Origin of the sequence: Stenotrophomonas maltophilia group sp. Smal13 (assembly GCF_030236855.1) — a bacterium.
Lineage (GTDB): Bacteria > Pseudomonadota > Gammaproteobacteria > Xanthomonadales > Xanthomonadaceae > Stenotrophomonas > Stenotrophomonas maltophilia_A.
The window spans coordinates 23440-74412 of sequence record NZ_JASJSQ010000016.1 but is presented as its reverse complement, the minus strand read 5'-3'; the positions used below and the strand labels follow the sequence as shown (position 1 = coordinate 74412).

Below are 50973 nucleotides of genomic sequence, written 5' to 3'. Positions count from 1 at the left end.
ATCGGCGCAGAGCGACAGCCTACCTCTGACTGCCGCCAATCTTTGCAACAGAGCCTCCGTCGCCATGCTCACCTCGCTTTGGTGCACACGAGTATTGAGCATAGTCGAGATTGGTGCAGATCACTTCTGATATTGAACTGTCAGGAGCTGGCTGCACAACAGCCATTACGCCCAATCAACTGGTGCAGTCGTCTTCTGAAAATGACAGACAACAGTGAAACTAAATTTAATATGTTTGAACACAAACTTGATTTAGCTCTCCGGAATGATGATGTGGAGTATGTTCAGAAAATGATTGGGGATGGCCTTGAGCTAAATTGGCTCAACTCAGATGGCGAGTCTTTATTGTCAGCTGCGGTGTATCATGAGGCTCACAACGTCATCCACGAACTCATTGCGTCCGGGGCGGATGTCAATATCAAGGACAAAGATTGGCATGGCGACGGATGTGATACGCCACTGAACGCAGCCGCGCGTATCAATGATATTGAGGTGGTCCGTTTATTGATCGACGCTGGTGCGAATGTCAATCATCAAGGCAAGTTTGGTTCAACGCCACTGCACAACACGGACTGTGGGGAGTGTCAGAAGTTGCTGGTCGAAAATGGTGCAGACCCGTCAATCAAAAATAATGATGGTCAAACTGCCGATGACCTGAATGCTGTACGTGTCGCGGATCGAGTGTTCTTTGGTAAGGATTACAACCAAGCTGTTGGGAGCATGAACCTGGATTTGGGAGCAGAGCAACGGGCGTTGGAACAGCGAAGTGTTTTACAGCAGGCCATTGAAGACGAACCCCGAAACCGCCAATCGGTAACGCGCCGCATGTAACCAGATGTTGAAATGTAAAGCCCGCTTCGGCGGGCTTTTTTATGTTGCCTTCAACGTCAAATCATCATTGACAAAACATGGTTTTCTGTTTGATTGGAGGCATCTTAATCACATAAACGGGGGTGCGTCATGCGAACACAAATTTCGGCACGCGAGATGGCTGAATTCATCGAAACGGCGACAGTCGATGAATTGGTGGAGCACTTTAAACATCATAATGTTAATGACAGGGACGCTGTTGTTGCAGATGTGGGTTCAGGGCTAACCTTCGAGGGCGGCGCGCTTCAATACGCGATATTCTCGGATAAGGTTGACAGCGCCAAGCTTCAAGCAATTATCGACAGCGGGGCAGAGCTTGACAGCTTTGAGTTCCAATTGTTCAAAGAGTTGGAAGAGTATGATGAATATCCTGATGCAATCACGTTCCATGCGTTTGAGGATGCCAGCGCAGAGAAGCAAGAGGTGCTGCGCAACGCAGTGGAAGCGCACGCACACTGGATCAATCGCAAATACAGTGATGCAGAAATCTATGATTTGCTGACAACCGGCAACGTCGAGCGGTATTTTTCCGAACTCAAGCACGATCCCAACGATGAAATCACCTGGGAATACCCTGAGAAAAATATACGCTACACCGGACCCATCTGTGGTTTAGCCGCGTTTGAGGACAAGGTGAGCGGCTGGACATTCGAAAAATTGTTGCAGGCGGGCGGGGATCCCAATGCGCAATGTCGTGTGGAAAGCCTTGATGACACAGACAACTACGACGAACTGTCCGTGATCGAATTGTGCCATTCGGTTGATAAAATCAACCGTGCATTAGACAGGGGTGGAATTCCCACGGAACACCTTTTGGGGGACGTTCTGTATGGCATCAAAGATGAAGGCGTCAAAGCGTATCACGTTTATTTCCATAGTCCACCGGAGCAACAAGAAGAAGCGTGGCAGAGGCATCACATAGCGTCCGAGAACGTCAAACAGCTTGCGCCGCTTGAATTGAGGCTGGTCACTGAGCATCCCGACATCTTTGAAGCCCATCACATGCATGCAATGACAAACCCCCAAGCGGTCACCGAAATGCTTTTGATGGGCCACGATCCCCGCGCACTCAATGACGAGGGGCAAAGCTTGGTGTTGGCTTCGCTTTTGAACGGAAAATTTGAGACGTTTGAGGTCTTGCGGAGCTTCGGGGCGGTTGACGAAGGTGAAGGACAACGGCCCATGGATGAGGTTGTGAAGCACTTTGATGGAGTGAAGAATCTTCTTGTATATGGATCTAAAAAAAGAGCGTTAGACTATTTGATTGAACATTCAGAGAATCCAACTGCTGACTTGGCGTCTTATATGAAGATGGAGATCCCCGACGCTGATCGGATTGTTGCGCTGATTGATCGTGGCGCTGTGATGAGTGACGAAGCACAACGGCAATACATGTCACTTGGAAAAGGTTCCGGTATGGAAGACGTGTACAAGTCCAGAAAAGATGCAGTCCAAGATGCCTTAAACCGTCAACAGCGTGACGTAATCCTGGCGGAAGTGGGTGAGGAAGCGCCCGTGCAAAAAATGCGACGTAAAATGTAAAAGAGATAAGCCCGCTTAGCCGGGCTTTTCTTTATTGGGATTTTATCCCATTCAAAAGCGCTTGATGCTTTAAAGTGTCAATTGCACCCATTGACAATGTTGCCATCCGTGTTTAAGTGAATGTATATCAATAAAACGGAGGTTCTATGGATGCAATTACTATATGGTGTTTGGCAATTGGCATTGGTTGCGCCGCGAGTGCCGTCTTTTATATTTCGATACGCCGTTGGATGAAATCTGTAGAACATCCCGCAACCGAGCCCGAAATTGTCATCCGTCCCAAGTTGAAAGAGGATCCCGATGGCAACCGCCTGTCTTGCTCCATCTTTCAGGATGATGTGAATGCATTTAAGTCGCTTGTGACGGATAACCCAACTTTGGCTCAGCACTACAATTTTTACAGAGTGGGAAAAAGTGGCATAGAAACATGCTCAACACTCAACCGCATTGTTGAGTGCGCCGCCCCACACATGATTGAAAAAAACAAGGAAATGTTGTCGTTCGCACTTGAATGTGGGGCGGATATCAACGCGCGTTCGCCTGACGACGGTCGGACCCCATTGGAAGAAGCTATCTATCGTGATAAATTTTTTTTGATCCCTTTTCTCATCCGGAATGGTGCGCGTCAAGTCGAAGGACCACGGGCGGATGCGTTGACTAATGTTCCAATAGTTCTGTGGACATTCTATCAGTACAGCGGTGGGGGATTTAGATGCACCGATATGGAATTGGTGGATCTTGTTGATGCCTTTGCTTCAATCGGATTGGAAAAGAAAGAATTACAATTGCCCGGCAGTGAAACCTTGGACGCCCAAGATATAAAGATCATCGCAGATGATTGTCGGCAATCGTTCTTGAACCTGGTCGCGCAGGTTGACGCTGCCAAAGCAAAAAAAGAGAAGCATATCTTGTTTTGTGAACTTGCTGTCGCAACTGAGGATGCCGAAGTCCGACCAAAACGGCGCATGTAAAGGCAACCATTAGCCCGCTTCGGCGGGCTTTTACTTTGAGCTTGACAATATTGGCTTCCATGATTGTGTGATATATCTCAATCAAATAGGGGGTCAGTATGGAAGCAAGTTATATAGGGTTGATCGCATTGGGCATTAGTTTTTCATCAGGTGCAGTATTTTGCTTTTTGGTCAGACGGTGGATGAAAAGGATTGTAGAGACTGACGACTACCCCATGATGGAAAGACATTTTGACATCGATGGTTTTTTGGATCTTGTTTGCAGTAGGCTTGATGAGAGTGCGCCTAGCCTTGTTGGTGTGGAAATGAATCCGCACACTGGTAAGTTTTTGAGTTCGCGTCCAGAGAGATTGCGATCGGTGTTTTTATCGACTGTGTATGGTGAGTTAAAAGAAAAACTGGAGGGTGGATCCAAGATCAACCCACATGACGCTGCTACTCTGCTACAGATGCACAATCGTGCAAGATACTTCACCAATGGAGCAGGGGACATTCCGCAGTGGGAGACGGACCAGAGGTGGCCCACACTTGAAGAACAGTGCGACCATTTGATTGAGGTTGCGCGGCGCAGGCAGCAGAAAAAACTTTTGGACGTTGTGTCGGAAGTGCAGTCGAAAACACCTGCACCAGGTAAGCGAAAGATGTAGCGAATGAAGCCCGCGACAGCGGGCTTTTTCTTTGAGCTTGACAATGTTGACATCCATGCTTGATTGAATTCATCGCAATCAAATTAAAGGGGGTGTTATGGATAAAATCTATCTTGCAGTATTGCAAAACTGTTTTGATGATCTTCAGGGCTCTATCACTAGCTACATCGAGGCATCAAAATCGAAGGCGAAAGCTAAACGTTCGATGTGGATCAGAACAGTCTGTTTGTCAGTAGTGACTGCTTTCAGTTTTGGACTCGCCCTGGGCTGTTTTATCGCCAGTGTTTAAATCGGATGGGTTAATGGGTTTAAGGTAACAAGAAGCCCGCTTCTGCGGGCTTTTACTTTGAGCTTGACAATATTGCCATCCCTGTTTGAGTGAAGGCATCTCAATCAATTGCGGGGTCTCTATGGATTATGGTCATGTGCATGATATGTATGCGGACGAACTGAAAAAGTGTCTGTCCGACCTCGTTGCATTGAGTTCGACGCTAAGCGATCAACAACTCATAGGCCAAATCATGCTCCACGAAGGGGAGTGGGAGCTTGCTCAATACGTGGTGCGATATTCAAGCGATGTTCGTCTTGTGCGCGCGGCGTTGAACACTGGTGTGGACCCCAACATTGGCATTCCGGCGTTTTACACGGTGCGCAGCGATGATGCCGCCGCTTTGCTTGCTCCCTACACAACAATGCTCGATGTGCATGGACTGCTGATGAGATTGTGCGTGATGGGTGACACGTGGCGGATCCCAGAAGACTTGATCTATTCCGATGAGAACTACAAAGACGCCCAGGAGGGCGCAGCCCATATCCTCAAGCTCTGTGGGAACAGTATGGGGGTCCACCAGATTTACAACAATGCACCCTCAATCAACGCCAAGGATCTTCTGCTCAGTGTGTGCGCCAACAGTGCGGATCATGCGCGGGGCTTGATTGAGTGTGGGGCCGACCCATTCGCAACCGACGATGGGAACACCGCTTTGCACAACGTTGGTCACCCTGGGGTTGTTGAGTACCTACTGAGTTTGGGATTGGACCCCAACGCCAGAAATCGGCACGGTTCGACTCCATTGCATCTCGTGGACGACGCCGCATGTGTCCAGGCGTTGATTGAGGGTGGGGCGGATGTCAACGCGAAAGGGAGCAAGGGCCAAACACCATTGCACACGACGTTGAACGTACCGTGCGCGAAAGCACTGTTGGACGCAGGTGCAGAGATTGATGCGCGCAGCAATAGTTGTGCAACACCTTTGCACATGATGAATTCGCCGGAGGTCAGCACGTACCTACTCAGCCGTGGAGCCGATCCGAACGCACGGAATGATCTAGGCCGTACACCACTATTTGAATACATGCACTACTTAGGATGTCATTCAGACGCACTCCATTTAACTCGCGTACTTCTTGACGCGGGAGCGGATGTCAACGCCATTGATCAAGCAGGACATGGGGTGTTAACGCACGCTGCATTTAATGAGTCTGTGTTTCATGCGGTGCTGGATGCAGGTTACAACCCATTGGATAAGAAATCTCCAAATAACGGTAAAACCCTTCTTCATCATGTGGCAATGGAACACATTTCCTGCGGTTTGATGCACAGAATTATTGAACTGGGTGTGGATGTGAACGCTCAGGACAAATTGGGATTCACAGCCTTGCATTACGTGGCATTGAACAACGCAACGCGGCGCTTAAATTGGTTGTTGCAACGCAAGGCCGATCCAACTCTTGAAAGCGGGAGTGGTCACCGAGCGTCCGTCTATGCGAAGACGCCCAAAGCCAAAGAATTGCTGATTGAACATGAACAGCGCTGGATCCAGCGACCCATCAAACGTCAGCGCCGATTGCTTAATAAAGCCACCGGGCTGAGTACAGAACAGCACTCCGTTCAACGTCGAAAGATGTGACAACTGAGATAAGGGCAAACAAAGTAAAAGGCGCTTACAGCGCCTTTTATACTCCGATCCAGAGAACCATTTGCACCCTGTCGTGAACAGAGCCAGCCGTTCGACTGCTGGGAGACGCTCACTTTCATCCGGTTGGTCGTCTCGGCGCACATTCCATAAAGGGTGAGTAAGTTCCTTTATTTCCATTGCATCCTCATCATCCATGAATTGCCTGGCTTGTCAATATGGGAAGGCAACATGCTTGACAATATTGCCATCCGTGTTTGAGTGAAGGTATCTCAATCAAATCGGGGGTTTCTATGAGACAACTTAATACGTCGATTTCCCAGGGGGAGCAAGATCTGGATGTCTATGCAATTCTAAAAGTCAAGAATCCCAGCGCAGTATTGGATAGATCGCAAGTGCGTAGCTACTTTGAGGCGCACGACGTTAATGAAGTTATTGCGGTCAATGGCCCGCTGTGGCAGAGAGAAATGACGCCCCTTGCTTTTGTAGCATCCAAGTGGATGGAAGACGATGAGAATGAGGGCATTCTAGAAATTATGAGTGATCTTATTGAGCTTGGCGCGAGCGTAAACGCACACGTGACAAAAAATGGGTATGGGTATGGATGCGCGGATGACTATGACTATGACTATGACTATGACGATGATAATAAGAATGGACTTGATATTATTGATGTGGCTCGCGGTGGTGATCGTATAGCTCTGCTTTTAAAGAGTGGGTTGCGCCCTCGTGAGCGGCACATTGAGAAGATTATGTACGCCAGTGTTGACCCGGATGTCATAGCGGAAAAATACATTGGCCTGTTGCGTCTGCATCATTTCGGCAATTTGAATGCCCATGATGAAGGCTTGCGGCTGTTGGAAAATCTGGTTCTTGCGGGCTTTGATGTCAATGGCCAGGATAAAAATGGTAGTACACTTCTTCACTATCTTGATGATATTGAACACGTGTCTTTTCTTGTAAAGGCAGGCGCATCATTGGATATTGTGAATAATCATGGTCTCAATCCTCTTGATATGTACGATCCTAACTTCATAGCGCTCAACGCAAGTCGCAGAGACGCAGTTCAGTTGATGGTTGATCTAAGCATAGATTTAAACGCAAGGTTTCAAGAAACAGACAGCACGGCTCTTCATCAACTCATGACGTTCGGGAATTTGCAAGGCATACAAAATTTGCTTGATGCGGGCGCTGATCCATCATTGCGCAATAAGGCTGGAAAACAGGCTGCTGATATGACCTGTGAGGACAATGATGATGAACAAGAGGTGCGGGAAGCAAAAGCTTTGTTGGAAAGCGCAGCCACGCAACGAAAACTTTTGGAAGAACTGGGTGAGTCGCAACAACAATCTACAAAGCGACGTAAAATGTAAAAGAGATAAGCCCGCTTCGGCGGGCTTTTTTTATGCTTGACAATATTGCCAGCCGTGGTTGATTGAATATATCTCAATCAAAACGGGGGTTGTTATCATGAAAAGTCATTGGTCCGAAATGGTGTTGCGCGCAAAGGAGTTCTTAACACGATGGCGTGCAAAGGAAGTCGAACAGTTAATCACGGAGCCGGATGTTGCAGAGAATGCCTTATCCAGCCAAGTTGTAGACAGTATCCGTGCGATAGAACGATCTGTCGAAAGTGAGCGCGATTCTGTTGGTATGTATTGCTTGCGGAAAGCGTATCTCAGTGGATGCTTGGTGGATTTTAGTCAGATCATTCCGCACTGTTCGGACATCAATATGTCTTGTGGAACTGTGAGCGATAGAAAACATCGGATGAATTCAACCCTGCTGCATGAGTGCGTCAAAGATGGCGCAATCCATTTCGCTAAGGTGCTCATTGAGTGTGGAGCGGATCCCAATAGCACGTTGGACCTCAGATTTGAGTCCACGGTGTACGAGGCGACCCATACAATGCCTTTGCATTCAGCAGTCCTGGGCGGCGACATCAATCTTGTGCAGATGCTTATTGACGCAGGAGCAAACCTTCATGCCGTGGACGACAATGGAAACACCGCCTTATGCGCCGCTGCACTCAACGACAACATGGATGTTGCGACCGCACTTTTGAAAGCAGGGGCCAACCCCAATCAAGTGCATGACACCGTGATTTGTCCGCTTCTTTCCGCCCAATCCACAGCGATGACGGATCTTCTTTTGCACCATGGTGCCGATCCCAATCTCATGTTGGAGAATGGATATCCACTCTTATCTGCTCTCATTTTAAAGCGAAAAATCAATATTGCACGGTATCTCATCAAAATCAACGCGTGCAGTTATCAATTCCGCGAGATGGAAGAAGAGCTGTTGGACCGGCATCCATTTTGGATTGCGTATTACTGTGGGGAATTTGAAGTGTTCAAAGATCTTGCGAATTTCGCCAACATCAACCAGCATGGGTGTTATGATCTTGGACTTCTTGAATTTTCTGTTCGGGAGGACACGTGTGATTACACAAGAGTTCTCCTTGAGCATATGATGCGCGGTCATTTGAGAATAGACAGCGAGCTTTTGTATCTTGCGAAGTCGCGGAGGATGCAAGAAATGCTCATCCAGTTTGGCGCAGACCCCACAATAAAAAGCGCAGATTATTACGGAAAAACCCCAGATGAGTACATGCAGCAGTCCCATATTGATCGCAAGTTTGTCTGGCGGGATCTCGTTGAACGTGGACCACGGATCTTTGCAGAACACCAGCGCAAACTGTTGATGGAAAGCCTGGACATCAAAGACGAACAACAGCCCGTGAAGCGAAAGATGTAAAAGCAACAAAGTAAGCCCGCTTCGGCGGGCTTTTTTTATTGGGATTTTATTCCCACTCAAAAGCGCTTGTGGTTTTTTAATTCCAGCCAGCCTTATTGACAATGTGGACTTCTGTGTTTGAGTGAATGTATGTCAATCAAAACGGGGGTGGTAATGTCGAAAATCTTTTATGAGCGATTATGTGCTTGTGCGTTCATTTTGGGCTTCTTTGCAGAAATGGCGTACTTTGTTGTTATCACGCACAACGCACTGGTGTTCCGAAATGACGTGGATATTGCCATTGCCTGCTTGGCGTTGGTGCAAGCGTTTGTGATGCCGTACAAATACAAATCCCAAGCCCACAACTCATCTCAGTTTGATGTGGCTTCAATGCTTCAAAAATTGGTGCTGTTTGGATTGGCCGCGTATGCAGCGTGGAGCGTTGCGGACGCGTGGCACATCGGATTGGTTGGCTTGATGTCGGCAGGGATCATTTGCAGTCAAGTCGTTAAGATCTGTCTGCGCAGATATTCCCAATTGCAAAACAGTGTTCAGTGCTAAGTAAAACGCCCGCGGAAGCGGGCTTTTTCTTGACACGCCTTGAAATTCTGCTTGGATGAGATTTTTCATTCATCGAGGAATATCTATGCTCAAAAGAGAAGAATTAAAACCCGGAATAATTGTGTACGCCTGCGTTGATGCGCTTCACCGCAACAACGTGGACACCAAGCTTCGCGTTATCCACCCACTGCTGTGCCTGGGAGTCAACGACAGTGAAGGCGTGTGGGCGGTGGTCACCAGTATGGAAACACGACTCTCACTAAAACCCCGTTGGAAGACAGGACCGGCCACGTGGATCAACAAGCGCTCGTTTATTGACCCCAACCGCCCCGCCATTCGCATCCCCAACACCGTTTTGCTTGAAGCTGCAGAGGTTGGTGAAGCAGGGTACTACCACGACGGCTTTGATCGCCCAGGTGTCAAACCCAACGCCTTACAGTCCATCGTTGAGGCTCTTGGGATCGGTGACGAACTGCCCACAGTCGCATTGGTGAACATCAACGACCTGTCCATTGCCGAGTTGGAGCAGGTGATCCACAAAAAGCGCGAAGAGCAACGCAAGGCGGATCTGGTGCTGGTCCTCACCGGGATTGCAAAGGACTCAGGCTATGACCTGACCAACGTGGTGCTGTCGCCGCTCACGTGATGCATTTCAACACCTGTGTGCCAGTAAATTTTCATTGGACGCGCGACAGAGCGGATTTGCACCCCATTCCGCTGCGATTGAGCTTGACTCCAGCGGGAGAAAGGAGCTAGATGACTCGGCGTGGGCTTGACAATGTTCTATCTTCTGCTTCTGTGAATGGATCCAATGAATAGGAGGAATTATGGACTTGCTCAGAACTTTAGGACGTATCTACCAAGATGCCGATCAATCCACCAGTGACTTGATCAACAACAACATCCAGTTTGCCCAGGGGCAACAAGAGGACCGAAGCATTCGGCAGGATCGGATTGAGGAACGGCGGAAGCATCGGCGTTTAAACTTAGAGCTGGACGCCATCCAGCGGGCCAATGACCTGGCGCGTGAAGTGGAAGAACTTCAAAGGAAAGTGCGGAGTTTGGAGCATCGCTGTGAAGTCACACGCGATCTTGCAACGGATGTCATTTTGGACCGCTCAAGCATCATGAGTGCGATGAAAGCAGTGATTGCAAACTGGAATGACCCCGCACGCGTGGAACAGTTCCTTGCAAGCTTCGACACCGAGCGCCAAGATGAAAAGGCGCGTATTGAACAGGACAACGAACGCCAGAATGCCGCTTACCATCGCGTCGATGAGGTTGTTAACAGTTGGTCTCTGCCAAACTCAACACGGCGCAGACGCCCACCTGGGCTTAAGAAGAAATGACTGAAATGGCCACCTTCGGGTGGCTTTTTTTTCAGCAAAAAGGTCGGGGAATAGCTTGGCAATGGAAATTTGATGAGATATGATCCGGTTGCCAATTGCGGCCCAATAGACAAAAGATCACCAAATGAACGAGAAGACCTTTACCTGGAAAGAAGCTGATGAGCTGGAAAAGAAGCTCGCCAAAGACCTCGCGGCACTGGAAGAAAAGCAGGCTGCGGATCGTCAGCGCATCCAGGACGCGCGCCGCGCCTCTGCTGGCGACGCTCTTGAAGAAGTGTTGAACACCCTGTCCAACATCTCCGCTTATCTCACCGATGGGCAGAAGGCCCAGGTCGCCAACTTCTTTGGGCCGGTGAAGAAGGGTGGTAAGGCTGCTGGCTCCAAGCCGCGCAACACCGTTCCCAAGGAACAGCGCGCCAACAACCGCTTCCTGCACGACGGTAAGAAGACGCCGTTCTATTACGGTGGCAAGGGTCCCAAGCCCGAAGTCCTCAGGAACTTTGAAGCCAGCGAAGCGGGCGCAAAACTCACCGCTGAGGGTAAGCCCACCTACGGCGATCTGTAAGTCCTGCTGCAAACGCATTGGTTAAGCCCGCTTCGGCGGGCTTTTTCTTTCTCCAAAAATAGAGCTTGACAATATTGCCTTCCATGATTGTGTGAATACATCACACACATACTTCGGGGGCAACATGAATATTTTTTACATCAACCACACAAACCTCATTTGCAACGAAGACAATGCTTCCGTCCGCTTTGAATGGTGTCAGACGCTAGCGGGTTACCACGTCTTTGATGCATTCGTATGGAACGGTGAGGGATGGGCTGATCAACCTTACAAGATCATGGCGGATGAATGCAGCCGGGTTGCAGCCATTGATGCCTGGGAACAGCTTGAAGAACGCTTGTTGTCTACGGAAATGGAGGAAGCAGCGTTTTACGAAAACCCAAGCATCTACGAACTGTACGCGCTGAGCCGCGATCACTGGTCCTCGGAGTCCATCAAATGGTAACTCCGTCGTACGATGCATTCGGGTGTACCGACTTGCACAACGCCATCATCCGCCATGATCACAACGCCATTAAAAATCTTGTGGCGAATGGTTGGGATGTCAACGTTTGCAATCTGCGCGGCGAAACACCACTTCACTTCGCTTTGTGGTGCAGCACGTCGTTAAAGACCAACCCATCGGCCACAAAAGACATAATCCGCTTGCTGTTGGAATTGGGGGCCAATACACGTCTGCGCACCCATTATGGAATGTCGTGCCAGGACATCGCGCTACACACCGCACGGCCCGATTTGATCGAGTTGATCGACGGTGAGGTCCAACGGTTGCGCATACTCAGCGCAGTTTGCGATCAACCACCAGAAAAGCAACGCACCAGAAAGATGTAACAGCACAAGAGTAAGCCCGCTTCGGCGGGCTTTTTTTATTGGGATTTTATCCCCAATTCAAAGCGCTTATATGCTGTAAATAATATCAATCAATGCTATTGACAATGTTGTGATCCGTGTTTGAGTGAAGGTATCTCAATCAAAAAACGGGGGTTGTATGAAATCCATCTTATCTCAATTGCAAGAAAACGGATTTGTCGAATTGACAGACAGCGCGCAACTGTGGACTCGCGAAGGAGTGGTGCGCGAAGCCATCATCCGCGCCAAATCCAACAGTGACTCAGATTTCTTACGCGGATGGGAAGGGGATCTGTCCGCCGAGTATTACCTGACATTCCATTGGGTGGACGCATCGGAAGTCGCAACCCATGACTTGGCTGACATTCTTGAAACCGCCAAAAGACTCAACGCTATGCCCGAAATGACGGAGGCTGCATGAAGAAAATACTCATCTATCTCATGGGCGTGGCATGTGTTGCCCTGGCAATGTCTATCATTTTATTGATCGTCAACTTGTGTATACCTTACGCGCCCATCTCCATGGAAATTTTTTTACCGGTGCTTTCATCATTTGGCGTCTGTATTCCAATTCTCTTAATGGAATTTGAGTCAGAAGTGGTGTTTCATTGAAATATTAAAGAGCCTTAATTGGCTCTTTTTTTCATTCTGAGATTTCAATTTCAAATAATGTGAGATAACTAACACTTTTGATAAAAAATGTCAATTAAATCTATTGACATGTTAATTATATTTCGTATGATCAATACATACAAAGAGAAAGGGGTTTCAAAATGATTATCGCTACACTTACCACCGCAGCCGTCATGCACATCACGATCTGCAATATTTTAAACCGCATCTGTGCAATCTAATTCACAATTCAATTCTAAAGGGGAATAACAATGGAACAAATCATCAACGCCACCACCTTAAAATTCACAGCCGTTGCAATCGGTGTCGTCCTTGTCGGTTGGTTGGTCTGCACTTTGATTGGCGGGTTGTTCAACTCGGTGTCGTCATCGAGCAGCATGTACGACAAAGCCGACGCCGCTATTGCCGCAAGCAAGGCCCGCTAACCACACCATTCAGGACTTCTTATGAGCAACACAAGCAAAGTTTTCAGTAATAAAATCAAACGTGATAGCAGAAAAATCAAACGTGAAATTCGCTTGATCAAAAAATTGAGAGACAAATCCAAACGCCGCTAATCACCAATCCATTCACGGAGCATTGCATGAACTTATCAACCCAACTTTTCCACGCCGTCGAAACCGCCAACTTAAAAGCCGTTCGTTCTATCGTCTTAACCAACTTCCGCGAAAAAGATGGACGCGTGGACGCCGCACAATTGACCGCGCTGACCAACAGCAGAGCCACCACCTGCGACGCCACTCCCATCCACTTGGCCTGCTGCTTGTACCGCAAAGCTCTGCTGACAAACGACGATCAACTGGCTGGTGTGTACAACACAATTATTGAAGTGCTGGTGCGCGACGGGTATGCATCCGTCACCACACTGATGAACCGCAGCATCAACCGCCGCACCGGCCAACGCGATGACTACACTGGAACAACGATCTTCCAATTGTTCAAAGGTTGTCTTCCACCCTATGTTCAGGAGTATGTCAAATCCATCGACATGACCACGTACGACAAGTACACCGCTTCTATCAACTGATTGATCCGAACATTAAAAACTTAAAAAGGAACCGCTATGAAATTACGCTATGAAAAAAAAATACGGACAAAGCGCATTAACCTACTACACTTTGCGCGCAGCGTTGTACGCAGCCATCGCTTTCAACATCTACGGAGTCTTCTATGTCTTCTGTGTTGAAGAAAACGATCCCATGACCTATGAAACGCCCGTATCCATTCAGGAGCAAGCAAAATGAAGACATCTGCACAGCAACGCTTAAAGCGCTTTGAACGTCAAACACAAGTCCAGTTGCACGCCGCCTCCATCCTCTGTCTTGCGCTGGTCGCGTTTGCCCTGGGTCTGGCTGTCTGAGAGATAACATCATGTTGCACATATAAAAAAGGACCGAAAGATCGGTCCTTTTTGTTTGGATGTGTTACGACAGTTTGATTTGCAAATTCAGTTCGTGTTCCAAACGTTTCACCCGATCATCCCAGTTCTCCACCGGTTGTCCTGCGGCCATGCGCAAATCTCTCACGTGTGAATCGTATTGCAATCCTTCCAACACACTGGCTTTCTTTTTCAGGTAGTGCCGCCGCCTGCGTACCGCACCGGGCGTCATCGACAACGAATTGCGCACGTACCAGGGCGCTTGCACTTCTCCGTACACACGACGCGTCCAGTTTGATTTGAGTGTCACGTACGAGCGAAACCAAAACGAACGCCACACTGACCGGTCTTCATGGTTGGGGGTAATGGAAACACGGACCTCTCTTAACCAGCAGTTTTCCTCCGTCAACGCCATGGTGACATCGATGAGCCGCGCGCGGGGGACAACAAACAGGTTCAACCCAGCTTTGGTGGCCGTAGCGGTGTATGGACCTGTGACATCCGACCGTTGAGCCTTAAATCCAAACAGAAGAAGCGATGACATCTCACCCACACGTTGGGGTGAGCCACTGCGTGCGGTCAACGCCAACACGACATGCGTTGGCAACACCGTAACAAACACCGTGCAGCGCTCCTGGGTCCATCGCGCCGCAATGGCTTTTTGAACATGCTCCATGTCGGTTTTTGGTGACAAATGAGTGAGATGGTTGCGGCTTCTAAGCAACCCTTTGTCGCGTATGCGCTCCAACTTGCTTTGCCACGTGGGATCCATCCTTGTGGTGTTCGTTGTCAACGCGGACAGGCAATCGGAATTCCCAAATTTTTGGATGCACGGTATGCACGAGGGGATCCAGTTGTCCATGGAAACCTCCCCACCCAAAGCCACAGGTATAGCGTGGGTGACGCCCCACGCGTTTTTCTTTTCCGCGTTGATCACATCCCCGCAGTACGCGCACACCCCGCCAAACAAACCCAATATTGTGGGACGCGCGTATTTTGGGACGCTGTGCCGTTTGCGTTTGTTGAGCGTAAGAATGATCGAGAGCATTTCATCTTTAATATTCATGTTGTTCCCCTGTTGATGCACGTCTTACTCAATCACAATTTGCTGTATTGTCAAATATTGGCCTTGACAAATTAAGCGCGTGTGTTGCTATGTATATATCCACCCACACAGGGGAAAAAATATGAATTTCAATGATGAGAACTACCAGCGGCTTGCGAAAGCGGCTGGAAATCTTGAAAAGAATAATGGTGACGAAAAGTCGGCGGATGAGTTTCGGTTGGCGCTTGATGGTATTGTCAATCTTAATGCGCTCAACGAACAAGGCAACTCAATGATGCATATTGCTGCGTACAAAGGGCAAGCGTTTGTCCTGAGTGAGCTTATCAATGCGGGCGCGGACATCAATATTGAGAACGAAAAACATGGTGTTCGACCGTTGCACTTAGCCATCGTCAAGAATTCGTTCGGGTGCGTAAACGAGCTTTTGAAAATGGGTGCGGATGTCAACGCCACAGACCACGAGGGGTACAACGCCTTGCATGTCGCAGCGGCGTACAGCTTGCCGCAAGTGACTGAGAAAATTCTACAAGCAGGAGCCGACGCAACAGCGCGTACTAAAGATGGACAAGTGCCAGCGGAACTCGCAGACGATTTTTCCCTACGGGACCGTTTGACCGAGGCGTTGAACACTCAGACCAATGCAAAAATCATGAGTGAAGTCACAGCAAGCCTGGACGCAGAACCGGTGCGAATGCGGCGGCGAATGTAATAGAAAAACGAAACCCGCTTCGGCGGGTTTTTTGATAGACTGGGATGGAACTGGACGGTGGAGGTGTCCTTTGAAAGTAAATGCTTTTCAACTTATGGTTGAAAATAGGTTTGACGAACTTTTGACAAGTATTGATCGCGGCGAAGTCGATAATCTTAACGCTGATGGTCGTGTGCTTGGGATGAAATTGATGCATTACGCAGTGAGCTATGATAAGCCGTATCTAATAAGAGAACTTGCTCGCCGTGGTGCTGATGTGAATTGCATTGATCACGAAGGGAGGACACCCTTGGTGTCGGCACGGACAGTGGAAACAGTTAAGGCTCTACTTGAAGCTGGCGCAAACATTAACGCAATGGATCATTCTGGTCTTACGCCAATCTTCCATCTTTGGGGTGATGTCGAAACTGATGCTATTAAATTGCTTGTTCATGCGGGTGCGGATGTCAATGCAAGAAACAAAGACGGCGAAACGCTTCTAATGCATCACTTCATTAGCGCAAGTGAGTGGTGCGCTAATGAAGTTAATCCAGTGGCGTCCCTAATCGCCCTTGGGGCTGACGTTAATGCAGTCAACAATGATGGTGACACTGTTTTACATATGGCAGCATATGGGGCAAATGGTGAGGAAGTAATTGGGGTTCTGCTTCATGCTGGTGCCAATCCCTCTGCATTAAATGCCAAGGGGAAAACCCCCGGTGATGTTGCAAACAGATCGGGCATTAAATCGATTATTCAACGAGCAGTGCTAAACGCGGAGTTGCTTGCGTTATCTGAGAATTCACCGGACCGCATCAAGCGTGGTGAAGGTGGGATCTGACAACTAACAATTTTTGGTTGCACGATAGGCCGTCCAATGGACGGCCTTTTTTATGCCCGTTGAATTCTCAACACCTGACGATGAAGTGTTCCAGGGTACTTGAGGCAGGACAACGTATGTATAACCAGAACGGCTGGACGAACAAAAGGTGTTTGGTTTGAGAACCTGACGCTGCGCGCGTTGACCGGACCAGACGCTTGATTGTTGTGCGAGAACCAAACGGTATCACCAGACGGCTGCACGCACGAACCCACAGAGCGGACCAGACGACGTGTGCAGGCCGTCCGAACAGACGGCGCACAGGTGTCTCGCAAGCAACCAGACGTGCAGCCAAGAGCCGCAGGCGAGGGCAGGGGGTGCCCAGCCAACAGGTACAGACGGCTGACACACGAACGACTTGACAGCGGTCAAGACGAGCTGCAGGCCCAAGCCGTGGTGTGGCACTGCAAACACCCAGAAGAACAGCACGAGACGGCCAGGACGGGGCACTGACTGGCGGTGGAGCGCGCCAGTGGGCAAAGCAAAAAACAATAAAGCCCGAGCGCCCGCAAAGAGCAACAGCGGGACAGCCGGAGCAAGGCAGAAGCGAAAAGCCAGAGCAAAAAACAAAAAAGCGAAAAGCAAAATCAAAACCACGCGGGGGCCGAAAGTCTACAGCCGTCGGTTTGGGACTGAACAGAACGTATGCACATGTCGCACCTTCGGTGTTGTAACGCGGTGTACATAAAAACGATTAAAAGCACACGAAAAGCCTACAGCAGCAAGGCTTTTCAGATGTACACGCATGTGTATTTATTTGCCTTAATAAAATACCCAAAAACCCTTGATTTGCTTGAGTTTCGGCAATGAGCTTGACTTTATCCAATTTTTTGTTTGAGTAAAGGAAACAAAAAGGAGGAAAAATGAAAAAAATTAGCAAGCACATCAAAATTACAGAGCGGCAGAACGAACGTATTGAACGTCAAATGGCCGGTTGCGGTATGACATTTGTCGATTGGATCCGCAACGCCATCGAAGTAAAGCTCAGCCAAGTGGAAACAGTGGACGCCATTGAGCAAGCAAAACAGGATTTACTGCGCACCCAAAACGACCTGCGCAAAGAACTGGCAAATCTCCGGCTCAACCTATTGGCCGATCAAAAATCCTTTATTGAGAAAGCCGAGCAGGTCGCTGACGCCATGTCCGAGCATCACATCAAGATCGCACAGCAACACATTTCAGGAATGACAACCGTTCTCAATAGGGGGCTTGAGTCGGGCGCGCTGCATATCGGCTCACCGTCATCGTCAAGCAGCAGAAGCAGTCATTCATCGGGTGGATCGCAAGTGTCATTCCCCAGCGGTGACAAATCGTAATTAAAAAAATCGGTCGTGGTGTACAGGGGAGCCTCACGAACGATGACCAACAACCTCCCCAGGTACAAAACTATTTGAATTCACAACAAGGAGAATGATTTATGAAAAACATTGTATTGGCAGCAGCGGTGGCAGTGGCGTTGGCAACAGGCGGAATGACTGCACACGCACAAACCCAGCAAGAGGACCAACGGCGCACAGAGAAGGCCGGAAAGATCGGCTGTGTTGTCGGCGGATTGTTGGGCGGTGTGGTGGGCGCGAAGGTCTTCAAAGACGATCAAGCGGTTGGAGCGGTGGGCGGTGGAGCATTGGGTTGCGCGGGCGGAAACTTCTTTGGCAAGAAGTGGAGCAAAGCAAAACAACTCAAAGAGTTCCAAGAGGCACAAGCCCAGGCGCAAGCCGCAGGCTTGACCGCAACCGTCGATGCGCGGGACGGTGTGGATGAGCGCGGCAAACCCACCAAAGAGTTGGGCGCAATGGTGATTGCATACAACCCCAGCGACTTGTCCCCGATGTCGGCGAAAACATCGGCGGTGTTCGACAAGGTGGCCGCAATCAGCGTGCGCTCCAAAAACCAACTGACCTTTGAGTTCAGCGGACGCCAAGGCTGTGAGTTGCCGTTGGCCGAGTTGGGCAAGCGTGGCGCATTCAACGGCGCGGGTGTTCAACACGCGGTGAAGGTCAGTTGCGGACAAGGGGACAGCAAGTTCGTCATCACCCCGTTGCCGGAATTGGCGCGTCAGTAATCCAAAACGATACTGGGCGTCGCAATGACGCCCAGTATCCCCAGCACGTTGAGCAATCAATAAGGAGTGAATATGTCAGACGATAAAAATAAAAAAATTGATCCGCGCGCATTAGAGATGCAGATGGTTGACGACGAGGATCTTGTTGACGACTGCAACAGCAAGGATTTGGATCGGGCGGTTGATAAGACAGTCGAGGCCGCGCAGAAGGTCAAAGATGGTGCAAAAAAAATCGGAAGTGGTTTGTGGGGTGGATTGAAAAGTGGCGCGACAGCAGCCGCCAAGAAAGCTTCCGAAGTCAAAGAAAAACAACAACAGAAAAAACACGATGAGGCCAGCGCGCCGCACAGCGTTGAAGAACCTGTTGTCGCACAAGCAGAAACTGTTGCAGATGAAAGGGTGGGTTACGACCTTACACACTCAGCCCCAGCAAATGTGTCCATTGCAATTGCCCGTGCGCCCGAAATGGATGAGTCATTCTTTAGCGATGATCGGGTTGAACAACCTGAGCTGCAGCAAGACGGTGAAAAGAAACCCCCTTCACGCAAACCCATTGTGTTGGTCGGCGCGGCATTGTTGATCGTTGCTGGTGTGGTTGGAGGCTATCTGTATTGGCCCAGCGACGACACCACAACAGTTGCGGTCGAAAAGGTTCAAGAAGAAAAGCCCATCGTGGAGTTCAAAACCAAACGCGGTGCGATCTTGGATGAGCGCGTGACGGCGATCTTTGGAAAGACCTGGGTCGATGGTGAGAAGTCTCTTGTGATTTCCAAAAAGGGTGAGGTGGTGTTTATCAACCCTGTGGGTGATGTCCGCGAGGAATACAACATTGAGCCATCCGGTGAGTACGAACCCAATCAGACCAATCCGCGCATATTGATTGATGCCGGGAATGGATTTGTCAGGGCAACGGTCAATTATGGAAACGCAAGCAACACGGTTCCCAAAAGCATCGTCTTTGATGAAGTGGCTGGCGTGTCGATTGTGTTCCGCGAAAAGTCGGTTGTTGATGCCGAACGTGCGCAACAAAAGGTTCAAGAGCCAGCCGTCGTTGAAGAACCGAAAGTTGAACAACAACCAATTGCTGTTGAACCAAAACCTGTGAGTGTTGAACCTCAAGCAACACCAAAGGTTGAAGCGAAGGTCGAGCCGAAAATTGAAACGCCCAAACCGGTTGCGTCTGTTGCACAACCCGCGCCACGTCCACGACCTGCCCAAACAAAACCTGCGCCCAAAGTTGAGCCACGCAATGCGCGCTCACAGAACTGGCAGGACAAAGCCAGCGATGATTTGGACGAATGGGCAAAACAATTTTAAAGCTATTGACAATGTTAGCTTCTGTGTTTGATTAAACAAGGCATATATATAAGGAGTCAAAATGCTCAACAAAATATACGATCAATACAAAACAAAGTTCGGCCTGTCGCTGGGCAGCAAGATTTACAATTTTTACGGACGGAAGTTAATTCGCACACCGTTGCACAAGTATCCCAAGATGAACCCACACTTAGAGCGGGAATATTATTACAACGTGGGTGATCGAGGCAGTACAGCGGATATTTCTGAGTCGGAAAGCAATTGGCGGGATAACAGTTTGCTTTTAGCTCAGATCCGCGACGAAGAGGCTCCGCGTGTGTCGCGCGGCGTGTTCATGACATCACTTTCCATTATTTGTTTTTTGGGGTTGGTGTTTTGGTTCATCATTAAAGTATAAGGGGGTGATATGGGTTTAAGTATTTTTACAATTCCAGATTTTATGGAAAAGCTGTATGGTCGATTAAAAGGCCAAGGCTCTATTCCAACGAGTGAGCAAAAAACAATCAGCAACGCCAACAAGCGTTTTCATCGTTTGATCAGTCGCGGTGACCGCCATGTGCTCAATGGTGAACTGCCAAACGTTCAGCTGAAGGACTACGAGAAAGTTCAAAAGATGGGCGCGAAGATGCGTGAGGACGGATCGCTGTATGTGCCCGAGGGCGTCAATCGCGAGCCATTCCGCATGTACTCGCCGATGGTCGCAGAAGACCTGGATGACGAACATTCGACGTACAAAGTCACAAGCGACGGCTTGCCCTGGGAAAACTTTGTCACCCCAACCGACACCACGCAGGGGGGCGACTCAACAGCAACATCAATTGTCTACGGAATGGTTCCTGTCTTGGCGGCATTGACCATTGTGTTGATGGCGTTGCCGGGACTGTGGGCGTTGCTCGCGTGTCTGCCCGCTGCCTTGGTGATACCGCACCTCATTGCGTTGTACCAAGGGGAGTCAATCACCGAGGCCGTCAAGAGCGGATTTGTTGGCTTCATCCTGCCGGTTCTCCTGTCGTTGAACGTGGTGTCCACTGTGAAAACAGGGAAAGCCGTGGCCGCACTTGACCAGGCGCAGTTGGTGTCAACCAGCCAAGGGCTTTCGGCGTCGGATCTGATAGCCGGGTTAGCCAACAATGCGATTTCAGCACTGACCAACTTCGCCACCGGCCAATGGGGTTTGGTGGGCAACATCTCCATGGCCTTGGGTCTGTTTATTGTGGGAAGTGGTTTTGTGATGCTACTTGGCTCATTGGTGAATGCTGGGAACGACTCAAAAGTTGGCGGGGCTGTTCAAGGCGGTAAAGCCTGGGTGTGGGCGTACGCCAAGTTGTGCTTGGCTTTGGGGTTGGTGTTGTCACTTCCACCCGTTATGGCTCCATGGGTGATCTTGTTGTTCGCATCAGCGTACGCAATGCGCTACACCGAACAGAATTTCCAAGCGCGCGGCTGGGTGTTGGATCAGCAAAACAAACGGATTGGCGGTGTGATGCAGGATCACTCGTATCAACGTGATATGGACGACCGTCAGTTCCAACGGATGAATGTTGAGAACGACAAATCTCCGGACATCGTGATTGCTATTTCCACAGGGTATTTGGCGCGCAAGGGCTACAACTTTAGTCCCGACCAAAACAAGTTCATGGTGATGTCGATCAACGACATGTGTACCCACATGTTGAACTTGGGGCGAACTGGTATTGGTAAAACAACCAACTTTGCGCGTTTGATCGCCTTGCAAATAGCTCTGGCGGCCATGAACGGATACCGCGTTGGTTTGTTCGTCTTGTGCGGAAAGGGAACGTTGCCCGGTGAAGTCCGAAACGCGTTGGATTGGAACATCAAGCCTGGTATGGCGGTGGGCTTGATTGAGGGATTGAAGGCAATGGATTTGGCCGACGCCATCAACTCAATGGTTGCCAGTTCGTCCGCTAAAGACAAGATGTGGAGCCAAGGGGCAGATTTTTTTGTGGTGAACACCTGTCTGATTTTTGAGGCGTTGTGTGAGCATGAAAAAACGGTCTACAAAAAAGCTGTTTCGGAGTTAACCAAGATCGACGCAATGCTTCCCAATTTGGAATTCATTGTGAAGCAGTTGAACTTCAATCCCGACACCAAGAAATCTGATCAGCACCACAAAGCTGTTCGCGCGTTGCAAGAGACACGCGACCGCCGTGAATTCTATGCTAAAGAAGTGAGCCGTCCGCGCGAATGGCATTGGAGCTACGACCATTTCGTGAAGACCAAAAAGATGTTGAACGACATTGTGGTTCCCAAAGGCGGTGAAGAGGGGGAGATTGGTCCTGAGATCAAACGTTGGTTCAACTTCTTGGGCGTGAATGTGCAAGGCGAGAGCCGCAGCCCCATTGCCATCCACCCCAAAATTCAAGTTGAAGGTTCTGCTTTGCAAAAAGCTGTGGGTTACATTGCCGAAACCTGGGCCAAGTACCCTCACGAACAACGTCAATCGTTTCTTTTGAACGTTGATCAACGCATCAACCCCTTGTACCAATCCGAACATTTGGTTGACGAAAACGGAACCCCTTGGACGGCATTGACAAGCGGTGTGGATATCACGGGCGTCATGCGTGGGGATCGCATTGGGATCGATCTTCCAGAAGCTCTGCACAAAGAGGCTGGCACCGCCGTGCAAATCCTGTTGAAGCAGCGGGTGTACGCCAAACTCAAACGCCGTGTTGAAGCCCCCGATTGGCGCAAAGAAATGCCCGATGACACGGTGTTCATCCAGTTGATGGACGAATGCCATTTGTTGGTCAGCAAGCAAGAAAAGGGCTTGCTCAGCATTGCCCGTTCGCTTGGTATGGGTGCTGTGTATTTAACCCAGAACGTGGAAGGTTTAATGCAGTGCTTTGAAACCCGCGAAGATCTTGATGCGTTCCTGGATTGTTTCCAATCCGTCACCTGTTCCATGGCCTCCAAAGCAAGCTATGAGTGGGTTGCGGGTAAGGTGGGGCATGGGTCGATTGTTCAATACGAACCCACGGGCCGTGGTTTTGATTACAAGGCCAGCACCAATGCCTTCAAACGCTCAACGCTTAATGTGGACGATCACCCGCAGCGTGCGTTCTTGCGGAAATTGAAACGCTTCGGCATGGGGAAAGTTGTATCTCAAGACATGCTGGTCAGCGATTACGGCCACCGTTGGGATCAAAAGATGCAGGCGTTGCAAGGAACCAATGTTGGCGAAGCAGCAGGATCCAAAGCGCGGTCAGCCATTATTGTGGGTGGGGCAGGATCCGCGAAAGACGGCGAGATTGTGTCAGCGGTGGAATTGGAACGCGAACTCAACACAAGTGGTGGTACACGTGCGTTGGTGTACCTCAACCGAGGAAACGTGCGGCGGGTTGATTTTGCTAAAACCATTCCTGTCACACCCGGCAAAGTGGACAAGTACATGGAACGGTTCAAAGCGGAACGCTTGGAACCCGAGAACTTCCAGAACGAATTGGCATAAAACAACAACTCAAAATAGGAGAGCAATAGTATGAACAAACACATTGAAGACCAGAAAGCCTACAACGACGCAATGTTCAGCACCAAGTTGGAAGATATCTTCCAAGCACCGGACGACACATTCCGCGCGGAAAAGCAGCAGGCAGCGGAAGGCGGAGACCCCCAAGCGCAAGCCTGGGTGGACCACGACGCCACCGTTGATGGACTTGAGCGCCGCATTGGACAGTACGACCATGAAATTGAACGCCGCCAAGATCCAACCCATGTGTTGAAGTTGGAAGAGCACTACCAAAGCATTTTGCACGCGCGCACCGTGTTTTTGGAGAACAACCCTAAACCCTTAGCGTTTGGTAAAGACGAGTGGCAGAAGAAGTTCAGTGTGTACGAACAACAAATTGAAGACAGCAAGCAGCAGATGCACGAGTGGGAAGAGAAATCCTCCCCCGAAGTTTTGGCGGAATTGACCAAGCGCCGCAATCAAAAATTTGAAGAGTTGTTGGAGGCCACGGGCGAACGTCAGAAATTGGGTGAACTGCCATCGGAGCAATTGATGCACGCCCAGGCGTCAGCGGATGCATACAATCTTTTCCAAGGCCGTGACTCCTTTTCCTTAGCCGAGCGCATCCAGAAACGCCGCGAGACTTCCGACGGTGACAGCGGGCAGTCCGAACAAGGAGAGCGTCAAGGTGGGATGGCGTGGGCGGCAGAAACTTTGGCAAAACCAACTGAAGAGGAAAAGTTGTTGGCTGACTTGCAGCACAAGTTCGTGTTGGAAAACAATCGCTGGCCCAAGGAGAAGGAAATTGACGACCTTCTGTTCAAACATCAGCGCACGCAAAGCGGGCACGTGGATGTCGAAAGCGAAGAACAAACGCAGGTGCAAACCCAGCGGCGAAGTCAAACTTGCACCCAGTAACACAAAAGGCCGGGAATTCCCGGCCTTATTATTGGGTGGTTGACAATATTGATTTCTCTTTTGTAATAAATACAGATTGCTAGAAAAGGGGAATTCATGAAAACAAAAATTATTCTATTTTATCTTGCGCTCATATTTGCAATTCCGTGTGTCGCGCACACTACAAGCGCATACAACGAAAGGCCCATGATTAGTGAAAATCCGATCAAGAACGCCAACGAAACGCAGTGGTGGAATTTCTTCAAGAAGAAAAAGCACGAGCGGATTTGGAAAGGTGTTCACCCCGATATGCGCACCAAGTTGGAAGCGGTGTACAGCGCGATGGCCCAACGCGGATTTGACATCCGCCCCATGGAAGGGTTGCGCAGTGAAGCACGTCAAGCGTCGTTGCTTGCCAGTGGCAGTGGGGTAACAACCGTGGGCGCTGGCATGAGTTGCCACAACCACGGATACGCCATCGACAGTGTGATGTATGTGGATGGTAAACCCACCTGGGACATGGACAACCAACACGTGCGCGACGGCTACCTTCTGTTTGGCGAAATGGTGCAGGCCGTGGGGCTTGAGTGGGGTGGTGCGTGGACAACCATCAAAGACTATCCCCATGTCGAAATGCAAAGCGAATGCCGTGTTGCCATTCGCGCAAAACGTAGCGGTCAAAAGCCACCCGTGATGGTGGCAGACCCAATGCAATTACCGCCCGACATCCTGTTGGCGTCGTTCGTTCAACCCAGTCCCAATGGAACCATATGCACATTCGACAGTCCGTGCGAACAGCAGGCCTTTTTCGCCGCAATGATGTGCCCAACGCCTCTACACACGCCAGAACCATTGCCGTGGTCCGTGATGAGCGGGTATTACGCGTACAGTTGGACTTGACACATTGCAAACCCCCTTTAAGTTGAGTGAAAAAGGGGGTTTTATATGAGCAAGATTTACGATGCGTTTGGGCCGGTGGGGAAACATGTTGCCCCCCACACTTTGGTTCGCCGTTGGGATACCGCCCTCGCTTTTGCTTTGGGGGTGTTTGTTTTCACCTACGCCGCTTTGATTTGGCTTGTGCGTTTAATGGGTGATCCCACGCAGGTTCCCTACATGCTGCATCTCATCGTGGGCGCAAGCAGTACGCTCCACTATTTGACTTTGGGAATTTTTTCGCCCGACAACACCAGCACTGAAATTCTTGCGCTGACCAATGCGAAAATTGCAACCTATGTGAGTTTTGCGGTGGCTATGCTGTGTGGTGGTATTGCCTTGCGCATCGGTTTGGTGCCGCGCCGCAATATGTACGTTCTCGATGGCCCTCAACTTCGCCAAGGCGCAGACGCCGAAAAACTGGCGCGGCAGATCACAAAGAAGGAGGTTGGCAATGCCACAAATACACTCGCACTGCATCCACTGTTGCGTTTGGCGCAGACGACTTTAAACCGCCACATCCTTATATATGGATCCGTTGGCTCAGGAAAGACCGAATTCTTGAAGCGTTTGCTGCAACAAATCATGCGGATGCGCAAGAAACTCTTTTTGTACGACGTAAAAGGCGACTTCACAAGTTTCGCAGACTTTGGCGCATCCGACAGCGAACCACAAACCCGCTGGGCAAAGCGCTTCAAAAAGGCGGTGGTCAACACGGTGGTTCCCCGTCCCATCATTCTCAGTCCGTATGACAAGCGGGGGTATGTGTGGGATGTTGCCTGCGACATCCACACAAGCATGCAGGTGGAAGAATTTGCCCGCAGCATGATTGCAGACAACCCCGGTGAAACCAATCCATTTTTCACCAACGCCGCGCGCATGATTTTCGTAGGCTCCGTGCGCACTTTGATTGCCAACAAGCCCAGGCAGTGGAATTTCACAGATCTCAACGAGCAACTGAATAAGACCGCCGCGCAGATGCAACCCGACATTTTGGCGCACTACGCCAAAGCTTTTTCGCTGATCGAAAACGCTGAGTCACAGACGACATCCAACGTTATGTCAACGGTGATGTCCAATATGCAAGCGGTGGAGTATTTGGCGCAGGCGTGGCCGGTTGTCACAAAGCGGCGGTTCTCAATAACAGAGTGGGCGTCCGACAGTTACCGTGGGCGTAAAGCGGTCATTGTTCAAGGTGGCGGGATGGAATTGCTCACCAGTGCGTACATTTCATCGTTGATCAACACTTTGGTGGGTGAGGTGATTTCGCCAAAAATGACCGAGAACAAAGACCGGGGAATTTACATTGTGCTCGATGAGCTGACATCCGCTGGACGTTTGAACATCATGCCGCTGATCGACAAAGGGCGTTCCAAGGGTGTGACGTTTATTGCCGCCATTCAAGAGCTTGGGCAGTTGGCAAAGGTCTATTCACAGGAGGACGCCAAGATCCTGCCCACCATTGTTGGCACGCACGTGATTTGTCAGCTGCAGATGTCTGAAACACGCAAGCACGTGGCCGAGATGTTTGGAACCAACGTGACGGCATCGCTGGCGCACGATCCGCAGGCGAACGTGCATCAAGATGGCCGACAGGTGGTGTTTGAGCATCAACTGACCAACGAGTTGGGCCCGCGCAGTTTGAAGAAAGGCTTTGAAGTCCGAGCCATTGTTGCCGTGGCGGGCTACGACCCAATGCTGTTGGCCTTTCCTGGGTTCCCATTGGAGGTCAAACGTCCTGGGCAGGTTCCAGCCAAATGGATGACGGAAGCCGCTGCGGTCAAGAAAGTCGATGCTCCTTTGGAACCCCGCGAGGAAGCGCCCAGTGGAGGGAGAACCCATTCCGTTATGACTCAAGAGGAAATATACGATTTGTTCCGTTAGTGTTGACTTTAATGATTCATCTGTTTGGATGAAGCAATACCATGTAAAGGGGGGGGGGTTATGGATGCACGTGAGAGATATGAGAATTTCAAAAAGAGCAAGCGCTCATCCAGTGTCAATTTGGATGAGTATGAGATATCATCTTCTGATTACGCAAATTTCCTTTTGGGGGGGGCTGACATTAGATGAGCGCTTGCAAAATCTTGATGTTGTAGAAGATGTGCTGGCGAGGGTGGGGTATCCTTTTATTGAGTATTGGGGTGGATCACAGTTTGATACGGCCAGTCGCGAGCTTGCTGAGTTGTACTTGCAATATGGGAACGTTGGTGGTGACACATTAACGATCAACTCATACGGTGGGTCCGGCGTGGACTTTAATGCAGAATTTAAAAACGCCGCGCTGTCGCACAATATACCGGTGATGCGATTGTTTTACAGCCGTGGGTGCAGCGTTGACGGCAGTGGCGACCTCAACGACTCACCGTTGCACACAGCGGCACGTTTGGGCGATCATGAATTGTCGGAATTATTGATCAACGATTTTGGTTGCAATCCATTTTTGAAGAACGCCGAAGGGCGCACGCCATATGATATCGCTATGGACAGGGAGTTGTGCCAAGCTGCTGCACTTGGTGATCTTGAAACGGTCAACACACTCATTGATGAAGGGTATCCATCTCAAGGCGCGATCAATGAATATCGCGGAGAGGGGTATTACTACGGAAGCGTTGAACATGGTGTTCCAGAGCGCCCGCTGTATCGTGAACGTATCTTGGAGGACGTTGAACCCGCGTGGAAAATTGCTTTGGACAATGGGCACGTCGATGTGTTTGCGGCGTTGATTGATCGTGTTGGCCCCAGCGACTACTTTTTAACCGACTCGCACGAACATAAGTCGGCGCTGTGGTGTGCCATTGACACTCAATACAACAGTGTCGCCATTGAGCTTTTGGAGCAGGGCGCAAATATGCATTCGCTTTCTCAGGAATTCCATTTGGCCGCATCCCTGGCAGACACCACTTTGAGCGAGAAAATGCTTAATTTGGGGGCGGATGTTCATCGAAGATTGAATGTCCTCATTGACGATCCTAAAAATCAGTATTTCATGACCCCTGTGGCTGAGGGGCTTACTCCACTCCATTGCGCAGGATCCGCCGAACAAGTCCGATTGCTGATCCAGCATGGGGCGGATGTCAATTCCGATGCCATGGGTGCCCAAATGATGCGCAGGGAAAACGAAGAGTTAATGCATTTCCACCCCAAAGGCATTACTCCATTGCATACAGCAAATTCGCCGGAAATTGCGTTAGAACTGCTCAATGCGGGCGCGGACAGCAACAGGGCGCTCATTGATATTCATCAAGGTGCAACACCTGCAATTCATCACAGAGCAGATGGTCGTGGCGATATCGCGGACGCTATTGACAGTTTTGTTCAAAAACAAACACTCTTGGCTCAACTCACCAACACCGCAGAACTCACAGACGAACAACCACGGATGCGCAGGCGCATGTAACGAACGCCCGTCAATTGACGGGCGTTGAGCTTGACATTGGGTCATTCTTTGTTTGAGTGAATGGATACATCACTTTCAGGGGATCCCAATGTCATATTTCAATCAGAGGTACAAAAGCGCCATCATTGACAACAACGTCAATGAACTGAAATTGTGCGTTGCCCAGTACGGTGCAAACGCCCACGATGAAAGCGGGATCACCCCCTTGCATTACGCCGTCCTGGGAGAGCGAACCGAAGCCACAGCCATTTTATTGGACAACGGGGCCAATGTTGACGCGGAAGATATACATGGTGTACGGGCGTTTGATTTGCGCAAGCCCATGGTTAACAACCGTGAGCAGCACCGCTTAACCGCACACCAAGCTGCAGCGCTGGGGGATATCGAACAAATCCGCGCCTACATTGCCTTGGGTGGCGATGTGAACACCACCGACCACAGCAAGCTTTCGATCTTGCAGCACGCCTGTATGCAGGGGCACGCGGATATCGTTGACGAGCTTGTGTGCGCCGGAGCCGACTGCCGCAACGTCCACCCTTCAACCACCCCTCCTTTGCATCTGGCCGCGCTCAGCGGATCACCGGAGACACTGAAAAAGATAATGGACACGGGGGCCGACCCCTGCCAGTTGGATCCACTCAAGCGAACCGCAATGCATCTGGCCGCACGCAGCGGCAGCGTTGCGTGCCTGGAATTGCTGGCGTCGCACAGCGTCAACGACTTGGACATGCTCAAGCAAACACCGTTGGATACAGCCCGCCAATTTGGCCGTGAGCAAGCGTCCCAATGGTTGGAAGATCACGGTGCGCAATCCGCGCCCTCAACCACCCACACCATCAACGAAAACGACGCCCTGGCGTATAAGCAACGCTTGCTGGGATCCGCGCGCATCCAATACGAGGTGGGACGGGGTGATAAACCCCCACGCATGTGCTTGTGAACGCTCGTGTTGTCTTGACAAATACCATTTGTTTGTTTGGATGTTTGTATCAAATTGATGGGGGCAGCGCATGATCCAAAAGAAACCACTGAAACATAAATCGCAACGGCCCAAGGGCGATGATGTCATTGACTATTTACTGTCGGTTCCCGACATTGAATTGAAGGCTCCATCCCACATTCAAGAGTCGGGGCAGGTCACGGACTATTATTTGGACGGCACACCGAATGTCGGTGAACTCTATTCAACCTCACAATGGGGTGGGAACCTTGCCGCAGAACTGGGGTTGATTGGCAAGCCCGTCAACAAAGACGACATGATGGCGTTGTTCGACGGCTTCTCACCAGCAGGAACAGCGCTGTGCCAAAACGCGGGCGCGCGACCAACAGCGGAAGTGAAAATTGATCCCAAGACAAATAAGCCACGTCTCAACGATGATGGAACGGTTATGACCGTGGACGTTGGTGGGCGGCGCGCAGGCTACGACTTAACCCATTCGCCCCCCAAATCCGTCTCACTGTTGATGACTTTGGGCGACGACGACACCAAACGCATTGTCATGGACGCGCAAAAGTTGGCGGTGGAAACATCGATGAAATTTATGTTTGAAAAATTCACTCAATGCCGTCGCGGCAAGGGTGGTAAAGATGTCATCGATGTCGATGGATTGGCGTACTCCATGCACATGCAATTTGGTAGCCGCGAATTGGAGCCGCACTTGCACACGCACGTTTTGGTCTACAACGTGTGCAAAGGCAAGGACGGGGAATACAGCACCTTTGACGCGTCGGAAATCTTCCGTTTCTGCCACGCCGCCGACATGGTTTATCAAAACACCTTGGCAACGCAGTTGTCCAAAGCGGGCTTCAAAATTCACCAAGAAGAGACATTGGATGCGCGCGGTGAAAGAACTGGGGAGCGCAATTGGGAAATCGCGGGGTTGCACGACCGGGATTTGATTGACGAATTCTCCACCCGGCATATGGACATCATGAACGAGCGCGCCAAGGGCACGTCCGATGCCGAGGCGTGGGCGAAGACCCGCAAGCACAAAGATGAGCCATCGTATCCGGAGTTGATGGACCACTTTTCCAAATTGATCAACAACGTGAGCCAGCGCCGCCACATTCCATCCATTGAGGAATTGAAGAGTCAATCCGATGTGCGGTGTGAACCGCGCAGCCGTGAGGAATTGTTGGAGTTGCTGCACGAACACGACGCTGCTTTTAGCTACCCCACATTGTTGAAGCAACTTGGAATGGAGAACTTAGGCTTTGTCACCGCAGCCGAGCTGTTTGACCTGGCTGAAAAGGCCATCACCAATATGGACGATCTGATGGAAATCAACCCCGAAGAACTGCACGAAGACGACAAGGGGAAAACACTGGCGCGCAAGCACACCGAAGCACGCTACGCCGCCCGTTGGATGGTGGACTGCGAAATCGATCTGGTCACCATGTCCAATGCACGCCAGAAAGAAGAGTGGTGGAAGATTGACCAAAAGGTTGCCAACACCATCATCGCTGAAATGGAGAAATTGAAGGGCTTTAAACTGTCACAGGAGCAGCGTGTTGCGGTTGATCACATTGTGTGCCAGACCGCAGGTGTTTGCATCGCTTCTGGTTTTGCGGGAACCGGTAAGACAACGGTTTCCGATTTTTACTCTGCGGTGTTCCGTGCGCAGGGCAAGCAGATGTTGGGCTGCGCCATCTCCAATCAAGCCGCAAAAAAGCTGGAGGAAGAAAGCCGCATGGAATGCCGTTCGGTCACCAAAATGCTGGTGGATCTCTCACGCAACCGTCTAACGCTCACCGAAAACGATGTGGTGGTGTTGGATGAATCTGGAATGATCGATGTCCCGCAAATTCGGGCGCTGTCGGCGCACTGCAAGAAGGCGGGCGCGAAATTGATCTTGCAAGGCGACGAAGAACAGTTGAAGCCGGTGGGCGCGGGGCAGGGCATGGCGTTGATGAGTGACGTGTTGGGCGAAAGCACCATCACCGAAATCCGCCGCCAAAAGGATGTCGTTATGCGCGATATCATCAAGATGTTTTACCAATACGATGAAAACGGACTGCCCAAGAAGTCCCGTTCGCCAAAATCGCGCAACGAGGTGTTGGAACAATCCAAAGAAATTTGGAACGCACTGATTGCGGCGGGATGTATCGATGAATACAACACCCAAAAGCAAGCGCTCAAGGCGTTGGTGAGCGACTATTTTGCGTCCAATGCGACGGTGGATGAGCGTTTGGTGTTGGCCCACTCCAACGCCGATCTTAAAACACTCAATCAAGCCATCCGCAAAGGCTTCCAGGACAAGGGTGAGGTTTCGACCGACGAGGTTGTCATTCGCGCGATGGGCAAAAGGTATTTTGAAAACATCGCCATTTCAGTTGGGGATCGCATTCGCTTTACAACGGCGGACAGTGTGATGAAAGTGGTCAACGGAACCGAGGCAAAAATCACAGCGGTGGTTCCCAACCACAAACGCGGCGGATACAACGTATCGGTGGACATTGAAGAAAAGGGTGGCGTGCGAAAACTCACCTTTAACACTGAGGAATGGAACGCCATCCAGCACAACTACGCGCGCACCGTTCATGGCGCACAGGGTCAAGGAAAAACAGATGTCTTCTTGCTGGGCAACGCGGGTATGACCGACAGCAGCAGCCTGATGGTTGCCATCTCACGCGTCACCAAAGGCAAGTTCACGCTGTACGCCACGGCAGACAACGTGGAAACAATCCGTCAACGCGCCGCTTTGGATCACCGCAAAGAGAACACATTGCACGCAGGCATCCGTGGAACGGAAGGCCAGGACATCACCAAATTGTTCGACAGCCTCAAAGTCAAACCCAACATTTCTCCCATAAAGATCGACATGAAATCGGCCCACACACGCACAAAGAAAGCTCGCGTGTCCATCGAAGACAAAGAGATGTTCAACTGGGTTCAAAAGCATGTGGACGCCATCAAGACCACCCACGATGCCGTAACCAAACAACGCGCGAACACCAACACCCAAAGGATCTAGTGTGTATAAAGAAAGCGACCCATTGGGTGGCTTTTCCTTTACAGTGCCAGTGCGATGATTGCAGCGGCTGCGGACAGACCAAAAATCCATTTCATCCATCCCCATGCGTTGCGTTTGGGTGACGGCCATGTGCATTGGCGTGCAATCGCCTGCCGTCTGGAATTCATACGCAAAACGGTGTTCACGCGTATATTGGGCGGCTTGCCGTAGATGCGCCAACCGGCGTGTTGAGCCGTGTACCGCCACGCGTACTCATGATCTTCGGCTTGCTCTTTTGTTCCTTCCATGGTTGCCAAATGAACGAAGGTGAAGGGTTGATTTCCCCATCCACCAGTGGGGTTGCGGTGTTGGCTCTCACGCCGCTTCAAGTCTGTGGTCTGCCCCACATAGCAACATCCGTTCTCAAACAGCAGTGTGTACAGATGTCGGGGGCGGGTGTGGTATTTTTCAGAGCGGCCCAATCCTGCCGCTTTACCGCCACTCAAACTCCCCCTTTACGAGTTAAGTGGATGCCGTTGTTGGTCAACAGCGATACATCCATGCTCCATTTTTGATTGTTGGCGGACCGTTGCGTCCACAGCCCGAATGCATCACGGATGTGTTCATCCAAGAAATCATCGTTACATTTATTTGCGCTTTTGAAGTGGATTCGCACAAGCTCTTCTTCACCGATGAGTTTTGAGTAGCCGTAATTCGTCGCCTTCACACAATTTTGGCACGCACTCACCAAGCGCTTGAGCGTTTGCGTTTTGCTGTCGTCGCAATACTCCCAGCGAGCCAGGACATCCAAATACTCATTGCGTTTGGCGTCTTCCACAGCACCACACAATTCGCATGTGTGGTTGCAGCGCTGACGCAGACCCATGGACAGACGTTTCCAGTCGGACGGATCCACCGCTTGCTTCACGGATCGCATCCAGCAACTCATTGGCACCATTGTGATGTGCAAATGGTTCCCGCCAAACGTGCGGTCCTCGCCGACCAGTTCTACAATTGGGTTGGGGTCGTTGATGGCATCGAAATGCTGTTGCATTTGTTCGATGGAGTCTTGTGTATCGGCGTACCATTGCTTGGTCTCGCCGTCAAAGCGTGCGCCCAAATCACGCGCCGTGTCTTTATTGGCATAAGGGACGTGGAAATACTGAGCGGCCATTAGTCCTCCTGTGCGGCGTTTGCCGCTTTAATGTCAGAGATTTTTTGTTGAGGACCAGACCAGATCCACGAGAAGAGATGGGCAGGTGAGTCATAACGAATAGGCTCACCGATAAAATTCTGTCGGTGGGTTTGCCCCAGGCGGACGCGGCCTGTGTACGACGTTCCATTGTGCGAGACGGTGTAATGACCATCCGAACGCACATTGGAAAAGTGGTAGCGCCCCTTACTGTTGGTGCGACGTTCAATCACCCGGTTGGTTTCGTGGTGGTGGATCCGGACCACTTCACCCGCCATGGGTTTGCCATTGGCGTCCACCACAATTCCGTTGATATCCGACGCCAAAACATATGCCGCATGAGCGGGTTGGGCTGTTAAAGCAATCCATGCGATTGCTGCAATCAATAATGCTTTCATCGTAAAGTTCTCCTGTAAAAAAGAGGGGCACCTTTCGGCGCCCCTATGAATGTTTGCCGAGTTGTATGCGGGCTTCCCCGCACGCGTAAAAATCAATCCAATACGTACGAGAAGCCAACACCACCACCGGGTTTTGCGCCGCCCGAACCAAACGTCAAGCCAGTCGTGACACGAATACGTGGGCTGACCTGGGCGCTTCCACCGAACGCCACAGCGGTTTCAGGTCCGTACGCGCCAAAAGCGGCATGCACGGCAACTTTTCCGACCGGCAAATACTGGCTTGCCATTGACAGTTGCCCCATGGCCATCGCTTGCGCGCCCAAGCCATTGATGCGCTTGTCTTGATTGGAGATGCGGCGGTTGGTGTCTTCCCAGCGGTCGTTCCAGCGGCTTTCCATGTCCCACAACTGGCCCCCGTTGACAGCATCGATGGAGCCTTGCGCAATTTGACCGTTGGCAACACCGCTCACGCGGACCGGTTGGGACGACGCACTGTTCAACGTCACTTGGGATTTGCTTTCGTCGTCGTACTTCACCGCCAGGGGATCGGTGGCTCCGTCAATGCCATCCTTGCCCGCCAAACCTGTTTCGCCACGGTCGCCTTTGGCACCATCGCGTCCGTTCAACGACTCAAGCCATTCCTGTTGGGTGCCGGTAAAGCCCTCACCAACAGCCACCTCGTATGCGCTGCGGCCATCCGTTCCATTTTGTCCGGGCGCACCTGTTTCACCGTCCACACCATCGCGCCCAGGAGTGCCGGGAGGACCAACCGGACCGGGTGTCGGAGTTCCACCACCTGGGTTGTTCTCAACGGTGGTGAGGCGTCCGTCGAGCGACACGAGAGCGTCGTGTACGTTCGTATAGCTCGAGCCCCCTAGGTTGACCCTCCATCCGTTGTAGACGCCGTTGGTGAAGCCTGCTGTTCCGCCTAATGATTGGGTCACGGAAGACAACTGCCCGAGGTTCACAGCGTCGTCCATAGCTTGCCCAGCGGCTACGCCAGTCAAACGTGACAGCAAGTTGGTCCCTGTCTGCCCGAACGAGACAGTGCGGTCTTCATTGCACGATGAGGCATATCCAATAGATACGCACGCCGCTTCAACAACGGTGTAGTTGCCCAGGGCAATGCCGCCTGCACTTCCAGCATTGCTTGCGTAAGTCACGCGGTTTCCAAACCCAATGCTTGTACCACCGTCCGCAACGGCATTGCCGCTTCCGAGGTTCCGCACATTGGATCCGAGTTCGTTGTTGTCGCCTAGCGAACTGGTGAATTCACCGTTTGCGCGATTGAAGCTGCCATAAATGTTGAGGTTTCGTCCATTCAACTCATTGCTGCCGCCGTTCAAATAGATCTGGCCGGTGCTAGGTGATATTGCTGGATCATTTGCATAGACCCAATCCGAACGAACGATGTTGTCATATCCGGTGACGGTGACGAAACCTGTGTCGCTTTGGTTGTTCCTTCCGTTGAATACAACATCGCTGACGTTATGGGTCAATGGGTTGGTGATGTTCAATCTGTTTCCTACTCCGTTGAAGTACAGATTGGTTAGATTGCGCTCCCAGGCAGGGTCAGCATGGGTTGCAGAGTTGCCTGTGCCATTCCAATACTGTTGACGGCTTGCGTCACCATAGTTTTGCATGGGCGTTGATTGAGCTGCAGCATGTCCGCTTAAAGCCATGCCAATGGATAGGGCTAAATGCATTGCTGAATATTTGTTGCGGTTCATTTGACCTCCTTTTAGTTGGTGAATAAGTTCACCAATTCAGGAAATCAGACATTGCATTTTTGTCAATAGCTTAATTGCAATTACAATTACTTCCAAAAAAAAGCCCCCTTATGGGGGGCTTGCCGAAGAGGTGTAAGGAGGTTTGACGCTCACGGCACAATTAAAGTATCAGTCGATATGCGCAAGTCAAGCTAATTGACAATATTCAAATACCTCATAACTTGAATTCAATCAATGTTAATGGGGTTGTATATGAATAAGTTTGTTTTGCTTGCTTTCGGATTGTCTTTAGTTGTGTCATCGGCCAGTGCTTCTTGCGACGGGGCATTGGTCAGTAATGATGGTGAGTCGCTTCATAAATTTGTTGAGCGGGTTTCCTTGGCTGAGCGGACATCGAGCTGCGGTTATATTTCTAAAGCGGCAAGCTCTTATCGCATTCGATTGGTTGACTGTGCACTGAAATATTCTGATGCGGAACTCGTTGTTTACACGGCTGGGGGCTGGACGCGCCTAGTATTTGAGTCAGTGAGTGCTTCAATAAATATCGGTGGCAGTCATCTTGAGGGCCGCGTTCTTGGGGAATTGACCGCAAGCTCTGCAATGTCTATGGATCAGTTTGCAGCTTCGATTTCCGATCCAATTTCGCAGTACACAAAGAACACCCAGCACGAGGTGTGCGCTCAGATTTGCAAGTCCCCCTTGGGGGATTGGGGTGCAATCGTCACAACGGTCGGTTCGCACGTGATGTGCCCAATCACCAGTGTTTGCCCTGATGGCATGACCGCGACAGGTCAGGGGATCCATTCGCACCCTACAGGTTCGACCTACAAAATCAATGCCGCTGATAAGGCTTTGCTTCTATCTGGTCCCTTCTATCGCCTGGGCGCGAAAGAAGCACGCGGACATACGGATGTTTTTTCCGAGGAAGACTTCAAAGCAGGCCCTGGCTACATGGTCACCGACAAGGGCCGCTTGATGCATCAAGACGGCCCCAAAAAGGTTAGGGTTATAAGCATTGATAGGTGATCCAATTCGATTGACCGGCTGAGCCCTGTTGCGCACCAATTGCGGGTGCATCGTTGTACCCCTGCATATAAACCGCGTCCCATTCCGCTGGACGACCACTGGCCCATCCGACGTAGGGTGACGATCCAGCACCGGCCACAATTTGCCACCCGCTTGCTGTGCAAATCGCTGCGCGGAATGTTCCCCCACATGGCCCCATCCCACTGCAACTTGTGTAGTTGGACCAAGAGCGCTGACCAATGTTCGACGCGTTGCAGTCTTTCAGCCCGTTCAACGCAGAGGAATTCTGCCACGCAATTCGATACGAACGGTTATCGACCGTGCAACTTGCAGCACACGAGTTCACGTGATTTCGTTGTGCTCCTGTGTCGTACCATCCACCCCATGCCCCAACGCTGGGTGATGGCGCAGTTGTCTGACCGATTGGGCAATTGAAGCTTATTGTCCGTTGGCGATACTGTTGTTTCTCATACGAGTTCTGCCCCGTGTAGCCGTTGGGGCATCCCATATCAACCCGTTGCCATTGCTCATCGGTTTCGCTGTAAGGCGATGGGCATGTTGCGCAATTGCTGTTGTGATTTCTGGTGCCTGACTCGACCCATGCTCCATACGTCTCTTTTCGACCTGGTGATGTCTGGCCGGATGTGGCGTTGCATGCATAAGCGACTGTCATTGTTTGATTGAACACCGCTTCCCAACTTTGATTACCAAACGTTCCAGCTGGGCATACACCGGAGCGCGGTTCTGTGCGGGTCAGTGTCGCGGACGTGTCAGCGGGGCATGCATTGCATTGACCGACAACGGTTGACGCATTCAATTCCCACACGCCAGTCCACACAGGAGCGGATGTTGCGTTTGTGCACCGGGAAAATTGCTGTTCAACCCCATTGCGCTCTCCATAGCTGTGAATAGGGCAGGGCACAGCAGTGGCGCGTTGCATGCGTCCAGGCGCACAGCACGTGCCCGTGGTTGTGCACGACGCGCTGCATGTGTTGGTCATTGTCTGCCAATCCCCCCATTCTTTTGTTCCATCCGCTTTGCAGCTACGGTAGCGCTCGCGAATGATGTTTCCGCCTTGACCGGCAGGACAGGTGGTCGTTTCCGTGCCTTTATCCGTCACGGGATCAAATTCGCACGCTGTTTGGGGTGGGGCAGGATCGATGCAATTCCGAGTTACGGGCGTCCACGCTCCCCATTGTTGGGTTGGACACGCACGGGTTCGCCCTTCAACGACAAATCCAATTTGATCGCTTGGACAGTTTGACACCCGTTGCTCAGTGATTGGTGTGCAGATGGATTGTGGGACTTGCGGATCAATGACAGGTATAGGTGCCCCATTGGCCGCGCACGTGTTGCTGGTGGTCACCCACGATGTCCATTGTCGGGTTGGGCACGATGTTGCAGGGCACGTGCCGTTGCGCCGTTGGGTAATAGAGCCAGCAGCGTTGTCCGGACACGCTAGTGTTTGTGTTTCAATCGTGGGCGAACACTCACAAGCAAGCATGTCTGTTGCTTGGGTCGAAACATTTTTATTCGCGTAACGGAACAAAACTTCATTGCGCTCGCGTGTTGCACAATGCGTTGCCAACAATCCCTCATTTAAAGGTGTGTACGGCTTTTGCACCTGCACATTGTTCACGGCAATGAAATCCGCTGATTTGGATAGGGCTGTTGCAAGTTTGATGCATGATCCCGTTGGTACCGATAAATACAGAAGGTCTATTGAGTCATTTGCTCCGAACGAAGAGCCGGGTTGAACTGTTGCCATTCCTGCAATTGATGCGGGTGTGCTCAATGCGTTGTTGTGGACAATGAACCTTGAGTTGAATGTACTTTTGAGTGTGTCTGTTGTTAAACCGTTGTACGATGGTTGAAGTACGTATAGGTCTGTCAGCGCTTGAACAATCTCACCAGCTCTTTGTTGCTCCGAGCGAATTGCCGCCATTGATGCGGAAGGCTTAAAGACCTTGTATGTCAATGCGCCCAGGCCAACAAATAGAGCGAGGCACAGCGTGAGTTCAACTAAATTAAATCCATTTCTTGCCATCTTTCGCCCCTGAATATTAAATGTTCATTTCACATTACGGGGGTTTTGTTTTTTGGCAAGCTTTTGTGTTAATATATATAATTATTTTAATGTTGTTACATTCTTGAGTTGTCCGTTGGGTGGTGCAAATTATTTGCAATGAAAAAAGCCCCATTCCTGGGGCTTGGGTTATCGTCCTTTGTTGGACTCTGTGAGCGTCTTTCGTTGAATGGCCGACATGAAAACGGCTGTGATATCTTCAACCGAATGCAAAGCTAGTTTTTCAATCAACCCCTGTAGCTCCTTGTTGTCACCTTTTTGGGCTTCTAATGCGTCAATGCGCCGCCCAATGTCTTCGGGCTTTGGGTTGAAGTACCGCATGAAGGTGCCCATATCGCGGTGGCCGGACACCATGGCTGCTTCTGCCGCTGAAAGCAAAGTGCCCAATTCCGTAACACGGGTGTGGCGCAGGTCGTGCAGGCGAGCGGTGCGGATTTCCTCACGCCCCGTTTCGTCGGCCACCGCTTCGCGTGCCCTAGACCAAGCCTGGGTGATGGTGTCGGGACGCAGGCGCTTACCTCTGCTGGTGCGAAACACGGGGCCTACTAGGTCCTTGCCTGTGCGATTGGCCCGAAGAGCTTCCAAAATGGCCATCGTGTCGCCATTGAGAGGAATGGAACGCTGACGGCTCTCCCCAGCGTTCGATTTGGTGTCGCGCAGCAACGCCAGTTTTTTCCGCTGGTCGATATCAGACCAATCCAACTTGCACACTTCCGCCCGGCGTGCAGCAGAGAAGCGGGCGAAGCGAATTGCTGCGTAGGTGGTGGGGTCGGTGCGGCTTCGCTCCATCCATTGGCACAGCAACTCCCATTCCTCGGCATCAATAGTTCGCTCGCGCTTATCATTGATTTTGATGTCCTTGAGTGTTGCCAATGGGTTGTCCAAAGACAGCTTCCACACTTTTGTGGCGTGGTTGATGATTGTGCGCAGCGACGACAAAAGACGCTTAACACTTCCGGGTGGGGCTTGCTTACCGTCTTGCCCCTTCAACCGCCAGTTCAATGCCTCGGTGCTGTTGGGGGAGTGAAACAGGTCGTAGGAAAGCTGGTCCATTCGCCGGTCCACGATGTCGGGAAATCCCTCGCGGTTGGGACCGGTGGTGGCTGTGCCAAGCATCACGGCGATGGCTGACAATTCCTTAGTCACGCTCTTGCGCACGTGGGCCTTCAACGGCACATGTTCAGAGGCCATCTTCTTGTTTTCGCGGTCCTCCTGGGTAGTGATGAGCCCTTGTTCCACCTCTTGGCGGTAGCGTTCCAAAATTCCTCGAAGGGTGTAGTGGTGGGCGGCGCTGGACCACTCCAACGACTCGCTTTTGATTTTTTGACGTTGTTGCTTGGCGTACACCTCGGCATCAGTGCGCGCACGTTCGATGTGGGTGTCTGCCCCCTTGGGCGCGTCAAGGTCCACCGGGTAGCGGACCGTAGGAAGGTGTCGCTTCTCGCCGTTGACCATCCAGCGGATTCGAACCTCCCAACGAGGGGAGCCGTCGTCGCGGTAGGTGACACCCGGAACGCGGCTTGCGGGCTTCTTCATCTTGGTCATCTTCGCCATTGCCTGTATCCTTAACGCCGTTCTTTGACCCCGTAGCTCAGCTGGATAGAGCGGTCGCCTCCTAAGCGGCAGGTCGCGCGTTCGAATCGCGCCGGGGTCACCATCGTTGTAATTGATTTTGCCCCAATCGGTTGCCCCAGATCTTCCAAAAGCCGCCGATAGCCTTGTGCCGCAGGGCTTGCAGATTGTCTATCTTACCCCTCCTAAGGGGAAGGTCGCCCGTTCGAATCGGGCCGGGGTCACCAGTTATCAATGGCTTAGGTTTAAGGCAGCATTGGCCGGGTGCCACATCTAGCCGTGGATTGGGGCTGAAATGGCACACCTGGCACAGGTGGGTTTGCACTGAGGGGAGGCCCTCAATGATCAATGAGGGCCGTCCGGGGCATCTGTCTGGTGCAGATCAGGCGAACAGGCCTAGCAGCGTGACCACGCAGGGCAGTTGCGGGTTCGCTTGCCTCAGTCTGTTTATGTCGTAAGTGCCACGGGCGATTGCCTCGTGCGCTTCGTACCCAAACTGCTGTAGGAAACGCCTTTTGAGCTCTGCTGATGAGCCCTCCATCGCATAGCCAGCGGAGGCCAGCAGGACAGATTCAAGGCAGGGGTCATGAGTGACCGTAACAACACCTGCCCGCCTAGCTCTCGCCGCGACTGCTCCGTCCCAGCACGCGTCTGTGTCAAAAACCGCCGCCTTCACGTTGTAGCTACCCTGGCGCGCATGCCGGATCGTCTCGTTGATAACGTTCAGCGCACCTTTTCCCTTGGCGTTGCGCACGGTTACCGAAGGTCCTTGTTTTCCAGCGGTTAGTGCGGCCTTGAGCTTTCCGAGCAATAACTCCTCAGCGTCCCCCTCGCCAACTATCAAAAGCGTACGCCGTAATTCCTTTACAAACCTAGGCATGGGGTATTACCTGTGGCAGTCCGCCGAGAGCGCCGGATTCATACTTCGCTCGCAAATTATCATCGCTTCGAAGACCTTTGATTTGATCGCCCCGATAGACATGGCTCACGCAGTCCTCCTTTTCAACGAAGAAGACCTGTGACTTGCTCAGGAAGTCCATCACCTTGGTCGTGTGGCTTGTGAAGATTAGCTGGCTGTAATGGGGGTTGGTCCTTTCGGAATCAAATAGCGCCAAGAGCGATTCCAGTAGGTGGGGGTGTAGGTCGCTCTCCATCTCATCGATAATGGCTATTCCACCGGCTGCAAGTACTGGGTTCAGAATTGCGAGCAGAACGAATGCAGACTGCGTGCCGTTCGATTCTTGGGAAATGGGTAGGCTGAAGGTCGATCCATCACTCCGCTTGTGCTTGAACGTTGTTCTAAGAGGGGACTTCTTTTTGCCATCGGAATCGCTCTGAACCTCCTCAATGACAATGTCCTCAAGTCCTATATCCCAAGACTGAAGCAGCTTAACTGCTTCTCTTCTTAGGTCGTCGAACTCATGAAAATACGAGCTGGCATACGCTAGATTCTGGCTGTAGTGAGGTCGGCCAAATATCTGGACGTTGCTGAGTGCAATTATGGCTCCAATGAACTCAACTGTATCGCTATTATATTGAAGCGCCGTTGATATGAGCGAAGCATTCTGTCTAACCTTGCGAGACTCAGATGGAGCTAAATCAAGGCCTTGCTGTGTTATTTCGTACGTACCGGTCGAGCCATTCCAAGATCTTTTGAATATGTAATTGAACTTGAGTTGCTTCTTATAGAGGGCCTCCCATAAGACGCGCTCTTCCGTAGCTAGAAGCTCGTACTTCCAAATGCTGCCATCGTAATCATCAAAAATTAGCTCAATTTCGATCGGATGCTCTGGATTTAGTATGCGAGCTGGAATCGGAATTCCGCCGTCGTAGTCATAAGAAAAAGAATCTCTCATGAACCAGAAGGCGAATGTAAAAGCTTTGAGTAGCGCGGTCTTGCCAGATGCGTTGGCACCGAAAACAGAGCTGACTGTGGAGACGCGAGTGTCGTCGCGCGACATGCGCTCGAAGCCGCGATAGGCTGCGTTCTTTGGGAGCTCAAACGAGAATTCAGTCTCGTCCTGAAAGCTCTGGAAATTCTTAAATTTAATGCTTCTGATCATGGCTATCCAAGATGTCGCGTTGCGTCATGCTGCCGCCGCGGGGGTGCTACGCGGCGAATTGTACAAATTTTTGTGGAAAAAAGCGTGAGGCCGACCTCAGAAGCGGAGCGCCGACACCGCTCTCTCGTCTCCTTCGGGTGTGAGATGCGCGTAGTACTTCTCGGTTGTGGTGTAGTCGGAGTGGCCGGCTAAGACCTGCACCCGCCGCAGTGGAACGCCAGCCATTACCATATGGGCGCAGAATGTGTGACGGAGTCGGTGTAGATGCCCTCCGATCTCAGCGAGCTCCGAGTCCTTCTTGAACCAGTCCGATAGGGTGTCCTTATGCACTGTTACGACAGGGTCGGGCAGCTGGCGCAAAGCCCACCTTGCATAGCGGTTGAGCGGAACTTCCCGCCACTTTCCTGACTTTGTCCGGCCTTCACCGTTCTTGTCCGGGTCGCTTTCCACGAGTAGGCGGCCGGCCACGACCGAGCTTTTCTCCAGGCCGACGATCTCGCCTCGCCGCAGTCCGGTGTGGGCCATAAAGAGCCACAGCGGCGCCCGCCTAGGGTTCGCCCGATACAGCCGGCGCATCGCCGCCCAGTCATAGAACTTGACTGCGACGCTCCGCACGCCGCGAGGCGCCTTCACTGAGGCGAGCGGGTTCACGTCCAGCTCTTTCCATTCGACGCCGCGGTTGAACGCCGCCTTCAGCCGTCGAATCTCCTTCCCAACAGTTTCCTTTGCCGCCTTGTCGTCCAGCAGCCTGGAGCGCTTGTATTGCTCCACCTCAACCGCGCGGATGCTGTCGATCGGCCGGTGGCCGAAGCGCTCGATGAAGCGCTTCACCTCGCTCCTGGCCTTTGAAATCGTGGTCGGGTGCTCGGCCTCGTACCAGTCCAGATACCACTCCAAGTAGTCGCGGACCTTTGGCAGGCGCGCCAAGATCCGCACCCCGTGGGTCAGTTCTGCTTCTTTCGCGGCACGTATTCTCTCCGCCTCACGGGCGTCAGGTTGCCCAATGGACCGGCGAAAGCGCTCGCCGCCTTCCGCCCAGTCGAGGTAGGCCTTGCTGCCGCGCCAGTAGAGTCGAACCTTTGCCATTCCTCTGCACCTTCGATCGCGGCATAGAGCGCCGCCTTTTCGTACAACTGCTTTCCCATGAAGCGGCGGGGCGTGAGCCCGTAGCCCATGGCGTTCTTCCTGAATTGGCTGTTGGAGACGCCGCAGTAGTGGGCGGCTTCGTCAACGGTCAGCCAATCCTTCCCTGATAGGTCGAGCCTTTCAGCGGCGCCCATTGGCGCCTCCCGCAGCCTTCCTCTTGGCCGGCGCCTGCTCGGTGAGGCTGAGGTTGAACTGGACGACGTTGCCAGCGACGGCTGGCAGAGCTGGCGGCCGCGCGCTGCGCGCCGGACGGTTGAGCCTGCGCCAGGCAGCAATGGCCACATCGGGGTCGGCATGCTTGCTGGGCGACCTGCAGGCGCACTCGACCAGGTGGCCACCGCCGGCGGAGGCACGGGGTCGGCCCTGCCGCCTCGTGCTTCCGCAGCGACTGGCGCGACCAGCCGCTTTCCAGCAGGTCGAGGACGACACGCTCTGCGAGATCCATTCCGATCTCCCGGTGCATCACGCGCTCGCGCTGTGCCTCAGCCATGAGCGCACCTCCGCTAGCACCAAGGCAGCCCTGCGCGCGCGGCGCGGCATTCGCGGCTGATCGCCCACAGGGTGGCGATGCCTGCCAGGAACCCGGCCAGGACGAACACGTGGGCCATTGCAGCGGTGAGCGGCTGGTCAGTCATAGCTCACCTCCACACGTTCCGGTCTCATGCCAGAATGCAGAGACTTCAATTGCGGAGGTAACACATGGATGTGCTTGTGATTGATTCTTTCGAAGCAACGCTGCGTTCGAGCATCACCTGCATGCCGGGTCCCGGATGTACGATTGAATGGGACACCGTTGCGGCAATTGCAAGTTTTTTTGTCGGCTTCTTGGCCTGGATTACTGCGAGGCGGTCGAGCAAGATTGCCGAGCGCGCCGTAGGTATTGCGGCGCAGCAGCATCGAGAATTGGAGATTCAACGCGTCAAGGCTGGAGAGGTGTTGGGCCACATGCTGGTTGTTGAAATTGGTGCGCTCCCTGCGGTCCTTGCTGAAACGCGCAACTTGATCTGTCGATTGAAAGAGACAGGGAAGACGTCCGCCACGTGCGACGCTGTAACTCTCGACGGAAACTTGACTCGAAAGCTCAGGATTAGGTTTGCAACAGATGCAATGGCCAGCACTGCGCTCTCGGTAAGTCGCATCCATAATCTTCCGGATGAAGTTGCCCACAAGCTCGCTCGGCTTCTTGGGTCTTACCGGCTGCTGCAGCTGAGTGCGCTGCAACTGTTGGAGCATTGCGATGACGAAACCTATGACAACGTGCCATACGAGAGGGGATTGGAGGACTGGACAACCCTCGAAGGTGTGGTGCGATTCGTCTTCGATGCTGCGGTAGATTCTGCGATTGCGACCAGGCTTTTCGTCAAAGCACCGTCTGCAAGCTACGATTCGGATGGACGTGCAATCTTGTCGAAGGGTGAGGCTGCCCACTCGTCTAACAATTCTCACGAAATGCCCACCTCTGCACCGCTCGGTAGCACTTCCTGACGTGTCTGGAAAGAGCATTACGAAATCTGAAGAATTTTCTTGCGTGTACCTGTTGACGACAGGACTGTTCATGGCTGGGTTTGATTTTTGGTGGGTTGTCGACTGATGGAAGGTGACAAGCGTGGCCTCCCTGCACTACAAGGGGAGAGCGCAGGGCAGGGGATCAGGGGGTGTCGTCGGCCGGCATTACCGCGCGCTGCAGTTCGGCCTTGAGGGCCGGCCAGCTGGTGTGGAGGTCTTCCCGGCCGCGCCAGGCGAAGAACACGGCGCCGATGGAGCAGCCCAAAGCGAAGGAGTCGGCGTTGCTGCGCCGCGCCCACGAGAGCAGGGCGGGCAGCAGGCCGACGGCGACGGCGCAGAAGAAGGGCAAGGCCAGGTGGCGCATTAGCGTTCTCCGTGCTGCTTCAGGGCGTGCTCGATCGCGTCGCAGTCGTCACACACTTGGTGGTTCTCGTGATCGCACTCGCTGCGGTGCGCTGCGGGCGCGTGGCGAGGAGATCGGCGGGATGCCGACGGCCATGGCGGCGAAGAAGTCGTGGTCGGTCATGGGCGACCGCCGCTTGCCTTCGCGATCACGGCGCTGATCTCGTTTCAGCCTTTACGAGCGCATCCAGCAACTCAGGCGCGGCGGCGATCAGGCGCGCGGTTCGCTCGGTCTCGCCCGAACTGTCCTGGGAAAGCTGGCAGATGAAGCGGTTGTTGGGGCCGCGCACGATGTGCTAATAGGCATCGCTCTGTTCCTGGTATGCCCAGGGCCCTTGCGTCCGACCGGTCATGCAGCACCGCGTTGGGCGCTTGCGCCCTCGGTGTAGGCAATGAACGCCTGCAGCTTCTTCTGGCTCGCGGTCGGCAGTGAAATGGAGGTACGACCTGCAACAACACAGGGGTCGCCGTCGCCCTCGGTGAAGGTCGGCGCGGTAGGGGAACGGGTATGAATCCACGAGAGACGATGGCGCGGCTTGGGCCGAGCACGGTGAAGTTCGACATCGGCCGGGGAGGCGGGAAGCCCGACCTGACGAACCAAGATATCGCTGCTGCGCTGGGGATGGTGGCGGCGGGACTGGGCCGGGAGCTGCTGGAAGCGTGCTGGTGGCCGGATGGCGCCGCGCTGCGCCGGCACAAGCTGCGGGACGCGGTGATTGCGCTGGTGACACCAGAGCTGCAGCGGCAGCAGCGGCAGTTGGCTGAGGCCCGGACGGATGTCGGCCTGGCCGAGGTGTGCATCGGCTGGGGCGGCGCCGCAACGGCGGAGCAGCGGGCGAACCGTGACGCAGCCCAGCAGCGGCTCGGCCGGGTGAAAGCGCAGTGCTGGCCGATCAGCACCCTGGAGTCGCTGCCCACGCTTGCGGCGGCGGTGATCAGCGAGATCGCCAAGCGCCCGCACTGTGCAGCCTGCGAGGGCAGGGGCCAAGCGATGGTTAGGGAGCTGCTGGTGCCGTGCAAGGTCTGTGGCGGGTCGGGATTGGGCCAGGTCAGCGACCGCCGGCGTGCGGCGGCCGTCGGCCGAGATGAGTCCACCTACCGTTCGAAGTGGCGGGGCGTCTACGAGTGGCTGCTGCAGCGCATGACTGAGGCAGAGCAGGAGGCATGCTGGGCACTTTCCAGTGCCTTGAGCAGAGCCGCGTGAATTTAAATGGTTAGAATCTCGTGAAAGCGCGCCATGGCGGCACGCTAATCATGGAGGAAAGAATGAAGTTCACCGACGAGCAGCGTCTGATCGTGATCATGCTGGCAGATATCCAAAAATCGATGAAGCTCGGAGGAGAGTTTGATCCGGATTTCATCAAGAAGGTGGCTATCGACGGGCATGAGTTCGCGATTCCCTTTGAGCATAGCGGGGCATTCTCTTCCTCTGACCATGAACTGCCGGAGGAATTCAGGTTCGTCATCAACGTGCTCGACATGTGGTCGTTCATTGAGGATGGTCTGAAGAACCTCGATTCGGCTGGCCGTGCTGCACTGGAAGCTGCTGCTGGGAAGTTCGCGCTGACCGCCAAGTTCGATGGGTTCGATGGCAATGGCGAAACCGAGTTGATGGCGTACACGCGCCTACTGGTTGACGATCTGAATCGTTTTAGTGAGTTCAGGGGGCGTAACTTCAATTCCCATTCGATGCGCGCAGCGCGCTACGCGGCGATGCACTCGGTGTTTGAGCCCATCCGCGATTTGACTCTGGGTGAGCGGGAGTTGAATGCTGAAGAACTCGCTCAGATCCTCACGGCGAAATGGCTGCGGGAGTGACACTCCCGCACTTTTGGGGGTAGATTCACTACCATCGCGCACGACCCGACCCCGGCCGTCCAGCCGGGGTTTTTCATTTCAGGATCCGCCATGGCACAGATCGCCCTCCAACAAGCTGGCGGCGTGAACGTCGTGGCCTTCCTCGACATGCTGGCCTGGTCCGAAGGTACTGACAACGGCAAGCAGCCCACCAAGGACCGCGGCTATGACGTGATCGTCGGCGGGCAGTTGTTCAAGAGTTACGCCGCCCATCCGCGCGTGCTGGTGGATTTGCCGAAGCTGAAGATCCAGTCCACGGCAGCTGGCCGCTACCAGCTGCTACACCGCTACTACGACGCCTACAAGAAGACGCTCGGGCTGAAGGATTTCTCGCCGCTGAGCCAGGACCTGATCGCGCTGCAGCAGATCCGGGAGAACCGCGCGCTGCCGCTGATCCAGGCGGGCAAGATCCCGAAGGCGATCAAGGCGGTCAGCAACATCTGGGCGATCCGGGGCCACAGGCAGCTCAACCCGGGGGCGCGTGAGCTGCGCCGCGCCGGCATCGAAGCCGAACGATTCAGGCAAGCTGCGACAGTGCAGCCGATCGGCTGCCAGTTCGCGTCGCCAGGTGATCTACTCAAGGGCGTGGCATCCAGCCTGCTGCAGGCCGAGCTGATGGCGCCCTGCCTGCTCCTGGCTAACGAGATCAATGAGCAGATGGGCCGGCAGCTGGCCGGCGGCCGTCTGCCGATCGGATTCCTTCAAGAAGGTCCGGCGGCCGTGAAAGACCGAGCGTTGATCTGAAGATCACAATCGGCGGTTTGAACTGGCCGACTGATAGCGGTGGAGCTGTCCATGGAAGTCTCGTGCGGTCCATCGGCGTCTACAGTCAAATTCGGGACCACTAGAGAATTCCGTAAGTTCCTGATTTTTGGTCGTCATAGGGGTTGACGAACCCGGTTCACCCCAATATCTTGTGTCCACGGTCAGGCGATGGCCGAATGGCAGCGGGGCCATCCCCCGTTCTTTTTAGGAAACTTTTTCAACCTTGAGGTTGATTTGCTGTCCGTCATGTGATGGAATGCAATCGCTGGATTGTCCAGCGAAGTGGAAGGGTTCCCATGTACATGTTCGAGGCACGTATCGGTTCGCAGGGAGGGGCAAGCCATGTTGACTGAATTCGGCAAGGCACTCCGGAAGCTGCGGATAGATTTCAGCCTCACGCTTGGTGGGCTTGGGGAGCTGCTCGGGGTGAGTGCTGCGTACCTGTCCGCTGTAGAAACGGGCCGCAAGCCAGTCCCGTCGGCGCTTCTACCGAAGCTGCAGAATCATCTGCGTCTCGGCGAAGCGGTCATGCGGGATTTGGAAGTCGCGGCAGCTAAGCAGATGAACGAGGTGGTTGTGGGGCTAGGCAACCATCGGAGTGATAGAGCGAAGGAGCTTGCTGTGGCCTTCGCTCGGAGATTCGACACCATGGACGCGGAGGAGGTGGAAAAGATGTTGGCCCAACTGGAAAAGCTCAAATGAAAGGATGAACGCGCATGAGTGGCTATTGCTTCCAAGTGCCGCCGTTGAGTACGGACAAGATCACCGCCAAGGCTGATGTTTTCCGCAAAGCTCTCGGGGTAGAAACCGACAGGTTTCCCTTGATTGAAGTGGTCGAGTACGCGATCCCGTCTCTGTGGGAAGCCTTCTCGCTTCAGATCCGCGAGAAGTCAGAGATGGGTAGCGCACATGGACTGACGTTCCCGGAGACTGCCGAAATCTGGCTTCGGGAAGATGTGTACGAGGGCTTTCTTGCTGATCAACCTCGTGATCGATTTACCGTCGCACATGAGTTGGGTCATCTGCTGCTGCATAACGGTGTGAGTTTGGCTAGGAGCATGAAGAAGCCGAGCGAACTCAAGCCATATGAGAACTCGGAATGGCAGGCCAACACCTTTGCCGGTGCGCTTCTCATCCCAACGGCGACTGCGCAGCGCCTGGGAAATGAGTGGGAAGTTGCGGAAGCATGCGGTGTTAGCTTCGACGCGGCGCGAGTTCGGCTTGCAGCTCTCCGGCAGCGGGGGAAGCTGAAGTAAAAAAAACGCGAACCAATGGATGGTCCGCGCGTGTGTTCGGTGGGCTTGGAGCTGCCACCAATTTCTTGCTTGACTCGACTAACCGGGGATTCTAACTACATCCGGACCGTCTGGCAAGAATCAAATCTGGCTCCAGAAGGAGGTGTCAAATGCCCGATGGAAATTCATCCGGCTCCCAAGGGGTTCCGATGGGTCTACTGCCGCTATCGCCGAGTGCGTAACTCGGAACGCGTGCTGGACGCCCACGATTACGGCTATGAAGCCTGGCGCTTCCTGGTCCGTTGCTAAGGAACCTGAGTAGTTAGGACCCTGGGAGGGGAGGCGGTGTACCGCCTCCCCGATAGCTCTGTGCTGCCTGGGTCAGTTGAATTAAGCGTTTATCAACCTGTCGCAGCGCCTGCGACGGGCGGTCGTGTCCTTCCGGCCATGCTTCCCATGCACGGCTACCAAGGTTTCCGCACCGCTCCCGTTCCCTCTGGCTGGGTCCAGCTGGGTGACAGCTGGGTGACAGCTGGGTGCTGTGGTGGAGCGGTCGGCAGATCGCCCAAGTTTCCCCAGCCAAGGGCCGTGGGGTGCGTGTACACCTCGGTGCCCGGAAGATGTGGTAGACCAAGGACGAATGGGCGGCCAGCATCGCCCAGGGCAAGCGGTATGCGGAGCGCTGGTGCGCGGTCAGGCTCTACCCGGAGATGCAACTTCAAGCGGCGGTGGCCCGGTTGCTGGACACCAAGCCGGCCGAGCCGCTCGAACCGCTGCCCTCTCTTCCTCCGACCCGTGAGCAGCAGCAACAGGCCCGGCGCCTGGCCGAGGCAACGGCCACCGCCACAGCGCGGGTCAGGGAAGCGTTGGAGCCGGCCAAGCCGCCGGCAATGAAGCCCCGCCCGAACGACGCCCGCAAGGCGTGGGTGAGGGAGGGGCTTCAGCAGCTGCAGCGTGGCGTCTGAGGGGCCGAGAGCGCTCCGCAGTCGCTGCGGATACTGCGTTTCTCTCGGTAAAAATGAACTTGCAACGCGTCACATAGCGGAGCGGAAATCAGGGGTAAGCCATTGAAACACATGTATTCTTGATGAGCTTCCCAAGCTACTGTCTACGTCGCTTGCAGATCCCCGACCGCGCATGATCTGGCACAGCATTGGCACAGATCGCACCAAGAGCAATGGCAGATATAGATAGCCCGATCGCCCGCTTCCCAAGGGGAAGGTCGCCCGTTCGAATCGGGCCGGGGTCACCATCCTCCGCAGCCACATGGCAGCCGCACTCCGGGCTTCTACAACAACCCCAGCCCACCCAGC

At 52.6% G+C, this 50973-nt stretch carries 52 protein-coding genes, 1 tRNA gene and 1 pseudogene; 40 read left to right on the top strand and 14 right to left on the bottom strand.

Annotated elements, in window-relative coordinates:
• The 18 genes from QRO95_RS25305 to QRO95_RS08010 form a co-directional block, all read left to right on the top strand.
• The coding region (locus QRO95_RS25305) for an ankyrin repeat domain-containing protein (RefSeq protein ID WP_343237325.1) at positions 1-831 on the top strand (831 nt) is incomplete at its 5' end.
• A 156-nt stretch (positions 832-987) separates the two neighbouring features.
• Positions 988-2412, top strand: coding sequence for a hypothetical protein (locus QRO95_RS08090; protein ID WP_099476149.1), 1425 nt, complete (start codon positions 988-990; stop codon positions 2410-2412).
• A 146-nt stretch (positions 2413-2558) separates the two neighbouring features.
• Entirely contained in the window at positions 2559-3383 is an 825-nt protein-coding gene (locus tag QRO95_RS08085; protein WP_285302230.1) for a hypothetical protein, read from the top strand.
• A gap of 98 nt (positions 3384-3481) precedes the next feature.
• Positions 3482-4030, top strand: a complete 549-nt coding sequence (locus tag QRO95_RS08080) for a hypothetical protein (protein ID WP_143570083.1) — start codon at positions 3482-3484, stop codon at positions 4028-4030.
• A 434-nt stretch (positions 4031-4464) separates the two neighbouring features.
• On the top strand, positions 4465-5940 hold the full coding sequence (locus QRO95_RS08075; protein WP_242876484.1) for an ankyrin repeat domain-containing protein: 1476 nt from the start codon (positions 4465-4467) through the stop codon (positions 5938-5940).
• Positions 5941-6203: 263 nt separating this feature from the next.
• Positions 6204-7319 (top strand): ankyrin repeat domain-containing protein, encoded by a 1116-nt coding sequence (locus QRO95_RS08070; protein ID WP_242876463.1) that lies wholly within the window; start codon positions 6204-6206, stop codon positions 7317-7319.
• A 58-nt stretch (positions 7320-7377) separates the two neighbouring features.
• The gene (locus QRO95_RS08065; RefSeq protein WP_285302227.1) at positions 7378-8703 is read left to right on the top strand and encodes an ankyrin repeat domain-containing protein; all 1326 of its coding nucleotides are present in this window, start codon (positions 7378-7380) and stop codon (positions 8701-8703) included.
• Positions 8704-8832: 129 nt separating this feature from the next.
• Entirely contained in the window at positions 8833-9243 is a 411-nt protein-coding gene (locus tag QRO95_RS08060; protein WP_182681029.1) for a hypothetical protein, read from the top strand.
• An 85-nt stretch (positions 9244-9328) separates the two neighbouring features.
• Positions 9329-9889, top strand: coding sequence for a hypothetical protein (locus tag QRO95_RS08055; protein ID WP_182681028.1), 561 nt, complete (start codon positions 9329-9331; stop codon positions 9887-9889).
• 181 nt (positions 9890-10070) lie between these two features.
• Positions 10071-10592 (top strand): hypothetical protein, encoded by a 522-nt coding sequence (locus QRO95_RS08050; RefSeq protein ID WP_182681027.1) that lies wholly within the window; start codon positions 10071-10073, stop codon positions 10590-10592.
• A 124-nt stretch (positions 10593-10716) separates the two neighbouring features.
• Positions 10717-11157: a hypothetical protein gene (locus QRO95_RS08045; protein WP_088470203.1), complete on the top strand. Its 441-nt coding sequence runs from the start codon at positions 10717-10719 to the stop codon at positions 11155-11157.
• Between the two features lie 124 nt (positions 11158-11281).
• Positions 11282-11602 (top strand): hypothetical protein, encoded by a 321-nt coding sequence (locus QRO95_RS08040; RefSeq protein WP_182681026.1) that lies wholly within the window; start codon positions 11282-11284, stop codon positions 11600-11602.
• Complete coding sequence (locus QRO95_RS08035) at positions 11596-11988, top strand: ankyrin repeat domain-containing protein (RefSeq protein WP_088470202.1); 393 nt, start codon at positions 11596-11598, stop codon at positions 11986-11988. Before QRO95_RS08040 ends, QRO95_RS08035 begins: the two co-directional genes overlap by 7 nt.
• A gap of 157 nt (positions 11989-12145) precedes the next feature.
• Complete coding sequence (locus QRO95_RS08030) at positions 12146-12427, top strand: hypothetical protein (protein WP_088470201.1); 282 nt, start codon at positions 12146-12148, stop codon at positions 12425-12427.
• Positions 12424-12618, top strand: coding sequence for a hypothetical protein (locus QRO95_RS08025; RefSeq protein WP_099476141.1), 195 nt, complete (start codon positions 12424-12426; stop codon positions 12616-12618). The genes QRO95_RS08030 and QRO95_RS08025 overlap by 4 nt, the downstream gene beginning before the upstream one ends.
• A 272-nt stretch (positions 12619-12890) precedes the next feature.
• Positions 12891-13064 carry a hypothetical protein gene (locus QRO95_RS08020; protein WP_158490959.1) on the top strand — a complete coding sequence of 58 codons (174 nt, stop codon included), beginning with the start codon at positions 12891-12893 and terminating at the stop codon, positions 13062-13064.
• 158 nt (positions 13065-13222) lie between these two features.
• Complete coding sequence (locus QRO95_RS08015) at positions 13223-13666, top strand: hypothetical protein (RefSeq protein ID WP_088470199.1); 444 nt, start codon at positions 13223-13225, stop codon at positions 13664-13666.
• 49 nt (positions 13667-13715) lie between these two features.
• On the top strand, positions 13716-13883 hold the full coding sequence (locus tag QRO95_RS08010) for a hypothetical protein (RefSeq protein ID WP_285302225.1): 168 nt from the start codon (positions 13716-13718) through the stop codon (positions 13881-13883).
• Positions 13884-14063: 180 nt separating this feature from the next.
• On the opposite strand, the gene QRO95_RS08005 is transcribed toward QRO95_RS08010, so the two are convergent.
• Positions 14064-15083 (bottom strand): HNH endonuclease, encoded by a 1020-nt coding sequence (locus QRO95_RS08005; RefSeq protein WP_182681024.1) that lies wholly within the window; start codon positions 15081-15083, stop codon positions 14064-14066.
• Between the two features lie 121 nt (positions 15084-15204).
• On the opposite strand from QRO95_RS08005, the gene QRO95_RS08000 reads away from it, so the two are divergent.
• The 13 genes from QRO95_RS08000 (at position 15205) to mobF (ending at position 32703) form a co-directional block, all read left to right on the top strand.
• A complete protein-coding gene (locus QRO95_RS08000; RefSeq protein WP_158490958.1) occupies positions 15205-15792 on the top strand; it encodes an ankyrin repeat domain-containing protein in 588 nt (195 codons plus the stop codon).
• Between the two features lie 70 nt (positions 15793-15862).
• Entirely contained in the window at positions 15863-16612 is a 750-nt protein-coding gene (locus QRO95_RS07995) for an ankyrin repeat domain-containing protein (protein WP_143570037.1), read from the top strand.
• A gap of 902 nt (positions 16613-17514) precedes the next feature.
• Positions 17515-17967, top strand: a complete 453-nt coding sequence (locus QRO95_RS07990; RefSeq protein WP_182681023.1) for a hypothetical protein — start codon at positions 17515-17517, stop codon at positions 17965-17967.
• 101 nt (positions 17968-18068) lie between these two features.
• Positions 18069-18713: a glycine zipper 2TM domain-containing protein gene (locus QRO95_RS07985; protein ID WP_182681022.1), complete on the top strand. Its 645-nt coding sequence runs from the start codon at positions 18069-18071 to the stop codon at positions 18711-18713.
• Between the two features lie 72 nt (positions 18714-18785).
• Positions 18786-20030, top strand: coding sequence for a hypothetical protein (locus tag QRO95_RS07980; RefSeq protein ID WP_285302223.1), 1245 nt, complete (start codon positions 18786-18788; stop codon positions 20028-20030).
• Between the two features lie 61 nt (positions 20031-20091).
• Positions 20092-20427: a hypothetical protein gene (locus tag QRO95_RS07975; RefSeq protein ID WP_182681020.1), complete on the top strand. Its 336-nt coding sequence runs from the start codon at positions 20092-20094 to the stop codon at positions 20425-20427.
• Between the two features lie 9 nt (positions 20428-20436).
• Positions 20437-23499, top strand: coding sequence for a hypothetical protein (locus QRO95_RS07970; RefSeq protein WP_285302221.1), 3063 nt, complete (start codon positions 20437-20439; stop codon positions 23497-23499).
• A 30-nt stretch (positions 23500-23529) separates the two neighbouring features.
• Positions 23530-24414 carry a hypothetical protein gene (locus tag QRO95_RS07965; RefSeq protein WP_285302220.1) on the top strand — a complete coding sequence of 295 codons (885 nt, stop codon included), beginning with the start codon at positions 23530-23532 and terminating at the stop codon, positions 24412-24414.
• Positions 24415-24510: 96 nt separating this feature from the next.
• Positions 24511-25293, top strand: coding sequence for a M15 family metallopeptidase (locus QRO95_RS07960; RefSeq protein ID WP_197599704.1), 783 nt, complete (start codon positions 24511-24513; stop codon positions 25291-25293).
• Between the two features lie 45 nt (positions 25294-25338).
• Positions 25339-27213 carry a helicase HerA-like domain-containing protein gene (locus tag QRO95_RS07955; protein WP_197599705.1) on the top strand — a complete coding sequence of 625 codons (1875 nt, stop codon included), beginning with the start codon at positions 25339-25341 and terminating at the stop codon, positions 27211-27213.
• 79 nt (positions 27214-27292) lie between these two features.
• The gene (locus QRO95_RS07950) at positions 27293-28729 is read left to right on the top strand and encodes an ankyrin repeat domain-containing protein (protein ID WP_285302219.1); all 1437 of its coding nucleotides are present in this window, start codon (positions 27293-27295) and stop codon (positions 28727-28729) included.
• A gap of 88 nt (positions 28730-28817) precedes the next feature.
• Positions 28818-29669, top strand: a complete 852-nt coding sequence (locus tag QRO95_RS07945; RefSeq protein ID WP_197599707.1) for an ankyrin repeat domain-containing protein — start codon at positions 28818-28820, stop codon at positions 29667-29669.
• A gap of 70 nt (positions 29670-29739) precedes the next feature.
• Entirely contained in the window at positions 29740-32703 is a 2964-nt protein-coding gene (gene mobF, locus QRO95_RS07940) for a MobF family relaxase (protein WP_182681013.1), read from the top strand.
• A 38-nt stretch (positions 32704-32741) separates the two neighbouring features.
• Here mobF and QRO95_RS07935 read toward each other — a convergent pair whose 3' ends face one another.
• From QRO95_RS07935 to QRO95_RS07920, 4 genes are all read right to left on the bottom strand, one after another.
• Positions 32742-33164 carry a GIY-YIG nuclease family protein gene (locus QRO95_RS07935; protein ID WP_259394421.1) on the bottom strand — a complete coding sequence of 141 codons (423 nt, stop codon included), beginning with the start codon at positions 33162-33164 and terminating at the stop codon, positions 32742-32744.
• A 20-nt stretch (positions 33165-33184) separates the two neighbouring features.
• Positions 33185-33856, bottom strand: coding sequence for a DUF5710 domain-containing protein (locus QRO95_RS07930; protein WP_182681011.1), 672 nt, complete (start codon positions 33854-33856; stop codon positions 33185-33187).
• Positions 33856-34272 carry a carboxypeptidase-like regulatory domain-containing protein gene (locus QRO95_RS07925; protein ID WP_197599709.1) on the bottom strand — a complete coding sequence of 139 codons (417 nt, stop codon included), beginning with the start codon at positions 34270-34272 and terminating at the stop codon, positions 33856-33858. The genes QRO95_RS07930 and QRO95_RS07925 overlap by 1 nt, the downstream gene beginning before the upstream one ends.
• Positions 34273-34364: 92 nt before the next feature.
• Positions 34365-36002: a YadA-like family protein gene (locus QRO95_RS07920; protein ID WP_182681009.1), complete on the bottom strand. Its 1638-nt coding sequence runs from the start codon at positions 36000-36002 to the stop codon at positions 34365-34367.
• 252 nt (positions 36003-36254) lie between these two features.
• Between QRO95_RS07920 and QRO95_RS07915 the strand changes: the two genes are divergently transcribed.
• Positions 36255-37028: a hypothetical protein gene (locus QRO95_RS07915; protein WP_285302216.1), complete on the top strand. Its 774-nt coding sequence runs from the start codon at positions 36255-36257 to the stop codon at positions 37026-37028.
• Here the strand turns inward: QRO95_RS07915 and QRO95_RS25365 are convergent.
• Together QRO95_RS25365 and QRO95_RS07910 are read right to left on the bottom strand one after the other, a co-directional pair.
• On the bottom strand, positions 37009-38973 hold the full coding sequence (locus QRO95_RS25365) for a type 4 pilus major pilin (RefSeq protein WP_404830341.1): 1965 nt from the start codon (positions 38971-38973) through the stop codon (positions 37009-37011). The genes QRO95_RS07915 and QRO95_RS25365 overlap by 20 nt on opposite strands.
• 270 nt (positions 38974-39243) lie before the next feature.
• Entirely contained in the window at positions 39244-40668 is a 1425-nt protein-coding gene (locus QRO95_RS07910) for a site-specific integrase (protein WP_088470179.1), read from the bottom strand.
• A 26-nt stretch (positions 40669-40694) separates the two neighbouring features.
• Here QRO95_RS07910 and QRO95_RS07905 point away from each other — a divergent pair.
• Positions 40695-40771: transfer RNA gene (locus QRO95_RS07905), tRNA-Arg, on the top strand.
• Positions 40772-41068: 297 nt separating this feature from the next.
• Here QRO95_RS07905 and QRO95_RS07900 read toward each other — a convergent pair.
• The 5 genes from QRO95_RS07900 to QRO95_RS07880 all read right to left on the bottom strand — a co-directional run bounded on the left by QRO95_RS07900 (position 41069) and on the right by QRO95_RS07880 (position 44530).
• Entirely contained in the window at positions 41069-41566 is a 498-nt protein-coding gene (locus QRO95_RS07900; RefSeq protein WP_285302215.1) for a hypothetical protein, read from the bottom strand.
• A complete protein-coding gene (locus QRO95_RS07895; protein WP_285302214.1) occupies positions 41559-42749 on the bottom strand; it encodes an ATP/GTP-binding protein in 1191 nt (396 codons plus the stop codon). The genes QRO95_RS07900 and QRO95_RS07895 overlap by 8 nt, the downstream gene beginning before the upstream one ends.
• A gap of 96 nt (positions 42750-42845) precedes the next feature.
• Entirely contained in the window at positions 42846-43835 is a 990-nt protein-coding gene (locus QRO95_RS07890; RefSeq protein WP_285302213.1) for a site-specific integrase, read from the bottom strand.
• 180 nt (positions 43836-44015) lie between these two features.
• Positions 44016-44225, bottom strand: a complete 210-nt coding sequence (locus tag QRO95_RS07885; RefSeq protein WP_285302232.1) for a hypothetical protein — start codon at positions 44223-44225, stop codon at positions 44016-44018.
• A gap of 173 nt (positions 44226-44398) precedes the next feature.
• Complete coding sequence (locus QRO95_RS07880; protein WP_285302212.1) at positions 44399-44530, bottom strand: hypothetical protein; 132 nt, start codon at positions 44528-44530, stop codon at positions 44399-44401.
• A 64-nt stretch (positions 44531-44594) separates the two neighbouring features.
• Here QRO95_RS07880 and QRO95_RS07875 point away from each other — a divergent pair, with 64 nt between their 5' ends.
• The gene (locus QRO95_RS07875) at positions 44595-45380 is read left to right on the top strand and encodes a hypothetical protein (RefSeq protein WP_285302211.1); all 786 of its coding nucleotides are present in this window, start codon (positions 44595-44597) and stop codon (positions 45378-45380) included.
• A 163-nt stretch (positions 45381-45543) separates the two neighbouring features.
• Here QRO95_RS07875 and QRO95_RS07870 read toward each other — a convergent pair whose 3' ends face one another.
• Positions 45544-45765, bottom strand: coding sequence for a hypothetical protein (locus tag QRO95_RS07870; RefSeq protein ID WP_285302209.1), 222 nt, complete (start codon positions 45763-45765; stop codon positions 45544-45546).
• A 187-nt stretch (positions 45766-45952) separates the two neighbouring features.
• Positions 45953-46093: a hypothetical protein gene (locus tag QRO95_RS07865; protein WP_285302208.1), complete on the bottom strand. Its 141-nt coding sequence runs from the start codon at positions 46091-46093 to the stop codon at positions 45953-45955.
• Positions 46094-46311: 218 nt separating this feature from the next.
• On the opposite strand from QRO95_RS07865, the gene QRO95_RS07860 reads away from it, so the two are divergent.
• From QRO95_RS07860 to QRO95_RS25360, 6 genes and pseudogenes are all read left to right on the top strand, one after another.
• Positions 46312-47007: a hypothetical protein gene (locus QRO95_RS07860; protein WP_285302207.1), complete on the top strand. Its 696-nt coding sequence runs from the start codon at positions 46312-46314 to the stop codon at positions 47005-47007.
• Between the two features lie 62 nt (positions 47008-47069).
• Positions 47070-47621, top strand: coding sequence for a YfbU family protein (locus QRO95_RS07855; protein WP_285302205.1), 552 nt, complete (start codon positions 47070-47072; stop codon positions 47619-47621).
• 90 nt (positions 47622-47711) lie between these two features.
• A pseudogene (locus tag QRO95_RS07850) lies at positions 47712-48107 on the top strand (lysozyme); the annotation flags it as partial.
• A 660-nt stretch (positions 48108-48767) separates the two neighbouring features.
• Positions 48768-49127, top strand: a complete 360-nt coding sequence (locus QRO95_RS07845) for a helix-turn-helix domain-containing protein (protein WP_285302204.1) — start codon at positions 48768-48770, stop codon at positions 49125-49127.
• A 14-nt stretch (positions 49128-49141) separates the two neighbouring features.
• On the top strand, positions 49142-49681 hold the full coding sequence (locus tag QRO95_RS07840; protein WP_285302203.1) for an ImmA/IrrE family metallo-endopeptidase: 540 nt from the start codon (positions 49142-49144) through the stop codon (positions 49679-49681).
• Between the two features lie 689 nt (positions 49682-50370).
• Positions 50371-50625: a hypothetical protein gene (locus tag QRO95_RS25360; protein ID WP_404830340.1), complete on the top strand. Its 255-nt coding sequence runs from the start codon at positions 50371-50373 to the stop codon at positions 50623-50625.
• Positions 50626-50973 lie beyond the last annotated feature (348 nt).

What these genes read in the sequence shown, in the direction of transcription:
- QRO95_RS08090 (WP_099476149.1), top strand. Translation starts at nt 988, where the DNA reads ATGGCTGAATTCATCGAAACGGCGACAGTCGATGAATTGGTGGAGCAC.
- QRO95_RS08085 (WP_285302230.1), top strand. Translation starts at nt 2,559, where the DNA reads ATGGATGCAATTACTATATGGTGTTTGGCAATTGGCATTGGTTGCGCC.
- QRO95_RS08080 (WP_143570083.1), top strand. Translation starts at nt 3,482, where the DNA reads ATGGAAGCAAGTTATATAGGGTTGATCGCATTGGGCATTAGTTTTTCA.
- QRO95_RS08075 (WP_242876484.1), top strand. Translation starts at nt 4,465, where the DNA reads ATGTATGCGGACGAACTGAAAAAGTGTCTGTCCGACCTCGTTGCATTG.
- QRO95_RS08060 (WP_182681029.1), top strand. Translation starts at nt 8,833, where the DNA reads ATGTCAATCAAAACGGGGGTGGTAATGTCGAAAATCTTTTATGAGCGA.
- QRO95_RS08055 (WP_182681028.1), top strand. Translation starts at nt 9,329, where the DNA reads ATGCTCAAAAGAGAAGAATTAAAACCCGGAATAATTGTGTACGCCTGC.
- QRO95_RS08050 (WP_182681027.1), top strand. Translation starts at nt 10,071, where the DNA reads ATGGACTTGCTCAGAACTTTAGGACGTATCTACCAAGATGCCGATCAA.
- QRO95_RS08045 (WP_088470203.1), top strand. Translation starts at nt 10,717, where the DNA reads ATGAACGAGAAGACCTTTACCTGGAAAGAAGCTGATGAGCTGGAAAAG.
- QRO95_RS08040 (WP_182681026.1), top strand. Translation starts at nt 11,282, where the DNA reads ATGAATATTTTTTACATCAACCACACAAACCTCATTTGCAACGAAGAC.
- QRO95_RS08035 (WP_088470202.1), top strand. Translation starts at nt 11,596, where the DNA reads ATGGTAACTCCGTCGTACGATGCATTCGGGTGTACCGACTTGCACAAC.
- QRO95_RS08030 (WP_088470201.1), top strand. Translation starts at nt 12,146, where the DNA reads ATGAAATCCATCTTATCTCAATTGCAAGAAAACGGATTTGTCGAATTG.
- QRO95_RS08025 (WP_099476141.1), top strand. Translation starts at nt 12,424, where the DNA reads ATGAAGAAAATACTCATCTATCTCATGGGCGTGGCATGTGTTGCCCTG.
- QRO95_RS08020 (WP_158490959.1), top strand. Translation starts at nt 12,891, where the DNA reads ATGGAACAAATCATCAACGCCACCACCTTAAAATTCACAGCCGTTGCA.
- QRO95_RS08015 (WP_088470199.1), top strand. Translation starts at nt 13,223, where the DNA reads ATGAACTTATCAACCCAACTTTTCCACGCCGTCGAAACCGCCAACTTA.
- QRO95_RS08010 (WP_285302225.1), top strand. Translation starts at nt 13,716, where the DNA reads ATGAAAAAAAAATACGGACAAAGCGCATTAACCTACTACACTTTGCGC.
- QRO95_RS08005 (WP_182681024.1), bottom strand. Translation starts at nt 15,083, where the DNA reads ATGAATATTAAAGATGAAATGCTCTCGATCATTCTTACGCTCAACAAA.
- QRO95_RS08000 (WP_158490958.1), top strand. Translation starts at nt 15,205, where the DNA reads ATGAATTTCAATGATGAGAACTACCAGCGGCTTGCGAAAGCGGCTGGA.
- QRO95_RS07990 (WP_182681023.1), top strand. Translation starts at nt 17,515, where the DNA reads ATGAAAAAAATTAGCAAGCACATCAAAATTACAGAGCGGCAGAACGAA.
- QRO95_RS07985 (WP_182681022.1), top strand. Translation starts at nt 18,069, where the DNA reads ATGAAAAACATTGTATTGGCAGCAGCGGTGGCAGTGGCGTTGGCAACA.
- QRO95_RS07980 (WP_285302223.1), top strand. Translation starts at nt 18,786, where the DNA reads ATGTCAGACGATAAAAATAAAAAAATTGATCCGCGCGCATTAGAGATG.
- QRO95_RS07975 (WP_182681020.1), top strand. Translation starts at nt 20,092, where the DNA reads ATGCTCAACAAAATATACGATCAATACAAAACAAAGTTCGGCCTGTCG.
- QRO95_RS07970 (WP_285302221.1), top strand. Translation starts at nt 20,437, where the DNA reads ATGGGTTTAAGTATTTTTACAATTCCAGATTTTATGGAAAAGCTGTAT.
- QRO95_RS07965 (WP_285302220.1), top strand. Translation starts at nt 23,530, where the DNA reads ATGAACAAACACATTGAAGACCAGAAAGCCTACAACGACGCAATGTTC.
- QRO95_RS07960 (WP_197599704.1), top strand. Translation starts at nt 24,511, where the DNA reads ATGAAAACAAAAATTATTCTATTTTATCTTGCGCTCATATTTGCAATT.
- QRO95_RS07955 (WP_197599705.1), top strand. Translation starts at nt 25,339, where the DNA reads ATGAGCAAGATTTACGATGCGTTTGGGCCGGTGGGGAAACATGTTGCC.
- QRO95_RS07950 (WP_285302219.1), top strand. Translation starts at nt 27,293, where the DNA reads ATGAGAATTTCAAAAAGAGCAAGCGCTCATCCAGTGTCAATTTGGATG.
- QRO95_RS07945 (WP_197599707.1), top strand. Translation starts at nt 28,818, where the DNA reads ATGTCATATTTCAATCAGAGGTACAAAAGCGCCATCATTGACAACAAC.
- mobF (WP_182681013.1), top strand. Translation starts at nt 29,740, where the DNA reads ATGATCCAAAAGAAACCACTGAAACATAAATCGCAACGGCCCAAGGGC.
- QRO95_RS07930 (WP_182681011.1), bottom strand. Translation starts at nt 33,856, where the DNA reads ATGGCCGCTCAGTATTTCCACGTCCCTTATGCCAATAAAGACACGGCG.
- QRO95_RS07925 (WP_197599709.1), bottom strand. Translation starts at nt 34,272, where the DNA reads ATGAAAGCATTATTGATTGCAGCAATCGCATGGATTGCTTTAACAGCC.
- QRO95_RS07920 (WP_182681009.1), bottom strand. Translation starts at nt 36,002, where the DNA reads ATGAACCGCAACAAATATTCAGCAATGCATTTAGCCCTATCCATTGGC.
- QRO95_RS07915 (WP_285302216.1), top strand. Translation starts at nt 36,255, where the DNA reads ATGAATAAGTTTGTTTTGCTTGCTTTCGGATTGTCTTTAGTTGTGTCA.
- QRO95_RS25365 (WP_404830341.1), bottom strand. Translation starts at nt 38,973, where the DNA reads ATGGCGGCAATTCGCTCGGAGCAACAAAGAGCTGGTGAGATTGTTCAA.
- QRO95_RS07910 (WP_088470179.1), bottom strand. Translation starts at nt 40,668, where the DNA reads ATGGCGAAGATGACCAAGATGAAGAAGCCCGCAAGCCGCGTTCCGGGT.
- QRO95_RS07900 (WP_285302215.1), bottom strand. Translation starts at nt 41,566, where the DNA reads ATGCCTAGGTTTGTAAAGGAATTACGGCGTACGCTTTTGATAGTTGGC.
- QRO95_RS07895 (WP_285302214.1), bottom strand. Translation starts at nt 42,749, where the DNA reads ATGATCAGAAGCATTAAATTTAAGAATTTCCAGAGCTTTCAGGACGAG.
- QRO95_RS07890 (WP_285302213.1), bottom strand. Translation starts at nt 43,835, where the DNA reads ATGGCAAAGGTTCGACTCTACTGGCGCGGCAGCAAGGCCTACCTCGAC.
- QRO95_RS07880 (WP_285302212.1), bottom strand. Translation starts at nt 44,530, where the DNA reads ATGACTGACCAGCCGCTCACCGCTGCAATGGCCCACGTGTTCGTCCTG.
- QRO95_RS07875 (WP_285302211.1), top strand. Translation starts at nt 44,595, where the DNA reads ATGGATGTGCTTGTGATTGATTCTTTCGAAGCAACGCTGCGTTCGAGC.
- QRO95_RS07870 (WP_285302209.1), bottom strand. Translation starts at nt 45,765, where the DNA reads ATGCGCCACCTGGCCTTGCCCTTCTTCTGCGCCGTCGCCGTCGGCCTG.
- QRO95_RS07860 (WP_285302207.1), top strand. Translation starts at nt 46,312, where the DNA reads ATGAATCCACGAGAGACGATGGCGCGGCTTGGGCCGAGCACGGTGAAG.
- QRO95_RS07855 (WP_285302205.1), top strand. Translation starts at nt 47,070, where the DNA reads ATGAAGTTCACCGACGAGCAGCGTCTGATCGTGATCATGCTGGCAGAT.
- QRO95_RS07845 (WP_285302204.1), top strand. Translation starts at nt 48,768, where the DNA reads ATGTTGACTGAATTCGGCAAGGCACTCCGGAAGCTGCGGATAGATTTC.
- QRO95_RS07840 (WP_285302203.1), top strand. Translation starts at nt 49,142, where the DNA reads ATGAGTGGCTATTGCTTCCAAGTGCCGCCGTTGAGTACGGACAAGATC.
- QRO95_RS25360 (WP_404830340.1), top strand. Translation starts at nt 50,371, where the DNA reads ATGCAACTTCAAGCGGCGGTGGCCCGGTTGCTGGACACCAAGCCGGCC.